Origin of the sequence: Carboxylicivirga fragile, assembly GCF_050589805.1 — a bacterium.
GTDB classification, from domain to species: Bacteria; Bacteroidota; Bacteroidia; order Bacteroidales; family Marinilabiliaceae; genus Carboxylicivirga; species Carboxylicivirga fragile.
Window position 1 is genome coordinate 1 of sequence record NZ_JBNGOY010000051.1, and the last position, 43,511, is coordinate 43,511.

Below are 43,511 nucleotides of genomic sequence, written 5' to 3' on the forward strand. Positions count from 1 at the left end.
CCGATGGTACTGCGTAGAAGTGGGAGAGTAGGTCACCGCCTTTTTTTAAGAAAAGAGCAATCACAATGTGGTTGCTCTTTTTTGCGTTTTAAAGAATTTGGTTTTCTTTCTTCATAATATTTATCTATTAAGGTTTTTTAGTTAATTTTTCAGATTACTGGCATCCGATTTGGGTATGACTGTACTTAATTATTTAACTTTATGTCTATGGGATTTTTTAAAACATTTAAAAGTGATTTACCTGCGGGTTTAGTTGTGTATTTAGTGGCGTTGCCTTTATGTTTAGGTATTGCTTTAGCTTCAGGTGCACCCTTGTTTTCTGGTATTATTACTGGAATTATTGGTGGTATCGTAGTCGGATTTTTAAGTGATTCGAAATTGAGTGTAAGTGGTCCTGCTGCTGGCTTAACTGTTATTGTGTTTGCAGCCATTGCGACCTTAGGATCGTTTGAAGCATTTTTGGTTAGTGTATTTATTTCTGGTATCATACAATTAGTATTAGGTTATGCTCGTGCCGGTATTATTGGTCACTTCTTTCCTGTAAGTGTAATAACGGGTATGTTAACGGCCATTGGCTTAAGTATTATATTAAAACAAATTCCACATGCTTTTGGAATTGACCTTAATGATATTGATACAGCATCGTTCGTTGATAAATATGGAGAAAATTCAATTACGCAATTATTCTTAATTGACGATTTTATCTTGCTCGGTGCTACTATCATAAGCGTGTTGTCAATGGGGATACTATTCCTTTGGGATACTCAATTTATAAAGAAGAACCCGGTAACGAAATTGATCCCTGGCCCCTTAGTGGTGGTTATATTAGGAATTGTATTAAATGAGTTTTTTAAAAGTAATATGTCTGCACTGGCTCTATCAAGTGCTCATTTAGTTGAATTGCCTGAGTTGAATGGTTTTGCTTCGTTTATTGGGGAGTTGCGTTTTCCTGATTTCTCCCAATTATCGAATCCTGATGTTTATGTAGTGGCCGGAACTATTGCTGTAGTGGGTAGCTTAGAGTCGTTATTAAGTCTTGATGCATCTGATAAATTAGATCCAAATAAGCGCATCTCATCTCCAAATAAAGAATTAAAGGCCCAAGGTTGGGGGAATATGTTGGCAGGATTAATTGGTGGCCTTCCTTTAACTGCTGTGATTGTTCGTAGTTCTGCAAACATTGGTGCTGGTGGTAAAGGAAAATTGTCCGCAGTATTCCATGGAGTATTGCTATTGGTGAGTGTGTTGTTTTTAGCACCATGGTTAAATTACATTCCATTAGCTGCTCTTGCTGCTGTTTTGATACATGTGGGTTTAAAGCTGAACAAAGTATCCATTTATAAAAATGCCATAAAATCTGGTGCGGATCAGTATATTCCATTTTTCTCAACCATAATTGTGATTCTATTTACCGATCTTTTAAAAGGGATTTTATTTGGTATCGTTATTGGATTTATTTTTGTACTTCGGTCTAACTTTCGTTCAGCAATTATTTTCTCAAAGGTCAAGAATAATTATATGATTCAGATTACGAACAACTTGTACTTCTTCCATAAAGCTCAGCTAAGAAGAATGCTTCAAAGAGTTCCTAAGGATAGTGACATACTAATTGATGGCACTTCGGTTAGTTTTATCGATCACGATATATTATTAACTCTTAAGGATTTTTGTGCGACTTCGGAACGGAATAACATTAATGTTACCATTAAGAGATCGGAGACAGCTGCCATTAGTCTATTTAAAACGGAAGAAGTTTAACCTTAAAACTAATTTTATGAAATCATTTGATCAAATGTTTTTAGCTAATAGAAGCTGGGCGCAAGCCAAATTACAGAATGATAAGGAATACTTTACGCGTTTGTCAAAGGGGCAGTCGCCAAAGTATTTATGGATTGGTTGTTCTGATAGCCGTGTGCCGGAAACTGAAATTACTGGCAGTGGACCTGGTGAATTATTTGTACACCGAAATATTGCCAATTTAGTACATAGCAACGATGAGAGTTTATTAAGCGTATTAAAATACGCCGTTGATTACCTGAAGGTGAAACATATTGTTGTTTGTGGTCATTGTAATTGTGGTGGAGTTAAGGCCGCTTTTGATGGCCTTGAAGATGAACATTTGGGTGAATGGATTGGTGATATTAAAAGCACTTACATGTCGAATAAAAGTGGATTGTCTGAGATAGACAGTGACATGGCTAAGATAAATCGTCTTGCTGAGATCAGTGTGGTTAAACAAGTGGATAAGCTCGCAGAATTTGATATTGTCAAGAATGCATGGAAACGTAAGCAACGTTTATTTATTCACGGGTGGATGTTTAATATATCAAGTGGGGAATTAAATACACTTAAGGAGGTTAATCCTGATGAGTTGCCAGAATTTCAATAGAAAGGAGATACTAGAACCAAAAGGTCATTAATTGTGAAGTTAATGACCTTTTATTTAACGTTTTTGTTGAAAGAAGGATTGTACTATGTTTTTACATTTATCTTCCATCACACCAGATATAATTTCAGTTTTTGGATGAAGAAGTGAAGGAGTACATCTCTTAAATCCCCTTTTTTCATCAGAAGCGCCATATACCAGTCGTTTTAATTGCGACCAGTTTAATGCACCTCCACACATAACACAGGGTTCAAGAGTAACATATAGTGAGCATTCATTGAGGTATTTGCCACCTAAATATTCTGCTGCTGCGGTAATAGCAAGCATTTCGGCATGGGCTGTTACATCATTTAAAGTTTCGGTTAAGTTATGAGTTCGTGCTATTATTTTGTTGTTACATACAACAACTGCACCTACGGGAACTTCGTTTTTGCTAAGTGCTTTTTCTGCCTCAACAAAGGCTTGTTTCATGTAGTATTCGTCTGAAAAATCTATTTTATTCATTTTTTTTGGAATCTATCTTATTACAAGTTCATTATTCTGTTTTTCTTACTATTTTCGCAAAGTTAAATTAATCATTAAAATCATTGCTATTCTTTCATTATTTAGCAAGAAGAAATTAGACTAAAATGTACAGAACACATACATGCGGTGAATTAAGAATAGAGCACTTGAATAAAGAGGTCACTTTAAGTGGCTGGGTACAAAAAGTGCGAAATCTTGGAGGAATGACATTTATCGATCTTCGTGATCGCTATGGAATAACTCAACTTGTTTTTAATGAAGAGACGCATAAGTCGCTTTGTGATCAAGCCAATGTGCTTGGGCGTGAATTTGTAATTCAGGTTAAGGGAAATGTAGCAGAGCGTAGTAATAAAAATGCGAAGATTAATACGGGTGATGTTGAGATTCTTGTGGAAGAACTGAATGTGCTTAACTCATCTGAGTTGCCGCCTTTTACCATTGAAGACGATACCGATGGTGGTGATGAGCTGCGAATGAAATATCGTTATTTAGATTTACGTCGTGCACCGGTTCGCGATAATTTGGTATTGCGCCATCAGATGGGCTTCGAAATTCGTAATTTCTTGAATAAAGAGCAGTTTATTGAGACAGAAACACCGGTTTTAATTAAATCTACTCCAGAAGGAGCACGTGATTTTATCGTTCCTTCTCGTATGAATGAAGGTCAATTTTACGCCTTACCACAATCACCACAGGTATTTAAACAGTTGTTGATGGTGGGTGGATTCGATCGTTATTTCCAAATTGTGAAATGTTTTCGCGATGAGGATTTAAGAGCCGATCGTCAGCCTGAATTTACACAGATTGACTGTGAGATGTCGTATGTTGAGCAAGAGGATATCTTAAATACCTTTGAAGGAATGACTAAGCATTTATTCAAGAAGGTGAAAGATATTGATTTAAATATTGATTTTCCACGTTTGACTTATGCTGATGCGATGAAATATTATGGTTCAGATAAGCCTGATACGCGTTTCGGAATGAAATTCGTGGATATTACAAGCGATGTTAAAGATTCAGAATTTAAGTTGTTTAATGAAGCTGAATACGTGGGTGGAATATGCGCTGATGCGTGTGCCGGGTATACGCGTAAACAATTAGATAAATTAACTGATTTTGTTAAGAAGCCGCAGATTGGTGCCGGTGGCCTTATCTATATCAAATATAATACGGATGGAACTATTAAATCTTCCATCGACAAGTTTTATAAAGCAGATGAGTTAGTAGAGCTTGGAAAGAAATTTAATGCTAAGTCTGGTGATTTAGTTTTAATTTTAGCTGGTGGTGAGGATAAAACACTTTCTGCTCTGGGAGAATTACGTTTAGAAATGGGTGAGCGCCTTGGACTACGTGATAACAACACATTTTCTCCTTTATGGGTAGTTGATTTCCCTCTATTGGAGTGGGACGAAAAATCTGAACGCTTCCATGCTATGCACCATCCGTTTACATCACCTAAAGCTGAAGATTTCCACCTATTGGAAACAAAGCCAGGTGAGGTTAGAGCTAATGCTTACGATTTGGTTATTAATGGCGTTGAAATTGGTGGTGGTTCAATTCGTATATTTAATGATGAGCTACAGCAGAGAATGTTTAAATTATTAGGATTCACTGAAGAGGAAGCTGAGAATCAGTTTGGTTTCTTAATGAATGCCTTTAAATATGGTGCGCCTCCTCATGGTGGTGTGGCTTTCGGTTTTGATCGATTAGTAGCCTTGTTTGCTGGTATTGAGTCAATCCGTGATGTAATTGCGTTTCCAAAGAATAATTCAGGTCGTGATGTGATGATCGATTCTCCTTCTCCTGTGAGTAAGGATCAATTGGAGGAACTAAAAATCAACCTGATTGAAGAGTAAACGTTCAAGTTTTAGATATAATAAAAAAGCAGGCCATAAGCCTGCTTTTTTTGTTATGTGTAGTTGATGTTTATTTTTCGTCAGATGTGTAGAAATTCTTAACCGGATTGCCATACATCTCAAGTAGTGCATTATGTAAGAAATCTCTGTCACCATCAATGCGCGATAGGTGTTCATCGAGGTATGCTAAAAAGATTGATTTATCTTCCTCCGTATATTTTTTCGTATGACGTGTATGATTCGTAAATAAATCATCTGCAATGAAATTGCCTGGAAAAAATTTATAATTATTGTGAATCTGCTGGTCAATAATTTCGGCTAAACCTTGTAATTGATCGTTTTTAGGTAAACCTTCCAGTGTGCTAAGTTCTTCCTTAATTGGAGTACCAAAAGCAAAATGAACTCTTCCTTTTCTACCTCTAATGCCCGAGCCCATGTGTTTTAAGTCATCAGCTTCGCTTTTTTTGTAATCAGGATTATCTCTCTTCATCTGAAATTCCATTGCCTTGAGATAATCACAAGGGTCATATTCATATGAAATTGAAACGGGAACAATGTTTAATTTGCCAAAGTTGCTGGCAAAGTCCTCTTTTCCACTCATGTTAATCATCTTAAGCAGACTAACCTGCGTGCGGTCGTCGCCATCTTTAGAGCGTCCTTCTCTTTGGGCAATCCAAATGCTTTGGTTGCGATCGGTAAGCGTTTGACGAATATAAGTAGATAAGCGAATTGAACTTTCCATCATTTGTCGAACTGGCAAGTTACGATTCACAATGAATGTTTTGTTTAGTTTAACCAAATCGGTTATCCAAGGGTATATTAAAAGATTGTCACCAATGGCAATTTCGGTTGTGTCAAATTTCTGCTCAACAAGTATTGTATTTAAAATGGCAGAATCTAAAACAATATCCCTGTGGTTTGAAATAAATAAATAGTGCTCATTTGGATCAAGGTTATCCAGACCTGTATGAGTAACACCTTTGGTTGTTGTTCTAAGTATTTCTTTTACGTAAGGGTAAATAACCTCCGATTGAAACTCACGAACACTCTTAATGCTTAATAGTTTTCCAACAAATTGCTCTGTTGAAAAATTGGGGTATAGAAATTTAATTAATTCGACGAAACTTGCTTCATTAGTGAGGCGTTCAAAAACTTCATGTATTTCTTCATCCTTATAAGGACGAATTGAATCAAAATTTAATTCTGTAGCCATATTACTATCCATATGTTTGATGCGAAATTACGTCAATCTATTGTGTTTACGAAATTCTACCACTAAATAGGTGAATTAATTAAGCGATTGCTGAAAATATAGTACTGCTACATTCCAAAAAATGGAAGTATTTCTTTTGGTTGGATATATTGTGGAATGTGAAATTGCTAAGTAGTTGGAAGTCAGAACTGAGGAGTTTATGGCACAGGCATTGTTTTACACAAGTCAAAATACCCAAAGCCATGATTAAAATAAAAGTTTTTAAAAATACAACGTTAGTATCCTTCGATAAGAAAGAGAACTTAGATATTCAAACATCTCAAGATCTTAAAAGTCGAGTAATGGATATATTAAAGAAGCCATTTACCAATTTGTTGGTTGATTTAGACAAGGTAGAAATGGTGGATGATGAAGGGTTAAATACCTTGATGGCAGTGCAACGTTTGTCGGAGATGAATCAAAGTCAGCTTAGCCTGTTTAACGTTAAGGAGAATGTGCTTAAATCAATGAAAAAGCATGAACTCCACAATTATTTCTTTTTCTGTGACCGTCCAAAGCCCTTTTCTAATGACCTATTGTTGGTTTAATTAGTTAAGGTTAATCAGGAAGCTTCGGCTTCCTGGTTTATAATCAAATATAAAATGTGCCAAGTAGCTTCTTATAACGATAAGAAAAACTTAGCACATTTTTATTTTTAAGAATATTTGAAACGTGATTTACTCAGCTTTTAGAGTTGCTGCGTTAGCTTCTTTAATTTTAACCGTCACATAGTCACCAACTTTGTGGTTTTTTCTTGATAATACCACCACCTTATTTTGAGAAGTACGGCCATATAGCTCTTCTTCTGATTTTTTAGATACACCTTCGATTAATACCTCAAATGTTTTACCAATATCGTTTAGGTTGTTAAGTCTAGATTGTTCTCTTTGAAAATCAACAATTTCTTGAAGGCGTCGTGATTTTACTGTTTCTGGAATGTCATCCGCTAGGTGTTCGCTAGCATAAGTGCCAGGGCGCTCTGAATACTTGAACATGAATGCTAAATCGTATTTTGCCCATTTCATGAGTTCAAGTGTTTCTTTATGATCTTCCTCTGTTTCGCTGTGAAAGCCACAGAAAACATCTGTTGAAATCCCACATTCAGGTATTATTTCTTTTATGGCTCTTATTCGATCCATATACCATTCTTTATCGTATTTTCGATTCATAAGCTTGAGAATACGACTGCTCCCTGATTGTAAGGGAAGGTGGATGCTACGACAGATATTGGGATGCTTTGCAATTACTTTTAGAGTTTCATCACACATGTCTTTGGGGTGTGAAGTTGAAAAACGGAAGCGCATTTTTGGAAAGCAACCAGCAACGTAATTCAATAAGGATGGAAAATTTAACTGATTACATGCATCGCCTTCCCAGTTATATGAATTAACATTCTGACCGAGGAGTGTTACTTCCTTAAATCCTTTGTTTTGTAAATCTTCTATTTCCTTTTTTATGCTTTCGGGTTGCCTGCTTCTTTCACGACCTCGGGTATATGGCACGATGCAATAAGAACAGAAGTTATTACAGCCTCGCATGATGGAAACAAAACCCGAAATTCTGTTTTTACTGATGCGCGATGGAATTATGTCAGAATAAGTTTCGTTGTTTGATAATTCAACATTGATGGCTTTGTCCCCATTTTCTGCCATCCCAATTAAGTTGGGCAAATCCATGTAAGCATCAGGTCCAACAACAATGTTTGCACCTTTTTCAAAAAGTTGTTCCTTTACACGTTCTGCCATGCATCCAATGATGCCAATAATTAATTTAGGATTTTTTTTACGCATGGCAGTAAATTGCTGAAGGCGACCTATAACACGCTGTTCAGCGTTTTCTCTGATCGAACAAGTGTTGATAAAAACAGCGTCAGCATCATTAATTTCGTCACATAATGAGTAACCATCCATCTCCATCACCGATGCCACAACTTCACTATCCGCCACATTCATTTGGCAACCATAGGTTTCAATAAATAATTTTTTACCTGCCACTTTGGTAATGGCTGGCTTTACATTCTTAAAATCCATACTGTTCTATCTGGGAATTAGCAATCTTATTTTTAGTGGGGCAAAGTTAATGCTTCCAAACAAATGACCAAGCTAAAAAAATGTAATAGCGTTTGTTATTAATCATTTCCATAATATGGAAACGTTTCTTTGATTATAACGTATCATACTAAAATCAACTGCATAAGCGTCAAATTTTTATTATATTTAAAGTATTAATGCAAACGCCACAACTATGAAAAGAGTTTTAATTCCAATAGATTTTTCTGAAGATTCATTGAATGCCATGAAATATGGTATTGCCATGGCCAATCATTTAAATGCTAATGTGCGTGTAATGCACGTTAAAACGGGTTTAGAGTATGCACCTGTGTTTGCCAAAAATCAATTGGAATATAAGTTGAATAAGGAGGTTGATAGTTGGATGCAGGATCTTCAAAAGACCTTTTCTGATGATTATTTTGTCCCTGGTGGTAAGTTTGATTATAAAATACGTGAAGGAAATGTGGTGAATGAGATTGCGAATCAGGCAAAGTATGACGATTCGAGTTTGATTGTTGTAGGTTCGCATGGAGAATCTGGTTTTCAGAGCCGATTTATAGGAAGTAATGCCTATCGACTTGTGGCACATTCTCCTTGTCCAATTTTAGTTGTAAACAAAGGTATGCAATGGGAGCATGGTGTTCGAAAGGTGGTTGTACCTATTGATTTTTCCAAAGCAAGTCGAAAGAAGATTCCTATTGTAACTGGGGTCTCAAAATCGTTTAATGCTAAAGTTTATTTGGTGGGTTTACGCCAATCAAAATTTAAATTTTTACTCGACAGGGTTAATTTGTTTATTCGGCAGGTAGAGAGATATATGGTTAATAATGCTGACTTGACGGTAGAAAAACACGTCTTGTTTGGTAAAAAATTAGTGCAACAAATTATTGATTATACCGAAGAGGTAAACGGCGACCTAGTTACCGTTCATGTACATCATTCGAGTAATCCATTATCGAATTTATTCCGACCTTTTGCTAATGAGTTAATAAATAATTCGAGCAAACCAGTATTGGTTATTCCTACTAAAGACTAAGTTGTCGATCGTTTTTAAGAAGTTAATTTTAGCTAATTATTTGTTACTGTCTCAAAAGTGTTTTTTCGGATGGCAGGTTTGATTATCTTTGCGCCAAATCAATAGATTGTTGATATGAAGTTTTTACTTGTTGCTGTGTTTATTCTTTTGTCAGGAAGTTGCTTTGCTCAGTCTTCGTCGAAGCGAATGGTTGAAGCTGTGCAAGAATCTGTTGAGGGAGAAGGTACGGTTACTATTCATCAGGAGGAAGGAATTAATTTTCTGTTAGATACTCAGGTGGATGTAAATAAGCGTATGGCTGGGGTTGATGGCTATCGTATTCAGCTTTATTCTGGTTCAGGTCCCAAAGGAAAACGTCAGGCAATGGAGGTGAAAGGTAAGTTGTTAGATGAGTTTCCTGATGAGGCGATCTCAACAACATACACAGCTCCTTGGTGGCGAGTACGAGTAGGCAATTATCGACATAAACATGAGGCTCTGCCTTTGTTAAATAGCTTAAAGGAATTTTTCCCAAACTGTTACGTTGTAAAAGACAGTGAGGTAAAAATGAAAAAATTTGATAGAATGTAAGAAGCCGCTTTGTCGGCTTCTTTTTTTTGTGAATTACCGGTTTGGTAATTGAAAAATTGAAATAAATTTGCGCATCATTTTTTATAGAAAATTATCATGAGTGACCAGATTAAGCATGAGTGTGGTATTGTACTAATCCGATTGTTAAAGCCATTGGAGTATTACCAGGAAAAGTATGGTACATGGATGTACGGACTTAATAAACTGTACTTGTTGATGGAGAAACAGCATAATCGTGGGCAAGATGGTGCTGGAGCTGTTAATCTTAAGATCGACCAAACGCCGGGTAAAAAGTATTTTTCAAGAAAGCGTTCGAATAAAGCTAATCCAATAAAAGACGTATTTGAACATGTTAATGCGCCTTTTATCAAGTTACAGGAAAAAAATCCTGAATTATTGCAAGATGCGGCTTATGCTAAGGAAAATCTACCTTTTGCAGGAGAGTTGTACTTAGGTCATTTGCGTTATGGAACTTTCGGTAATCACAGTATTGACTATGTGCACCCTGTGATGCGTGAAAATAACTGGCGCTCACGTAACCTAGTGATGGCTGGTAATTTTAACTTGACCAATGTTGATGAGATTTTTAATTCGCTTTTTGATTTAGGTCAACATCCAAAGGATTATACCGATACGGTAACAATTCTTGAAAATGTTGGGCACTTCTTGGATGAAGAGAATCAAATGCTTTTTAGAAAATACAAGAACGAAGGAAAAAATAATCGCGAAATTTCTGCTTGTATTGAAGAGGAATTAGATGTTCGTGAGATATTGGAGCGTTCGAGTCGTAGGTGGGATGGTGGTTACGCCATTGCAGGTATGATTGGGCACGGCGATGCATTTGTGGCACGTGATCCATGGGGAATACGTCCGGCTTGTTATTACCAGGATGATGAAATTGTGGTGGTTGCTTCAGAACGACCGGTCATTCAGACAGCTATCAATGTACGTTCTACTGAGGTAAAAGAAATTAAGCCAGGGCATGCCTTAATTATTAAGAAAAACGGAACCGTTACAGAGGAATTAGTTCGCGTTCCGCAGAAACGTACATCCTGTTCGTTTGAGCGAATTTACTTTTCGCGTGGCAGTGATAAAAAGATTTACAATGAACGTAAGGAGCTTGGGCGTTTATTGGCAAAAACACTGCTTGAGAAAGTTGATTATAACATTGAAGATACTGTCTTTTCTTATATTCCAAATACTGCTGAAACGGCTTTCTATGGAATGATGGAAGGTGTAAGAAAGGAATTGGATCAGGTTAAGAAAAAGCAGATTCTTGATAAGGGTAAGGATATCACGCCAGACGAATTAGATAAGATTTTATCTGTTGAGCCTCGCGTTGAAAAAATCGCCATTAAGGATGTTAAGATGCGTACCTTTATTGCTGATGATACCAGTCGTGATGATATGGTGGCGCATGTATATGATGTCACTTATGGTATTGTAAAAAATGGTGTTGATACTTTGGTAGTAATTGATGATTCAATTGTGCGCGGTACAACATTAAAGAAAAGCATTCTGCGCATCTTAGATCGTTTACATCCTAAAAAGGTGATAATTGTATCGTCGGCACCGCAAATTCGTTACCCTGATTGTTATGGTATCGATATGGCCAAGTTGAAAGATTTCTGTGCATTTTCGGCAACAATTGAGTTGTTAAAAAATGCAGGGCGTCAGCAAATTATTGATGATGTGTATAAGAAATGTAAGGAGCAACAGAATCTGCCTAAAGAGGAAATTGTGAATTATGTGAAAGAAATATATAAGCCTTTTACACCAGAAGAAATTTCTGCGCAAATAGCAAAAATGCTAACTCCGGAAGACATTGATGCAGAGGTGGAAATTGTATACCAAAGTATTGAAAATTTACATGAAGCTTGTCCTGAAGATAAGGGAGATTGGTACTTCACGGGTAACTACCCAACTCCAGGAGGTAATAAAGTGGTTAATACCTCTTTTATCAATTTTGTGGAAGGTAAAAGTGGTAGAGCTTATTAAGGATATTATCCTAATATTATATAAAACGAGACTTGAGAAATTAAGTCTCGTTTTTAGTTTGTAATATCCAATGCCATTTGAATATAGGCATATACATCAGAAGGGTGGTGATTCATCTTTGTGTTACTTCTTTTGTGTCCAAGTCGCACAATAATTAAGTCTTTTTCGGGAATCGAAATAATATATTGACCAAGTATGCCTCTTGCATAAGTGACATTAAGATCCTTGTGTTTTAATAACCAATACTGAAAGCCGTAATAGTCCACATTTTCCATTTGTAAGTTTACCAGATGTGAAGCTGGAGAAGTGGCATATTGGAGGTATTGTTCTGAGATGATTTGTTGCCCTCGCCAAAAGCCTTTATGATTTATTAAGGCTCCTAATAGTGCAAAGTCGCGAGCATTACTGTTAAAGCAGCAATAAGCTTTTTCATAACCATTTTTTGTATCAAGCGACCAAAGGGCAGGCTGTCTAGCTCCTAGAGGTTTCCAGAGTTTCTGAGAGGCGTAGTGGCTAAGATTTTGACCTGTTGCTTCTCTTAGTATGTGGGCTAGTATTTGTGTGTCGCCACTTTTGTATTCAAATATTTCACCGGGTATTTCAACTATTTTCAACTCATTGACCAAGTTGTCTAATCTGTCGCCATAGTAGGCTTTGGTAGTCATCGATAATGGACTTGAATAGCTCTCGTCCCATGATGAACCACTACTCATATTTAATAGATGTCGAATAGTTAGTTCCTTGCCATTGTATTTCTCTAAATGAGGCAAGAAATCACTTGCTTTTTGGTCGACAGATTGGATGTAACCATCTTCAATGGCTGCACCAATAAGCAAAGCGACAATGCTTTTTGCGGCAGAGAATGAATTGGAGTAGGAGTCTGGACCATAACCATCCCAGTATTCTTCATAAACAATACTGTCATTTTTTATTACCAAATAGGCAATTGTTTGATAGTGTTCTAGTGTGTCGCGCCATTGCTTATCGAACGAAGCTTGATTGTAGTTGTTTGCACTTGGCCAAGTAAATGTGTTGTCAGAAGTTTTTACTTCGCGATTTTCAAATATTTCATAATCTGCAATGCCAGGAAACCAATAGGTAAAGGCCATGCGCATGTGATGTGGCAACAAAAACCAAATGCCGATAAATAATACAATTATAAATGTAAATCTAAAGCGTTTTTTTGCTGCCATAACCACTGTTTTTTTATTCAGGATTCCATTCTCTAATATGTATTAAATCAGGAAAAGCCTCTGGTTTGTAAATGGATTTGTTATCAATAATTCGCATGCATTCTTGAATGCCTTCAGGGATGCTGGGGTGTGGGTAAAATATCTTTAAAACCTCTTGTAAACTATTGCCTTGATTAATTAGGTGAGCCACCGAAATAATAAATGCCGAAGCTTGTGGTCCTGCTGCACGCATGCCTAAAATACGCCTTTCATCATCGTTACTTACGAGAAGTTTGACAAAGCCATTGGTATTGCGCATAGCGATTGCTCGGTTTACAAGTTTGTTAGAGTAGTAGGCTGCTTTATAGGCAATTTTCTTTTTTTGCAATTGCTTCTCATTGGCACCAACAGCGGCCACCTCTGGTTTAAAGAACATGAGTGTCGACATGTGAGAATAATCCAGAGGATATTGTGGTACATCACCAATTTTTTCAGCGGCCATGCGCCCTTGGAATTCGGCAACACTATACAATTGAGTGTGACCTGTAACATCGCCAGCTGCATATATGTGACAATGGCCTCGGCCATCCCGCATCACACAATCATCTTGAATTGGAATGTTACCACGTTCATCAAGGTCTACGCCAATGGCCTCTAGTCCGAGCCCTTCACTATTTGGAATTCTACCAATCGCCACCAGCACAACATCTACCTCAATTACTTTACTATGTCCATCCTGATAGTCTAAAACTATTTCGAGATGGTCGGTGTGTTTGCGTATAGTGCGTAAGGTAGCCGTGTGGTGAATGAGGACACCATTTTTTTCTAAGTTTTTGGATACAAAATCGCTAACATCATCATCTTCATATGGAAGTACTTTGTGTGCTCTATCCAGTAAATGAACTTCTGTTTGTGCGAAATTAGAAAAGATAGTTGCAAATTCACAACCAATTATTCCTGATCCTATGATGAGCATTCTTTCTGGAAATTCTTTTAAATCGAGTATTCCATCTGAAGTAATAATGCGTTCGCCATCAATTTGGAGGTCGGTATATTCCCTTGGTCGCGACCCTGTGGCTATAATGAAGTTTTTCCCGTGTAGTTCTTTTGTACCTTCTATGGACCTTACTTCAACAGAGTAGGGGGTAAGAAATTTTGCCCAGCCATATTCAATACTTAGCGAACCACTTTTGCTTTTTTCGCGAGAAAAAGTTTCTATCTGGCTAAGCATTTGATACTGCTTTTCCTTGGCGGCTTGAAGAACGGTTTTTTTTACTTCGGAGAAATCAACACTTAGTGAACCGGCTCTATATCCTCTGTCGATACGTGCAGCTACTGCATAGTCTAGCGATAGTTCGTACATGGTTTTAGAGGTCAACGCGCCATTCATAACGCCTGCTCCTCCTACGTGTTTTGCTTCAATAATACATACATGTTGGCCGTAATCGAGGGCTCTTATAGCGGCAGAATAACCGGCAGGTCCGCTACCAATTACTATCAGGTCAAAAGTGTCAGTCATATGATATTAATATCTTGTACATATATAAACAAAAAGAGCTGCAATTGTTTGATTGCAGCTCTTTCTTTTTCGTGTATTTTGTTATTCGTGCGTTTCGTTGGGGTCAAATGTATCAACGTGTCTGTTTATTTTTTGACTGTATAATTCATCAATGGTCAATATTATTCCCGTTTCTTCAACGTCACCAAATCTGTCGTTAATAGCTGTGCCAAAGGTTTTCATCGATGGCGAGAGGTTCATGTATGCGTTGATAAGTGGAGGGATGTTTTCTCCAAATTCTCTAACGCGCTTAGTTAGTATTTTGTAATCTTCTTGATAGTTTTTTCCACAGAAAATCTCCTTTAAATCATCTTGTGTAAGATCGATTTCAACTGGCTTGTGGGGATATAAAAGTCTGTCAGGATCATTAAAGTACTTCTGTAGAAAGCCTAGTATTAAATCTCTGGCATGTCTGTTGAAGTGCGTATACATGGTTACTTTGCCAAAGAAGTATTTCATTTCAGGATGGCTTACAATTAGTGAGCCTAATCCATCCCAAAGGTTATCCAAGGCAAATAAACTCTTTGTTCCCGCTTTTGACGATTGATAGGTAGGCTGAACAAACGAACGTCCCAATTCAATCATATAGGGTAAATATTCTTTTAAAAATTGATCTGAGAACTGAAATAAACGCGAGGTTGCTAGCTTAACATTGCCCAACTGATCAAAGGGAATGTCGCAGCCCAATAGGTATCGGTATCCACCAAGTATTTCTTTAGCTTGAGGGTCCCAAACGATGAGCTGACGATATGGAATTTCCGCAGTATCATAATCGTCGATGTCCATTTCTTTACCAGTGCCACCACCGGCCATGCGAAATGAAATTTCTCTAAGGCGTCCAACTTCACGCATTAAAGCCGGAGCTTCGTGAGCTGTAAAGTCATATATTTTGTTGTTTCCTTTGTTCGTGTTTCTAACAAAAGTATCCTGCGACAATTCAGCTTCCAATTCTTCTCTCGGTACAGGAGGTATAATATCTTTTGCTCTCATTAACGTATTTTTGAATTTGCGTTATGTACAAATTTAATTAATTTTTTAAGCCGTAAACGTAATCTTTGATTTTTTGTGCCCATTTGTCGGCCTTAGTTCCGTTTTTTAGTTGTTCGTACGTGATGGGTTCGCCAAATGTTATTGTAATGGTCTTACCCTTCTGCTTATACATTTCGTCAACCAAGTAGAGCATTTCTATATTAACTTTTAGGCCAAGGCGTTTACGCCAGTTTGCAAGCTTGTAGAAGAAATTAGTGTTTTGTCCGGATATATGTACTGGTATTATAGTTCGCTTGTGATTAATTGTTTTGCGAATAAAATTCTTTTTCCATTCTAAATCCTCAATACCGTGTTTTTTTCTGCGAGAAACCAATCCGGCTGGGAACATTAAAACTTGCTCGTCGCTGGCATAAGCCTTGTCAATCATTTGAGCCGCTTCTTTGCTGTGCCCTCCGTGTTTATTGACAGGTAAGAAAATAGAGTGGAGGTTTTTGATGTTCATCAGTATGTCGTTAACAGGAAATTTTAAGTGTTTAAAATATTTCCCCACTGCTGACACGAATATCATGCCATCCATGCCACCAAGCGGATGGTTGGCAGCAAAAACAAAGCGCCCATCCTTTGGTATGTTTTCTTCACCTTGAATGGTATACTTAACACCAAAACCATTGACAATTCCTTCTGCATATTCAATGCCATGAAGGTGCTTGATTGTGTCCATGAAAGTATTAACCTCTTCTTGATGTGTTATTCGTTTTAGGTAACGAATTAAAAATCGAGGAATGAATTTTCTTAATCCTGGATTTTTGTCTGTAAACACCTTGTCGATGTCAATGAATTTGGGGCTTTCTGATGTACTCATGATGACGAATTCGATTATTTCGGGGTCAAGTTTAGAAAAATATTTAGACAAAACATAAATACATGAACGATTCTGAGGTCTTCAATTGTTGATATTTCTTAAAAGTTATCAACAAGGTGTAATAAAGTGGGGTAAAGTGGTTGGAGGTGGTTTGTTTTTTATCTATTTTTACAAAACAAATACAGTTTTTGTAATGGTCACATTTATAGGCGATTTTGTTTGTAAGTCCGACTCTAAAGGACGCATTGTGTTGCCTGCACTCTTCAAAAAAGCGATGAGTGCCGGGGAGCAACAGTGTTTTGTGGTGCGCAAAGATTTATTTGAAGACTGTCTTGTGATGGTGCCTTACGATGCTTGGTTGGAAGAAGTGAAGTTGTTGGAAGATAAGCTGAGTTCGTATCGTCAGAAAGATCGTCGTTTAAAAAGGGCTCTTTACAAATCTACTGCAGAAATTAATTTAGATGCCAATGGCCGTTTCTTAATTCCTAAACGTTTAATGGAAATGATAAACGTGAAAGGTGAAGTTGTGTTGTTGGGTGTGGGAAGTAATATTGAATTGTGGAGCAAGCAGCGATTCGAGGAGGAAGATATGCAAGGAGAAGAGCTAGGGTATTTGGCGGAAGATTTGCTAGGGAGTGCAATGGTTGAAGATTAGAAGGGAAACGCAAAATATTATGGAACAGGAATATCATGTGCCGGTGTTGTTGAAAGAGTCTGTTGATGGACTTGCTATAAAGCCTGATGGGATTTATGTGGATCTTACCTTTGGAGGTGGAGGTCATAGTCGTGAGATACTTAGTAGGCTTAACAAGGGTAAGTTAATTGTTTTTGATCAGGATGCAGATGCCTATAATAATCGACCAGATGATGAGCGTTTAATCTTTGTTCGTCATAATTTTCGCTACTTAACTCATTTTTTAAGGTATTTAAATATCCCAAAGGTTGATGGAATTCTAGGTGATTTAGGTGTGTCATCACATCACTTCAACGATGCTGAACGTGGCTTCTCTTTTCGTTTTGATGCCAAGTTAGATATGCGAATGAGTCAGAATCTAAAGACTACCGCAGCCGATATCGTCAATACTTATTCCGAACAAGATTTAAAAAGGTTGTTTTGGCAATACGGTGAAATAAAGAAATCCGGTAAGTTGTCAGGTGCCATAGTTGAGTATCGACAGCAAACTCCTTTTAAAACCACAACGGATCTGAAATTGATAGCCGAAAAATGCGGCCCAAAAAAAGAACAAAGTAAATTCTTAGCGCAGGTGTTTCAGGCTTTACGTATTGAGGTAAATCGGGAAATGGATGTTTTGAAATCGATGTTGATGCAATCGGGTGAGGTGATTGCTAAGGATGGTCGATTGGTGATTATATCTTACCACAGCTTAGAAGATCGTTTGGTGAAGAACTATATACGTTCGGGCGATGTAGATAAAACCAATGCTGAACAAGATTTATTCGGACATACAGACGTTCCGTTTAAGGCAGTCAATCGTAAAATTATCATTCCAAGCGATGAGGAGATAGCTGTTAATGGCCGGGCTCGAAGTGCTAAACTTAGAATTGCTGAAAGGTTATGAATTGGCGGAAAAATAAAATATCAGAATTTATTCTTTCCAAAGAGGAATTTGGTGAATTGCGAAATATCTCTTTCAGAGATATAATTAACGGACGCATTTTTACCCGATTAGTAATCACCAAGCAATTACCCTTTGTCATTTTTATCGCGTTTTTAGGTTTCCTATATATAGGTAACCATTATAAAATGGAAGAGTTAATGCGCGAAGTGGCGGTATTAAACAAAGATTTAAAGGAATTACGTTACGAAGCCATCACAACATCATCGGAATTGATGTTTATGAGTAAGCAAAGTGAGGTGTTGAAAAAGGTGAAAGCTGTTAAGTTGGATTTAGAAGAGTTAACAGAGCCACCTCGTAAATTAAAAGTAAAAAATTAGGGTGCTAATATGCAAATAAAGAAAGGCATCATATTAAGGTTTGGTTTGGTCTACGTTGTTGTAGGTGCGCTTGCTGTGTGGATTTTAGGTACGGCCTTGTATTTGCAATTGATTGAAGGTGATCGCTATGCCGAAGAAGAACAGAAGCAAAATAATAAGGATATAGTAATTGATGCAAATCGGGGTGATATACTGGCTTCGGATTTAAGAAAGTTAGCTTGTTCGGTTCCCACCTATCGTATTCATATGGACATGCGTGCCAATGGATTAACGGATGAGCGTTTTAATACAGGCATTGATAGTTTGGCGATTCAACTGTCGCGATTTTTTGGTGATCGAAGTGTTTCTTATTACAGAAATAATTTAAAGAAAGCGCGCGCAGAAGGACGAAGGTATTACATGGTGCATTCGCGAAGAATTTCTTATACCGATTTAAAAATCGTTAAGGAGTTTCCTATTTTTCGCTTAGGTGCAAACAAGGGAGGATTCATCCCCAAAAAGTATGAACGCCGTAAGTTGCCGTTTGGCGATTTGGCTTCTCGTACCATTGGTAGTTTGTATGCCGAAAAGGATTTGGGTGGTCGTTTTGGTTTGGAGATGGCTTATAATAATAGCCTGAAGGGAATAAATGGAATAAGCAACCGTACGCGTGTTGCAGGTAATTGGGTGGTTGAAGAAGAGATTGAACCAACCGATGGTCATGATATTATTACAACCATTGATATTGGTTTGCAAGATGTAGCTGAATCGGCTTTGCTTCAGCAATTAAGAAAACATAATGCCGATCATGGTTGTGCGGTTTTGATGGAGGTGTCAACGGGGGCTGTGAAGGCAATTGCTAACCTTGGTGTGACTTCGTCTGGTAGATATATCGAAGATTATAATTATGCCATTGGTGAGGCAACCGAGCCGGGTTCTACCTTTAAGTTGGCGTCGATGATAGTAGCTTTGGAGGATGATGTGGTGAAGTTGACCGATAGCATAGAAACAGGCAAGGGCTACTGTTATTTTTACGACCGAAAAATGACAGATAGTCATCATGGCGGATATGGTACTTTAACTGTTCGTGAGGCGTTTGAGAAGTCATCAAATGTGGCTATTTCAAAAATTGTTTTTAATAATTATAAGGATAATCCGCGACGTTTTGTTGATCGAATCCTATCCATGGGTCTAAAAGATCCTTTGGGAATTGAGATAAAAGGAGAAGGCACGCCATTGATAAAATATCCGGGCGAGAAAACCTGGTCGGGTACAACACTTCCTTGGATGTCGATTGGTTATGCACTTCAGCAGACGCCATTACAAATACTTGCTTTTTACAACGCTATTGCAAATAATGGCAAGATGGTGAAGCCTCGATTTGTTGATGGCATCGCTCATCATGGTGAGGTGATTCAAAGAATGAAACCTAAAGTGATTAATCCGTCCATATGTTCTTTGGAAACAATCGAAGAGGTGCATGAATTGTTGGTGGGTGTAGTTGAAAATGGAACGGGTCGAAATATTAAAAACGATCGTTATAAGATAGCCGGAAAAACAGGTACTGCTCAAATTGCACAAGGTAGCACTGGTTATGGTGCAGTGAAATCGTACCAAGCTTCATTTGTTGGGTACTTCCCGGCAGAGCGTCCCTTGTACAGTTGTATTGTAGTGGTGAATGGTCCTTCAAATAATGTGTACTACGGTAATCTTGTTGCAGGTACGGTGTTTGGGAAAATTGCAGAACGTGTTTACGCGCAGAGTTACGATAATCCTGATGTGAAAGAGAATTACGTTATTCCAGTTTCGGAGCTTCAACCTTATGCTAAGGGTGGGCCAAAGGAAGAGTTGTTGACGGTTTTTGATGAAGTGGGTATTTCGGTGAATGGTGAAGAATTGGAGTCGGAATGGATTTCAACACAAGCGCGTGAACATGATATTCAGTTGAAGAGTAAGAGTTTTCCTGATGGCTTGGTGCCTAATGTGAGAGGGCTAGGTGCAAAAGATGCGGTTAATATACTCGAAAACATGGGCTTGAAAGTTCGGATTAGTGGAGTAGGGAGGGTTAAGAGTCAGTCCATGACTGCTGGACAAGCGTTTAGAAGAGGATCAGTTATTAATTTAAAAATGGGCTAATTATCAGCTATGGTTAAATTATCAGAAATAATCAAAGGTTTGGAGGTAATCAAGCGAATCAATTCAAAAGATGTTGAGATTGACGCCTTGGTGTTTGATTCGCGTAAGGTGAGTGCTTCTTCTCTTTTTGTTGCTGTGCCTGGTACTGTGAGTGATGGGCATCAGTTTGTGCCTCAGGTTTTCGATAAGGGATGCCGTTGTGTTGTGTGTGAAGTATTGCCTGTTGATTATCCTGAAGATGCTGTTGTTTTACAGGTGAAAAACTCAGCTCAAGCTTTGGGATTAATGGCTTCAGCTTTTTATAATCACCCTTCTTCTAAATTAAAATTAGTTGGTGTTACCGGAACAAATGGTAAAACAACAACCGCAACATTATTACATTCCTTGGTGAGTGCAATGGGATATAAGGCTGGTTTGTTTTCAACAGTTTCAAATTATATTGGTCAGCAACAAATTGCTGCAACACATACCACGCCCGATGCTGTGACATTAAATAAAATGATGGCTGACATGGTGGAGGCCGGTTGCGATTATTGCTTTATGGAGGTTAGCTCACATGCTTTAGATCAAAAACGAACAGAAGGTCTGAATTTTGCAGGTGCTTTATTTACAAATATTACGCACGATCATCTTGATTATCATCTGACCTTCAAGAATTATATAAACGCTAAAAAATCCTTTTTTGACTCACTTAATAAAGAGGCCTTTGCCTTGGTTAATGCAGATGATAAAAATGGTGCTGTGATGTTGCAGAATTGTGCGGCCTCAAAAAACACCTTTTCTTTAAGAAGTGCTGGTGACTTTAAAGCACGCATTATCGAGAGTATGTTTGAAGGTATGCAGCTCGACATTGATGGTCAAGAGGTTTGGTCGCAATTTGTTGGCAACTTTAATGCGCAGAACTTATTGGCAGTATACGGAGCAGCTGTGTTACTTGGCTTTGATAAGATGGAGGTTTTGGTTGCAATAAGTAAACTTGATGCTGTTGATGGGCGTTTTGAGACCATTCGATCGAAAGATGGAAAAACGGCAATTGTGGATTATGCGCATACGCCGGATGCATTAAAAAATGTACTTGAAACCATTAATCTAATTCGTCAGAGTCAGCAGCAACTAATTACGGTAGTTGGTGCAGGTGGCGATCGCGATCCTATGAAACGTCCTGAAATGGCGAAAGAAGCGGTTGTTGCAAGTTCAAAGGTGATACTAACATCCGATAATCCGCGCAGTGAAGAGCCCGATGCTATTATTGAGCAAATGATGGACGGGGTTAGTTTTAAAGACAGAATTAAGGTCTTGTCAATTGTTAATCGCCGCGAAGCGATTCGAACAGCATGTATGGTTGCCGTGCCGGGCGATATTATTTTGATTGCTGGTAAAGGGCATGAAACCTACCAAGAAATAAAAGGTGAGCGTCATCATTTCGATGATCGTGAAATTGTGAGAGAAGTGTTTAACGCAGAATAAAATAAAAAACAATGTTATACTATTTATTTGAATATTTCGAGTCGCTAAATATGCCTGGAGCTGGTGTTTTCCAATACATCTCGTTTCGTGCTGCGATGGCTATAATTGTTGCTTTATTATTTTCTGCGATTATTGGAAAATTAGTAATTCGTTTGTTACAACGTCAGCAAATTGGTGAGGTTGTGCGCGATTTGGGGCTTGAAGGACAGTACCAGAAGAAAGGTACACCAACCATGGGAGGTGTAATAATTATCGCTTCTATTTTGGTGCCGGTGTTGTTGTTTAGTAAGCTTGATAATGTTTATATTATTCTCATGATCATTTCAACCATATGGCTAGGTGTCATTGGTTTTATCGATGATTATATAAAAGTATTTAAGAAAGATAAAGAGGGATTGGCTGGTAAATTTAAAGTTGCTGGACAGGTGGGCTTAGGTTTAATTGTTGCCATTACTTTGTTTTCGAGTGGCGATGTGGTTGTTCGTGAAAAGATACCTGGTGAAACCGTGATGGTGGAATTGGAAAGTGGCGAAACAGTTGAGCGTGTTGCAACGCGAGAGGTCAAGTCTACTATTACTAATGTACCATTTTTGAAAAATAACCGATTTGACTATTCATCGCTACTATGGTTTCTTGGAGATCAAGCATCTAAATGGGGATGGTTAATTTTTGCTGTTGCAGTTATCTTTATAATTACGGCAGTGTCAAACGGAGCGAATATTACAGATGGATTGGATGGTTTGGCGACGGGTACTTCTGCCATTATTGGCACTACCCTTGGTGTCTTCGCCTATTTATCCAGTAATATAATTTACGCCGATTATCTGAATATAATGTATATCCCGCATTCGCAGGAATTGGTTGTTTTTATTGCTGCATTTATTGGTGCAACGGTTGGTTTCTTGTGGTATAATTCTTTCCCAGCTCAGGTTTTTATGGGTGATACGGGCAGTTTAACACTTGGTGGAATCATTGCTGTGTTTGCCATTTTATTGCGCATCGAATTATTGATCCCAATACTCTGTGGCGTGTTTTTAGTTGAGAATGTATCGGTGTTGATGCAGGTGAGTTGGTTCAAATATACCAAACGAAAATATGGTGTTGGGCGACGGATTTTTAAGATGGCACCCTTACATCATCATTACCAAAAAAAGGGATATGCAGAATCTAAAATTGTTACACGATTTTGGATCATTGGTATTATGTTGGCAGTGTTAACTATTGTTACGCTTAAGGTTAGATAAGAGATTATGCAAAAGTTAGTTGTTTTAGGAGCAGGAGAGAGTGGTGTTGGTGCCGCGTTGCTGGCAAAGCAACAGGCTTGGTCTGTGTTTGTTTCCGATAAAGGTAAGATAGCTGATCGATACAAGAAGGAACTTAACGAGGCTGGCATTGAGTGGGAAGAGGGGCAGCATACTGAGGCGCGAATTCTGGCAGCTCATGAAGTGGTTAAAAGTCCAGGTATTCCTGATACAGTGCCATTGATTCGTCAGTTGCATCATCTTGGAATATCGGTTGTTTCCGAAATCGAATTTGCAGGACGTTATACTGAGGCTAAGAAGATATGTATTACTGGCAGTAACGGTAAAACCACAACCACCATGCTTATTCATTATTTGTTGGAGCAAGCCGGTGTGAAGGTGGCCATGGCAGGTAATGTTGGAACAAGCTTGGCAAGGCAAATTGCTGAAGGGCAAGAGCCAGATTGGTTTGTGATTGAGTTGAGTAGTTTCCAGTTGGATGGCATGTATAAGTTCAAGGCTGATATTGCTGTATTGCTTAATATCACACCCGATCATTTAGATCGCTATGATTATAAGATGGAAAAGTATGTGGATAGTAAATTTCGCATTCTTCAAAATCAAAGCGAAGAGGATGTGTTTATTTATTGCGAAGATGATCCTGTTATTCGAGAAGCACTGGGTGAGCGGCTCTTAAAATCTGAATTATTACCATTTTCTCAAAAAGATATACTCAAACGTGGAGCTTATTCTACCACCGATGAGATGATTATTAATTATAACGATGATTCTATGTCAATTTTTTCACAAGAACTATCCTTGCAAGGCCGTCATAATTTGTACAATTCTATGGCAGCAGGCATTGTAGCTCAGGTATTGAAAATAAAGAAGAAATTTATTCGTGAGAGCCTAACTAGCTTTAAAGGGGTAGAACATCGCCTCGAAAAAGTAGTTTCCGTTAAAGGGCTTGAGTTTATAAATGATTCGAAAGCAACCAATGTTAATTCAAGTTGGTATGCATTGGAGTGCATGGATAAAAAAGTGATTTGGATTGCTGGTGGAGTTGACAAGGGTAACGACTATTCTGAGTTGTTCCCAATGGTGGAGAAGAAAGTTAAGGCGCTCATATGTTTGGGTGTTGATAATAGTAAATTGCTTGACTCATTTGGTGGCTTAGTGCCGATTTATGAAACAGCATCGATGAAGGATGCGGTAAATAAAGCATACGAACTGGGTAAGAAGAATGAGGTGGTGTTGTTATCGCCGGCATGTGCTAGTTTCGATTTGTTCGATAGTTATGTGCAGCGTGGTGTTGAGTTTAAGAAGTGTGTTCAGGATTTATAAGAAAATTGGATGAGCGAAACGATTCGTAAATACATAAAGGGTGATCGCATTATTTGGATGGTGATTATTGCTTTGGCTGTTTTTTCTAGCTTGGTTGTGTATAGTGCCACTGGAAACTTAGCCTATAAGCATCACGATGGCAATGCTATTTATTACCTGTTTCGTCATGCCAAGTTTTTATTGGTAGGTATTGCTATTATTGTTGGTGTTCATCATTTGAACTATAAGTGGTTTGCGCGCTTTGCGGTTGTTTTCTTGTATCTGGCCATTGCTTTATTGGCCATAACTTTGCTTTCGGGTGTAAGTTTAAATCAAGCGAGTCGTTGGTTAACAGTTCCGGTTGTTGGCATATCGTTTCAGCCCTCTGAAATTGCCAAGTTGGCCCTAATGATGTACATCGCAAAAGTATTGGCGCAGTACCAAAGCAACGATCGAAATGCAGATGAGGCCTTCAAACCAATCATCATTCATGTGGGTATTGTTTGTGCACTTATTTTTAGAGAGGATTTTTCTACAGCTGGATTAATTGGAGCAACAAGTTTAATTGTCATGTTCATTGGTCGGGTTTCGTTAAAATATATATTGGGAACAGTTGGAGCTGTTGTGTTGTTTGTGGTTGTTATACTTTGGTTGTCGGAGTATGTGCCATTTTTGCATCGAGCAAGTACCTGGAAAGCACGTATTGAAAGGTTTGTTGGTTCAGATGATGGAGCCAAAGAGGTAAGTAGTGCCGATTATCAATCAGAGCGTTCTAAAATGGCAATAGCCACGGGTGGATTCATGGGGAAAGGACCAGGTAATAGTCATCAAAGGTATTTTTTGCCTCATCCCTACAGTGATTTTGTATATGCTATCATAACAGAGGAGTTTGGATTTATAGGCGCCTTTTTTGTGATGTTAGCCTATCTTATTTTGCTATTTCGATCCGGTGTAATAGTGCGGGCAAGTACACGAACATTCCCTGCTTTTTTAGTGGTTGGACTATCTACTTTACTCTGTGTGCAGGCTTTCATAAATATGGGAGTGGCAGTTGGCGTATTTCCGGTAACGGGACAACCCTTGCCCTTGGTAAGTATGGGTGGTACATCAACACTTTTTACATGCTTGGCTCTGGGAGCAATATTGAGTGTGAGCCGCAATAATATGGAAGAAAAAATGGAAGCTGAGCAAGAATCAGTGGAACAAACATCATAAAATATGAGTCAGATACGCGTGCTTATTAGTGGGGGTGGAACAGGAGGGCATATCTTTCCTGCCATATCCATTGCCAATGCTGTAAAAGAGTTGTTGCCTGATGCGCAAATATTGTTTGTTGGGGCTCAGGGCAAAATGGAAATGGAAAAGGTGCCGGCTGCAGGTTATGAGATTGTTGGTTTGCCCGTGGCTGGTTTTCATCGAAAATTAACCTTACGAAATTTATCTTTTCCATTCAAGCTCATTAAAAGCTTGATGAAAGCGCGTAAAGTGATAAAAGATTTTAAGCCGCATGTGGCGGTTGGAGTAGGCGGATATGCAAGTGGACCTGTGCTCCGTGTTGCATCAAAAGCTGGAATACCTTGTTTGCTGCAGGAGCAAAATTCTTTTCCTGGTGTGACCAATCGAATATTAGCGCGAAAAGCCGCTAAAATTTGTGTGGCTTACGATAAGATGGATCGGTTTTTTCCAAAGGATAAGATTCTTTTAACAGGAAATCCTGTAAGAGATAATCTCTTGAATAAGGTTAATCGCGAAGAAGCAGCTGAGTTCTTTGGTTTGGATGCTTCAAAAAAGTGTATCCTGGTCATTGGCGGAAGTTTAGGAGCGCGTTCTGTTAATAATGGTATTATTAATTCAATCGATGATTTGCCCGAAGATTGTCAGATGATATGGCAGGCAGGACGATTTTATATTGAAGAAATGAGAGCAAAACTACCCGAAGCTTTTAAGGAACGTGTAGTCGTAACAGATTTTATTAGTCGTATGGATTTGGCATTTGCCATGGGCGATGTGGTTATTTCACGAGCGGGAGCTAGTTCTATTTCTGAATTGGCTTTGTTGGCAATACCATCGGTGTTTGTGCCATCACCAAATGTGTCGGAAGATCATCAGACCAAAAATGCGATGGCCTTGGTTGATAAAGAAGCTGCTGTATTAGTTAAGGATGTTGATGTAAATGTGGTTGTTAAAACGGCCGTTGATTTAGTGAATGACGACTCGCTACTAAATAAATTGAGTGCCAACATTAAGTTGATGGCCAAGCCAAATGCGGCAAAAGATATTGCTGAGGAAGTTATAAAGCTAGCAAAAAGTAAGTAAGACATATGTTGCAACTGAAGGATATAAAGAGTGTATATTTCATTGGAATAGGTGGAATCGGGATGAGTGCCTTAGCACGTTTCTTTAAATATGAAGGAAAAGAGGTTGCAGGGTACGATCGTACTCAAACCGACCTTACTCATAAATTGGAGGTAGAAGGAATTTCTATTCACTACACCGATGATGTAGATTTAATATCAAGCACTTTTAAGCAGCAGTTGTCTTGTTTGGTGGTTTATACACCGGCTGTTCCCAAAGATCATACCGAATTAAATTTCTTTCGTGACAATGGATTTACTGTAAAGAAACGTGCAGAAGTACTTGGCTTGTTAACGCAGGGTATGGATGGTATTTGTGTGGCAGGTACGCATGGTAAAACAACCATTTCAAGTATGACTGCTCACTTATTGAAACAATCAAAAGTAGGATGTAATGCTTTCTTAGGGGGTATTACTAATAATTATAAAACCAATTTTTTACACGATGTAAAGTCGCCGTATGTGGTGCTTGAGGCCGATGAGTTTGATCGCTCATTTTTGCACTTGAAACCGCATTTTGCGTTGGTGTCCGCAATGGATGCTGATCATTTAGATATTTACGGTGATGCGGAGCAGGTTTATGCTGCTTTTAATGAGTTTGTTTCTCTAATTGGTGCTGGTGGTGCTTTGTTGCACAAAGTTGGCTTGCCAATTAATGAGCCGGATGAAGAGGTCGAAATCTTTACCTATTCACTCGATGAGGAGGGTGATTTTTACCCTACGAACCTTCATTTAAAAAATGGCTTGTATCAATTTGACTTACAATCGCCCTTCGGAAAAATATCAAATGTAACTCTAGGTATACCTGGTTTGGTCAATGTTGAAAATGCAGTAGGAGCAATGGGTTTGGCTTTATTATCGGGTGTTGAGGAGGATGAGATACGTGAAGCTTTACCGAAGTTTTCTGGTATTAAGCGACGTTTCGAGTATCATGTTCGTGAGGAGGGTATGGTGTACATCGATGATTACGCGCATCATCCCGAGGAGATTAATGCAACCGTTAAGTCGGTTCGTGCCATTTATCCTGAAAAAGAATTAACCGTTGTTTTTCAGCCGCATTTATTTACACGAACTCAGGATTTTGCAGAAGGTTTTGCAAAGGCATTGGATAAATGTGATCAAATATTCTTATTGGATATCTATCCGGCTCGTGAATTACCAATTGAGGGAGTTAATTCTGAAATGATACTTAAGCTTATGGAGTCGGAGAAGGTTAAGGTGGTTAAAAAAGAGGCTTTGCTTGATGAATTGTTAAAGGTGAAGCCAGAGTTGGTTTTGTCGTTGGGAGCGGGCGATATTGATAAGTTGGTGCCAAGTTTGGCAGAGGGATTAAAGGATTCCATCAGCAATTAATTAACGTTTGGCAAATTGTTAATAAATATTGCTTATAAGTTTGTTTTTAGCTTAACGGAAAAAGTTATATTTAAGCGGATAAAACTGTTTTATTAAAGAAAGTGAAGCGTTTAAAGAACATAGCAGGTATAGCCATTATCGTGATTTATTTCCCGATCATGTTTTCATTTGTTTCTATTAGTAAGGAGCAGATGGTATGTGGTGTGGTTATGTCTGAGGTGAAGGATAGCGTAGATAACCAGTTTATTACACGAGATGAGATTCGGGATATAGCGCTTGAGAAGTACCCTGGAATATTAGGCCGAAAAGTAAATGAAATTAATAGCGAAGAGGTGGAGCAGTTCTTTTTAAAGCATCCTGCTGTAGCCAATTGCGAGGTTTATTTTACTTATGGAGGTGCCATTCATGTGGATGTGACGCAACGTCAACCAATGTTAAGGGTCTTTGAAAGTAATAAATCGTACTATTTAGATAGAGATGGTGAGAAGATGCCATTATTTAAAAAGCATTCGGCACATGTATTGGTGGCTAGTGGTTATTTAAAAAAGTTAAAGAATAAAGAAGATTTAGTTTGTATTGCTAAGACCATCATGGACGATGAGTTTTGGCAGGCACAAATTGAGCAAGTATATATTTCATCCAAAGGAGAATTTATGATGGTGCCGCGTGTTGGTGATCATCTTATTGAGTTTGGTAGCATTGAACGTATGGAAGAAAAGTTTCGGAATCTGCGGGCTTTGTATAAAAATGGGTGGGAATCCCGTGAGTGGAATTTGTATAAAAGAGTCAATCTAAAATATAAAGGGCAAGTCGTTTGCACAAAAGCATAGTTGTTATGAATCAGGATCCAAATCTTATAGCCGCTATCGACATTGGTACAACTAAAATTGTTGCCATTGTTGGTCGTAAAACTGAAGAAGGTAAACTCCAGCTCATGGGCATGGAGCAGGTACCATCTATTGGTGTTAAAAGAGGTGTTGTTTTAAATATTGACGAGACAGTTTCGTCAATCAAACAAGCCGTATCGAAAATTGAACAGAAATTAAACATTACCTTATCCGAGGTGTATGTTGGTATTGCTGGGCAGCACATCAAGAGTTTGCGTAATAGAGGATATCGATTTATTGAAACAGGTTTGGAAATTACTCAATCAGATGTTGATCATTTGTTTGATGATAATTACAAGATTCCGGTTGAAGCAGGTGAAAAAATCATGCATGTCATCCCACAAGATTACATTGTGGATAATGAGATGGGTGTGAAAAATCCGGTGGGTATGTCGGGGCGTCGTTTGGAGGGTAACTTCCACATCGTACTCGGACGTATAGCTTCGGTTAAAAATATTGAGAAATGCATAAGGCGTGTGGCATTACAACTTAACGACTTGATTCTTGAGCCGCTTGCATCTTCGAAAAGTGTTTTAACTGAGGAAGAAAAAGAAGCTGGTGTTGTTTTGGTTGACATAGGTGGTGGAACGACTGATGTAGCTGTTTTTTACGACGGTATCATACACCACACGGCAGTCATTCCATTTGGTGGAAACGTGGTTACATCGGATATTAAGGAAGGTTGTCAGGTATTGTATAAGCAAGCTGAATCATTGAAAGTGCAATTTGGATCTGCAATGAGTGATATGGCGCGTGAAGACATGGTAGTGACAATTCCTGGAATGGCTGGGTGGGAACCTAAAGAAATATCGTTCAAAAGTCTGGCCTATATCATTCAGGCTCGAATGGAAGAAATTATTGACTATGTAACTTTTCAGATTGAAAGTTCGGGCTGCTACGATAAGGTTGGTGCAGGTATTGTGCTTACTGGTGGGGGAGCCTTACTTAAGAATTTACCAGAGTTGATTAAATATCGCACAGGATTAGATGTGCGCATGGGATTACCCGATCGCTTCTTAGTTGGCGATGTTCCAGAAATGGCGCACATGCCAATGTATTCAACAAGTATTGGTTTGGTGATAAGTGCCATGGAGCGTCCTAAACGAAAAATTATTGAGCCTGAATTGTTTGGTGAAGTAGAGCCGAAAAAACAAGAAGTAGATCAACGTTCTTCGTATCGTAAAGAAAGGCAGAAGAAGGAAAAGGCCAACTATAAAACTGGTAACTTATTCAGTGGCATCAAAAATGGTTTGGTGAATATCTTCGATGAGAAAGATGTTGAAATGTAATTTGATTTAAAAGGACGGATATGAGCGAAGATTTAATGAATTTTGAGATGCCATTAAATAATTCTTCAATCATTAAGGTGATTGGAGTCGGTGGTGGAGGTAGTAATGCCGTCAATTACATGTATAATCTTGGGATTAAGGATGTGAGTTTCGTGGTATGTAATACCGATGCTCAAGCTTTGGAAAGTAGTCCTGTCCCTACCAAAATACAATTAGGAGAATCATTAACCGAAGGGCGCGGAGCCGGCAATAAACCGGATAAAGGACGCGAGTCGGCCATTGAAAACCTTGAGGATGTTGTGAATGCCATTGGTGCAGATACCAAGATGGTGTTTGTAACTGCTGGTATGGGTGGCGGTACCGGAACAGGTGCAGCCCCTATTATCGCTCAAAAAGCGAAGGAGCTTGGTATACTAACCGTTGGTATTGTAACCATTCCGTTTCGTTTTGAAGGTAAGCTCCGAGTGAATCAAGCCTTGGATGGTATTGCCGAAATGGAGAAGCATGTTGATTCTCTACTTATCATCAATAATGAGCGCTTGCGAGAGATGTTTGGCGATTTGAAATTATCCAACGCTTTCTCTAAAGCAGATGATGTGTTAGCAACTGCGGCCAAAGGTATTGCTGAAATTATAACTGTACATGGATACATTAACGTGGATTTCGCTGATGTTGAAACGGTAATGAAAGACAGTGGTGTTGCCATCATGGGATCGGCTTATGCCGAAGGAGAGAAACGTGCCATTGATGCTATTCAGGCTTCGTTAGAATCTCCGTTGCTGAATAATAACGATATACAAGGTGCTCGAAACATATTGCTTAACATCACATCGGGTAGCGAAGAGGTTACCATGGATGAGGTGGGAGAGATAACTGATTATGTGCAGACCGTTGTGGGTGATAGTGCTTCTATTATTTGGGGTACAGGTAATGATGAAACACTTGAATCACAGGTGTGTGTTACCATTATAGCTACTGGTTTTGTGTCGGGGCAGCTTATTCAGCATCAAGAAAAGAAGAAAGAACAAGATTTAACACGATTTACTCTTGATGAGAATGGGGAGATTGTGGAACAAAGCGATGATGCACCTGAGGCTAGCTTAGAGGATACTATTGACGATGAGGGTGGACGAGTTATAGATTTTGAGTTGATTGAACTTGAGAAGCAAAAACGCATTGATAAATTCTATAAACCAATTGTGCCAAATACGTCTAAGCCCGAGGTAGAGCATTTTCAGCTTGGTGAGGATGATGGTACTGGTGTTTTGAGTGATTCATTAACAAGTAAACAGCCAGTTTATACTCAGCTTTCGCAGGAAGAGATGGAAGATGAGCGAATGATTGAGCAAATGGAAAAGGTGCCTGCTTATAAGCGCAAACAAATGCAGCTTGAAAATAATAAACAGCAGCAAAGTGCACCCAAGCAACAGCCTATTAGCCGTTTCTCATTGTCCGACGATTCGAAGAATGGGCCTAAAATAAGTAGAGATAATCCATATCTGCATGATAATGTAGATTAATTAGATATGATATGAGCTTAGAATTAACAATCAATAACGATATTAAGGAAGCAATGAAAGCGAAGGATAAAATTCGTTTGGAAGCATTGCGAGGAATTAAAAAAGAAATACTTGAGGCTAAATCAGCTAAAGGTGCTGCAAGTGAGATAAGCGACACGGATGTTGTGAAGATTATTCAGAAAATGGTGAAGCAGCGTAAGGATGCCGCCGCTTTATTTAGTGGACAAGATCGTGCTGATTTGGCGGATAAAGAGTTGGAAGAAATTAAAGCCATTGAAGGTTATTTGCCTGCACAGATGAGTAGAGAAGAGTTGGTTGGTGCTGTGAAAGTGATAATCGAAAAAGTAGGTGCCACATCGATGAAGGAGATGGGTAAAGTGATGGGTATGGCATCCAAAGAGTTGGCTGGTAAAGCTGATGGTAAGGATATTTCGGTAGTTGTGAAAGAGTTATTAGGCTAGAAATAGATTAGATATAATTTAAAACCCGATTGCTTTTGGTGATCGGGTTTTTTGTTTTTGGTAAATTATTAAGAATTATATCCAGCGCTTGTCTAAGGGTTGCCGAGAAGAGGTAAGTAATGAAGTACAATGTGTATGATGAAAAGTTATAGAATTAATTAGATCTCGGCTATGCTCGATCACCAGGTTTGGTCATCGAGAATACCTTGAGCTTGTCAAAGGGTTGTCGAGATGCAACATCTAATCACTTAGCGAGCTTTTCTCAATTGTCGTTTTATGTGAAATTTAACTTTTTCGTTAAGGTAACTCTGCCAGCTTTGTTTCAGTTCCGAACATTGAGTACGCATGCAATTGTTAAAATGACTGATGCCATTCGATTTTCGAAGCCCTTCTACTAAATGTTTGGTTATGCTTCTGTCTTCAATCTCCTGCGAAAAATCCATCATTGTATTATAGAGCTCACGCGAATTCATGCTCTTAATGTTCAGATAGCTATCTGGTTCCATTTCTACATCTTCCATAGCTTGGTTCACACTGTCGTTAAAATCGGCAAAGTCATCAAACTCAGGTGCAGAAACAATTTTCCCTGTTTTTTTGTGTACATAAACAACGTTACCTATGTCGAGTAGGCGAGCAATTTCTTGTATGGAGGAAGCAGAAGTTGTAATCATAATTTAAACATTAAGTTTATACGCTAGCATGATTTGCGAATTCTACCGCTTTTAAAAATAGATATTTTTTTTGAATCCCAATAGATTTACTGGCATGATAAATATTAGTGTCATAATAGATGGCCCTACTCTTGAGTGAAAAGTCCCTGCTCGGGAGTGTCTGGTACGCACTCGCGAACCAAAAGTACCTACTCTTGAATCAAAAGTACGCACTCTTTAGTTATAAGTACCCGCTCGGAAGTCTTTGGTACCTACTTTTATGTCGTTATCTCCCACTCTCGAGTCGTTATCCCTCAGTTGTAAGGGGTCAGTACCTGCTTTTATTATAAAAGTACCCTGCTGCCGAGCGTTTCGAATCGCGTGGTATATTAATAGAAAGAATGTAAAGAATTGAAAAAGTTTTGACCAGTGTAACAATCATGCGTCAGATTCGCGGGGAAGCTTAGGGAGCGGTTCTTTATGGGCGTAATGCAAAAGAGAACCGTTCCTTAGAATAGATGGTCTTGCTACGCCCAATATCAGCTATTCTCTCCGAAGGAAAATAATTGGCGTAAATTCGTGTAATTCGCGGACAGCATTTAATAGTGCTTAAATTAATTGTGTAAAGTTGGTGTATCACTATCATTTCTATACTTCAGCTACTTTTAATTGAGTTGATTGCTGTAAATTGTTACTGTTGTTGGCGCCTGGAAGTGATATGTATACGCTCGTGTGTTTATTTTTTTCGCTCTCCACCCAGATGTTTCCTTTGTGTCTTTCAACAAACTCTTTGCAAAGAATGAGCCCCAAACCACTGCCACTTGGTGAATTTTCTGAGTTTATAAAATAGGTTTCCTTTTGAGTAAATAAGTCTTCAGTTTCTTTCGCGGTCATTCCATCTCCATTGTCCTTAATGCAAATGATTACATTGTCCTTACGTTTCTCAACCGTTATTTCAATAGATGAGTTGGCTGGAGAATGTTTTAATGCATTAGAGACTAGATTTCGAACAATGGTTCGAAGCATGTTTATATCGGCGTTAATAATTATCGAATCATCAATGTTGAATAAGAACTCGACTTGATGTGTATTAATTGAATTGTCTAAAACTTTTACGGTTGAAAGTATGAGAGGTTTTAGTGGTGTGACTACTGGTTCATAATTAATCTGACCTCGTTGCGAATTAGCCCAGCATAATAAATTCTCGAGTAAATGATAGGTGCCTGCAGATGATTTGCGAGCAGCAATTAAAAGGTTTTTAATGTCGTTGGTATCATAATCAGGCAACTCCATGTATAATTCAATCAACTCCTTCAAGCCACCAACTGGCCCCCGTAAATCATGCCCTATAATGGAAAGTAAACGGTCTTTAGATTGGTTCGATTGTTCTAACTGAGTGTTGATGTTTGTTATCTCACGTTGCTTTAGCTTTAGGTCATCGTCAGATCTTTTGAGCTTTATCCATTGGCGATTCATGATCGACCCAATTATGATCAGAATCAAGGTCATGCTTCCAATGAAAAGAATAATCATCTGCATGGTCTTCAACTCTGCTTTTTGTGCTATCTCTTTTTGTTTTAATTCTGCTATTTCCTTCTTTTGTTTCAGTAGATTATTGTCATGCTCCAATTGAAGTAATTTATCTGAAAAAGAAGTATTGAGGAAAGAATCTTTAACATGCGTATAATGCCGAAAGTAAGAAAGTGCATCTTGTTTGTTTCCCACTATTATGCTGTGTTCTGTTCGATTATAATAATATTGGGCTAAAAATTCACCTGATGGTTTTACCTTTTTCAAGAGGCTATCTATTCGAGAGCTGATGCGGTCAGCATCTTTTAAATTCTCTTTTTTTAGGCTTATTCGATATAGGTTTTGAAGCGTATTTAAAATGCCAATTGTGTCTTTTTTTGCTTCTTTTAATCGAAGCGATTTGTTTAAATAGTTGTTAGCTTTATTGTATTCCTTTTGCTTTAGGTAAATAACGCCTAGATTATTGTATAGCATATGGTGCCTATGCGTATTGTTGCTCTCATTAATACTCTCTTCGACTATTTTGTAATAATGAAGTGCCTTTTCTGGTTGTGATGAATCATTATAATAATTGGCTACATTTAAATAGGTCATCTCTTTTGTGTTGATGCCGCACTGATCAAGTTTCTCTAGTGCCAGCGTATAGTATTTAAATGCAAGTCCTTCATTATCGTTTCGAGAAAAATAATTTGCCAAGCGATTATAGCTATTTACTTCCCATTGGGCATTCTTTAGTAAGGAATAATAATGGGCAGCATTGGTAAACGCTGTGTGTAAGGTTTCTGTTTGAAACCGTTTAGTTGCTCTTGCACCAATAACATAATTAGTTTCCGCGAGGCCGGCATAGCAATCGTTCTTAGTAAAAATGGTTAAGGCATGGTTTAAAAGAGAATCCGTCCCTTGATATTCTAAATCATATATAATGGATTTACAGTACTGAATAATATAAACCGCTTTTATTAATTGACTGTTTGGTTTGTTTTGTTCTAATAATAGTTTGTATCGGTCAGTATTCGTTTTTTCTGCTGGTAATTGAGCTACCTTGTCTTTTGCGATTTCTTTATGAGTATAGAAGACGTGTGATAATGAGTCTTGTTTGTTTACTTGTGGAACAGAAAGGCAAGCAATAATAGTAATGTGTAGAAAGGCTAAAAGGAGGAGCAGAGGTTTTATCATACCAGTTTACTTTGGTATAAAAATAACTAATATTTTTTAGCATCAAAATGAGTATTCTCGCTACATGTCTATTTTGATTTAAACCAATTTCTTGTCTGATTGTATTGGTGCCATGGTTTTGTCAAGCCAAATAGTTATTATTTCCTAAGGAAAACAATTGGTGTTGATTCGTGCAATTCGTGGGCAAAAAGAAAGTTATGAAAGCCCCTCGCAGTATTCTGCTCTGTGGTTTAAAGAAAAGTTAGAAAGAGATTTACTTCAGGCCAGAGGCCATGTTGGTAGCAACGTAGCGAGATGCTACGCCGAACAGGGGCCATGTTGGTAGATGCTATGCTAAACTGCTGGATATATGCTCTACGAGCAACCTTTATGAATTATAACATTGCTACAATTTCTCATGCTCTACGAGCAAAATAAAAGATTTACGAACTTGGGCATTGTACCGCATAGCTGGCGGAAGCTTAGGGAACGGTTCTTTATGGGCATCTTGCAAAAGAGAACCGTTCCTTAGAATAGATGGTTTTGCTGCGCCAAGTAGCTAATAATTATTTCCTAAGGAAAACAATTGCTGTAAATTCGTGCAATTCGTGGGCACAATAAAGTAATGGAACGACCTCGTAGTATTCAGCCCTGTGGTTTAATGAAAAGTTAGAAAGAGATTACTTCAGGCCAGAGGCCATGATGGTAAAGACGTAGCGAGACGCTACGCCGAACAGGGAGCGGTTCTTTATGGGCGTCTTGAGAAAGAGAACCGTTCCTTAGAATAAATGGTTTAGCTACGCCAAATGGCTAGTAATTCTTTCCTAAGGAAAACAATTGGTGTAAATTCGTGTAATTCGTGGGCAAAATTAAAGTTATTATTCCACCCTGTGGTTTAATGAAAAGTTAGGAAGGGATTTACTTTAGACCAGAGGCCATGTTTGTAGCAACGTAGCGAGACGCTACGCCGAACAGGGTTTTAATTCGTGCAATTCGCGGATAAAAATAAAGTTATGAAAGCGCCTCGCTTTGTTCAGTAGCTACAATGGCAGAATGTGATATGGCTTTACTATTAGGCAAAGTAAAACAAACCTTGGTACCCTTGTCTTTTTCCGATTCTACCCAAATACGACCATCGTGACGTTCAACGAACTCCTTACACAAGATTAACCCTAAACCACTGCCTTTTGCATTTGGACCCGATTCAATAAAGTAGGTTTCTTTCTTCTCAAAGAGTTGCTGGGTTTCGTCGGCGCTCATGCCGTAACCTTTATCGCTAATGCAAATGAGCGTTTCTTTTGAGTTCAGATTCGCCGAAATGATTATGCTACTTTCAGGTGGTGAATATTTAACGGCATTGGATACTAGGTTACGAATGATGGTGCGCAACATATTGATGTCCGAATCAACTACTATTTGTGGATCAATCTGGTATTCGAAGGCAATTTTGCGAGTGTTGATGGAACTATCGAGTATACCAACTGTTTGTTTTACTAATGGTAACAAAGGTGTGGCAACCGGATTGTAATCAATTTCGCCGCGTTGCGAATTGGCCCAGCTCAATAGGTTTTCGAGTAAATGGTAGGTGCTGGTTGACGACTCACGGGCAGCTTTTAGTAGGTTCTCTATGTCGTTGGGCTCATAGTTGGGCAAATCCATGTATAGCTCAATCAACTCTTTTAATCCACCAACAGGGCCACGCAGGTCGTGCCCAATTACCGATAGTAATTTATCCTTACTTAGGTTCGATAATTTAAGTGCCTCGTTTATATCTGATATCTCCTTCTTTTGAAGATGTAGGTGTTTCTCCGATTTTTTGAGGCGGTAGCGTTGACGATTTATAAAGTAACCAAGTACGAGAAGTATTAATAAAGTGCTAGCTATGGATATTATGGCTAGTAGCTGGTTGTGTAGTTTTGCTTCTTTTAATTCATCTTCTTTTTGCAATAAGCTTATTTCTTTATCTCGTTCCTGTATTTCAAAACTTTTTTCCATCTCAATTAGCTTGTCGGAGAAGGCTAGATTAGAGAGGGAGTCTTTTAATTCAATATATTCCTTAAGGTAGAATTGGGATTTTTTCGGCTGTTTTATTAAGCTAAAATAAAAAACGGAATTGTAATAAAAATCTAATATGTCAATACTTTTAAGAGTTGAGTCCTTCAACATAGAGGAAAGGATTTTAAAATATTGATTAGCTTCATTTGTTTCATTTTTTATCGAAGAAATCTTGTATAGATTTAAATAGCAAGTTTCCAGATTGTTGTATTTGTGTTTCGTTTTTAGTTCAACGGATTTTATTAAATACTTTTTTGCTTTCTCTAGATTATCTTCTTTTAAATACAGTACCCCTAAATTATTATATACCATACTTAGAATACGATAATCGTTGTTAGAAGTAGCAAGTAATTCAAGTTTGTAATAGTTTTCTATTGCCTCTTTTGATTTTCCATTTTTTATGTAATGATTGCCTAAATGCAGTAGTACCGTTTTTTGAATGTGTAAATTAGAAGTATGGTATAGCCATTCGTTTATTTCATTAAAATATATATTTGCATATTCATTATTTTCTCGTTTAGAAAAATGAGAAGCTAACTCTAAATTTGCTAGTATAATTTTATTGACCTCTCCAAGGGTTTTGTAAATAAGAATAGATTGCTTAATGTTAGTAACTTGAAGTGTTGTGTTTTTAAGTTTGCTATAAACTTTTCCTATGTAAAAATATGAATCGGCCTCGCCAATAGAACAATCAATGCTCTTGTTTAATTTAAGAGCTAACTTCAAGGTGTCTAGTGAATTCGAATATTTTTTGATTTTATAGAGGTGTTTACCCAGCTCTATAAGGAAAACACATTTACTAATTGAATCAGATGAGTTTCTCACACCAGACCTAAGTAGTATCGGAATACTATCTTTATTAACTTCTTTAAGATGTGATTGAGTGTGGTGTTTAGCTGTTTTAAATATCGCATTCTTTTTGGAGCTAGTAGGAGCAGCCAGATGTTTTTTTTCTACAGCGTCGATATTATTAATTAAGAAAAAAAGAAAAGCCCATAAGTATAATAATGAGCCCTTCAATTTCATTGCTTTTATATTTTTATTATACTTCAATTTCATTGTAATCTAATGATGTTCCTTCATCACCTTCATCACCTTCAGCCGATGTTCTTGCCATTGGTTGAGCCTCAAGTGATGCAGATACAACTTTCACATTCACGCCTCTTTCCAACAAACCAACATCCTCACGCTCAATGGTAAAGTCTTCGCCAAAATAATCAAATTTATTGGAAGTGCCGGTGTAGTTAATGCGTAATTGGCGGTAAAGCACATTGTCTGCAATTTTACCTTCTCCGCTAGTTGTTATTTTACTGTCTTCCGGCAAGTAAGTCACGGTTCTAATAATAAATTTTTCGATACGTCCATCAGAACCTTTTACAGTTTCTAAATTAACGTAGGGTACAAATTTTCTCATATTGCTAATAAGATTATAGTTGTTATTGGAGACTAAGATATAAAAAAAAGACATTCTCTTTACGTGATTTGAATTTTTTGGAACAATGTTCGGTAATAATCGTTAGTATTTGCGCGTATCTTATAATTCAAGCACTTGTTTATTGCTTGTTTATTAAAAATGCAATTCCTTTACACGAGCTAATAAAAGCAGCTTAATTATATATACAGTTTATGGAGCTAAATAATGTCTTATTTGCGTTTGGATTAACACTATTTGCTGGTTTAAGTACGGGTATTGGAAGTGCCATGGCATTTTTCGCGAAACGAACCAATACAAAATTTTTGGCCATTTCCTTGGGTTTCTCTGCCGGGGTAATGATCTACGTGTCGTTTGTTGAAATATTAGTGAAGGCACGCGAAAGTTTGGTGGAAGGTTATGGTGAGCTTGCTGGAAATTGGTATACGGTTATTGCTTTTTTTGGCGGCGTATTGTTCATTGCCCTTATCGATAAGTTTATTCCATCGGCCGAAAACCCCCACGAATTGCATTCGGTTGAGGAGATGGGAAGTAAACCACAAGGGAAGGATAAGAAACTGATGCGCATGGGTATGTTTACCGCCCTGGCCATTGGCATCCATAATTTCCCGGAAGGTTTAGCCACTTTTACTGCCGCCATTAACGAACCTAACCTAGGGATTGCCATCGCTGTCGCCATCGCTATTCATAATATTCCGGAAGGTATAGCTGTTTCGGTACCAATTTATTACGCCACAGGCAGCCGTAGAAAAGCATTCCGCTTAAGTTTTTTATCGGGATTATCCGAACCCATCGGGGCACTTATTGGTTATCTTATCTTAATGCCATTTATGACACCCATGACCTTTGGGATAATTTTCGCGGGTGTGGCCGGTATTATGGTGTTTATTAGTTTAGATGAACTGTTACCATCGGCCCGTGAATACGGTGAGCATCATCTTTCAGTTTATGGCTTATTTGCCGGCATGGCCGTAATGGCCATCAGTTTATTATTGTTTTTGTAAAGTATAAAAAATAGAATGAAGAAATTACTAGGCCTACTATTAATGGCCCTAATTGGAGTTGGAACGACCTTAGCTCAAAAAACAGATGCCAACATTTTTGGTGATGTTAAAGCTGAAGATGAACACTTGCCCTTTGTAAGTGTGTATTTGAAAGATACCCAATATGGAACAATGACTGATTTATCGGGTCACTACATGTTAACAAATTTACCTATCGGGAAGCATGTATTAGTAGCGAGTTTAATGGGTTATAAACCCGTTGAGAAGGAAGTGACCATTGTTGAAGGTAAATCTTTGGAGATTAACTTTGTATTGCAAGAAAAGGTGATGTCTCTGGATGATATTGTTGTTACCGGAACTAAAACCTTTAAGCGAAAGACAGAATCTGCTGTTGTGGTGAATGTGTTAGAAGGGAAGAAGCTAGAAATGCTTCAGGCTGGTACTTTATCGGAGGGGCTAGCTTTTCAACCGGGCTTACGTATGGAAACAGATTGTCAAACGTGTAACTATACCCAATTGCGTATGAATGGTTTGGGTGGAGGCTACTCGCAGATATTAATTAACAGTCGCCCGGTATTTAGTCCGCTGACTGGTTTATATGGTTTGGAGCAAATTCCAACCAACATGATTGAACGCATAGAAGTTGTGCGTGGGGGAGGTTCTGCACTTTATGGAGCAGGTGCCATAGGTGGAACGGTTAATGTGATCACCAAAGTGCCTGATGCCAGTTCTTTCTCGGCTTCAACAACGCAGTCGGTAATTAATGGACAAGCTAGCGACCGACAACTGTATGCCAATGCGGGCGTATTGAGCGATCGACGTAATGCAGGATTAACTCTATTTGCCTCACACCGTAATCGCGAATCCTACGATCATAACGATGATGGTTTTAGTGAATTGCCTGTTCTCAAAAACAATTCATTTGGTTTTACATCCTTTTTATTGCCGGCACCCAATCACAAGATTGAGTTGAGCTTGTCAAGTATGCACGAGTATCGCCGTGGTGGTGATCGCGAAGATCTACCCGCTTATTTGGCGGAGCAAACTGAAGAACGCACGCATAATGTATTAATGGGTGGTTTGGATTATAGCTTCAATTTTAACGATAACCAATCTTCTTTTGCGGCTTTCCTGGCAGGACAGAAAACAGACCGTGATCACTACACGGGTATTAAACCTGATAAAGAAACGAAGGAAGAAGATTATTGGAAACATATTGAACTTCCGCCTTATGGTATAACGGATAACCAGACATACATGGGAGGTGTACAGATGAACCACCTCTTACCGGATTTTACATCGGGCAAGAATAATTTGACTTTTGGCGCTGAGTATAATTACGACATGGTGAAGGATGAAATTAAGGCATACGGAGAAAATGGAGGTATTAATCAGACCACACGTAATTTTGGAGCCTATTTTCAGAGTGATTGGGAATTAACCAAGAAGTTTAATCTATTAACAGGTATTAGGGCTGATAAGCATAACATGGTAGATAAAGTAATCTGGAGCCCACGTATATCTGCTTTGTACAAACATAATGGAATGCAATTGCGTGGATCTTGGTCAACTGGTTTTCGTCCACCGCAGGCTTTTGATTCTGATTTACATATGGCTTTTGCTGCAGGTGAAGTACAGCGCATTCAATTAGCACCTGATTTGCACGAAGAGAAATCACAAAGTTTAAGTGCTTCTGTCAACTACGATAAGCCAACCGAATCTTACATTTGGGGTGTTACGCTCGAAGGATTCTATACGCGTTTATACGATGCCTTTGTTTTGGAAGAGTTAGAAGATAAAGATGAGAATGATAATACCATATTAGAGAAACGTAATGGTGGTAATTCAACAGTGCAGGGAGTAACTTTTGAATTACGTGGTAATTATAATCGTCTTTGGCAATTAGAAACTGGTATTACGGTTCAATCGAGCAAATACGACGAAGTGGTCGAATGGTCAGCAGGGACAGAAGGTAGCAAACGCTATTTGCGTTCGCCAGATTCTTATGGATATTACACATTAACATACAGCCCAGCATGGGGAATCAAAGCAGCACTATCCGGTGTTTATACTGGTCCTATGCTGGTGCCCTATTATAATGGCCCTGAATTGCGAACATCCAAATCATTTCTCGAAAACAATATTAAACTAACATATGCCCTTGACTGGCGAAAAGTTGGTGTCGGCGTTGAATTTTTTGGCGGTGTTCAGAATATATTTAACGAATATCAAGATGATTTTGATACAGGCAAAGATCGAGATAGTAACTATGTTTATGGACCATCTCGTCCGCGTACAGTTTATTTAGGGCTGAAGTTAATGAGTTTATAATTCTGATTTGAAAATATTTCAATTTGAAGATGAGTCGATTTGGAAATGCGTTGCAATGAGCTTGTCGACTTGTGGTGAGTATATCGAACCGTTGTGATGACAGGTTATAAGCTGTAAAAGTGTGTCTCGCGGTGAGCTTGTCGAACCGTTGATTTAGAAATTGAGTCAATTATTCATTGTGATGAATTATTATAAAGATTATTAAGGATGCTAAAGAAAGAACGCTACGAGAAGGTAATTGAATATTTTCAGAAGAATATGCCAGTGGCTGAAACCGAGCTGCATTACTCGAATCCCTATCAATTGTTAGTTGCGGTTATCCTATCAGCTCAATGCACCGATAAGCGTGTGAATCAATTAACACCTGCTATATTCGAACGTTATCCACAGCCTCACGATTTAGCTGATTCCACACCCGAAGAGGTGTTTGAATACATTCGTTCATGCAGTTATCCTAACAATAAAAGCAAACATCTGGTTGGTATGGCAAAAATGCTGGTCAATGATTTTAATAATGTTGTACCAGACGATATAAAAGAATTACAAAAAATGCCTGGTGTGGGTCGTAAAACAGCCAATGTTATTGCATCTGTTGTGTACGAAAAACCTGCCATGGCTGTTGATACGCATGTGTTTCGATTAGCAGCACGCATTGGTTTAAGTACTAATTCAAAAACGCCTCTGGAAACAGAAAAGCAATTGGTTAAATATTTCCCGGAAGAATTATTGGCTGTTGCGCACCATTGGTTGATTCTGCATGGTAGATATGTATGCCTTGCTCGTAAACCAAAGTGTGCAAAATGCGGATTAAAAGAGTGTTGCAAATATTACGAAAAAGAAGTGCTCAATGCTTAATTGTATTTCAGTTGCTGGTTTTAATCTATAAGTAATATGCAACTTATAGTTTCGGCTTGATGTTTAACAATTATTAACGGCGATAGTTTGTAGTTGTTTCAATATAATTAGCACCTTTGCAGAAGGGATTTTCATAAAAATTGGATTTAGTTAGCTGATTTAAGGTAAGGGCAGATTTTTTAATCTGTCCTTCTTTTTTTTATCCCTAGTGGTTAACGAAAACTTTAACAACTATTAACTTTACTTTAATTTTGTTAACTATAATTTTAATGATAT

Annotated in this window: 35 protein-coding genes; 24 read left to right on the forward strand and 11 right to left on the reverse strand. The window is 38.2% G+C overall.

Features of this window, described 5'->3' with window-relative positions:
* Positions 1-207: 207 nt before the first annotated feature.
* Positions 208-1,758, forward strand: a complete 1,551-nt coding sequence (locus ACRD7B_RS18650; protein WP_430826148.1) for a SulP family inorganic anion transporter — start codon at positions 208-210, stop codon at positions 1,756-1,758.
* A gap of 16 nt (positions 1,759-1,774) precedes the next feature.
* Positions 1,775-2,389: a carbonic anhydrase gene (locus ACRD7B_RS18655; RefSeq protein ID WP_430826149.1), complete on the forward strand. Its 615-nt coding sequence runs from the start codon at positions 1,775-1,777 to the stop codon at positions 2,387-2,389.
* 54 nt (positions 2,390-2,443) lie between these two features.
* On the opposite strand, the gene ACRD7B_RS18660 is transcribed toward ACRD7B_RS18655, so the two are convergent.
* On the reverse strand, positions 2,444-2,890 hold the full coding sequence (locus ACRD7B_RS18660) for a nucleoside deaminase (RefSeq protein ID WP_430826150.1): 447 nt from the start codon (positions 2,888-2,890) through the stop codon (positions 2,444-2,446).
* A gap of 125 nt (positions 2,891-3,015) precedes the next feature.
* Here ACRD7B_RS18660 and aspS point away from each other — a divergent pair, with 125 nt between their 5' ends.
* Positions 3,016-4,767 (forward strand): aspartate--tRNA ligase, encoded by a 1,752-nt coding sequence (gene aspS, locus ACRD7B_RS18665; RefSeq protein ID WP_430826151.1) that lies wholly within the window; start codon positions 3,016-3,018, stop codon positions 4,765-4,767.
* 70 nt (positions 4,768-4,837) lie between these two features.
* On the opposite strand, the gene ACRD7B_RS18670 is transcribed toward aspS, so the two are convergent.
* Entirely contained in the window at positions 4,838-5,980 is a 1,143-nt protein-coding gene (locus ACRD7B_RS18670; protein WP_430826152.1) for a 1-acyl-sn-glycerol-3-phosphate acyltransferase, read from the reverse strand.
* 242 nt (positions 5,981-6,222) lie between these two features.
* Here ACRD7B_RS18670 and ACRD7B_RS18675 point away from each other — a divergent pair, with 242 nt between their 5' ends.
* Complete coding sequence (locus tag ACRD7B_RS18675; RefSeq protein WP_430826153.1) at positions 6,223-6,567, forward strand: STAS domain-containing protein; 345 nt, start codon at positions 6,223-6,225, stop codon at positions 6,565-6,567.
* A gap of 129 nt (positions 6,568-6,696) precedes the next feature.
* Here the strand turns inward: ACRD7B_RS18675 and miaB are convergent, their stop codons facing one another.
* Positions 6,697-8,049: a tRNA (N6-isopentenyl adenosine(37)-C2)-methylthiotransferase MiaB gene (miaB, locus tag ACRD7B_RS18680; RefSeq protein ID WP_430826154.1), complete on the reverse strand. Its 1,353-nt coding sequence runs from the start codon at positions 8,047-8,049 to the stop codon at positions 6,697-6,699.
* Between the two features lie 214 nt (positions 8,050-8,263).
* Between miaB and ACRD7B_RS18685 the strand changes: the two genes are divergently transcribed.
* The 3 genes from ACRD7B_RS18685 to ACRD7B_RS18695 all read left to right on the forward strand — a co-directional run bounded on the left by ACRD7B_RS18685 (position 8,264) and on the right by ACRD7B_RS18695 (position 11,674).
* Complete coding sequence (locus tag ACRD7B_RS18685; protein WP_430826155.1) at positions 8,264-9,106, forward strand: universal stress protein; 843 nt, start codon at positions 8,264-8,266, stop codon at positions 9,104-9,106.
* A gap of 114 nt (positions 9,107-9,220) precedes the next feature.
* Entirely contained in the window at positions 9,221-9,676 is a 456-nt protein-coding gene (locus tag ACRD7B_RS18690) for an SPOR domain-containing protein (protein ID WP_430826156.1), read from the forward strand.
* Between the two features lie 96 nt (positions 9,677-9,772).
* Positions 9,773-11,674 carry an amidophosphoribosyltransferase gene (locus ACRD7B_RS18695; RefSeq protein WP_430826157.1) on the forward strand — a complete coding sequence of 634 codons (1,902 nt, stop codon included), beginning with the start codon at positions 9,773-9,775 and terminating at the stop codon, positions 11,672-11,674.
* A 53-nt stretch (positions 11,675-11,727) separates the two neighbouring features.
* Here the strand turns inward: ACRD7B_RS18695 and ACRD7B_RS18700 are convergent, their stop codons facing one another.
* The 4 genes from ACRD7B_RS18700 to glsA form a co-directional block, all read right to left on the reverse strand.
* Positions 11,728-12,867, reverse strand: a complete 1,140-nt coding sequence (locus tag ACRD7B_RS18700) for a serine hydrolase domain-containing protein (RefSeq protein ID WP_430826158.1) — start codon at positions 12,865-12,867, stop codon at positions 11,728-11,730.
* Between the two features lie 13 nt (positions 12,868-12,880).
* Positions 12,881-14,365 (reverse strand): dihydrolipoyl dehydrogenase family protein, encoded by a 1,485-nt coding sequence (locus ACRD7B_RS18705; protein WP_430826159.1) that lies wholly within the window; start codon positions 14,363-14,365, stop codon positions 12,881-12,883.
* Positions 14,366-14,446: 81 nt separating this feature from the next.
* The gene (glsB, locus tag ACRD7B_RS18710) at positions 14,447-15,394 is read right to left on the reverse strand and encodes a glycine N(alpha)-acyltransferase GlsB (protein WP_430826160.1); all 948 of its coding nucleotides are present in this window, start codon (positions 15,392-15,394) and stop codon (positions 14,447-14,449) included.
* Between the two features lie 37 nt (positions 15,395-15,431).
* Positions 15,432-16,256, reverse strand: a complete 825-nt coding sequence (glsA, locus tag ACRD7B_RS18715; RefSeq protein ID WP_430826161.1) for a lyso-glycine lipid O-acyltransferase GlsA — start codon at positions 16,254-16,256, stop codon at positions 15,432-15,434.
* Between the two features lie 88 nt (positions 16,257-16,344).
* Between glsA and ACRD7B_RS18720 the strand changes: the two genes are divergently transcribed.
* The 14 genes from ACRD7B_RS18720 (at position 16,345) to ACRD7B_RS18785 (ending at position 32,223) form a co-directional block, all read left to right on the forward strand.
* The gene (locus tag ACRD7B_RS18720) at positions 16,345-16,911 is read left to right on the forward strand and encodes a division/cell wall cluster transcriptional repressor MraZ (protein ID WP_430826162.1); all 567 of its coding nucleotides are present in this window, start codon (positions 16,345-16,347) and stop codon (positions 16,909-16,911) included.
* Between the two features lie 19 nt (positions 16,912-16,930).
* On the forward strand, positions 16,931-17,836 hold the full coding sequence (gene rsmH / locus ACRD7B_RS18725; protein WP_430826163.1) for a 16S rRNA (cytosine(1402)-N(4))-methyltransferase RsmH: 906 nt from the start codon (positions 16,931-16,933) through the stop codon (positions 17,834-17,836).
* Positions 17,833-18,213, forward strand: a complete 381-nt coding sequence (locus ACRD7B_RS18730; protein WP_430826164.1) for an FtsL-like putative cell division protein — start codon at positions 17,833-17,835, stop codon at positions 18,211-18,213. The genes rsmH and ACRD7B_RS18730 overlap by 4 nt, the downstream gene beginning before the upstream one ends.
* A gap of 9 nt (positions 18,214-18,222) precedes the next feature.
* The gene (locus ACRD7B_RS18735; RefSeq protein WP_430826165.1) at positions 18,223-20,328 is read left to right on the forward strand and encodes a penicillin-binding protein; all 2,106 of its coding nucleotides are present in this window, start codon (positions 18,223-18,225) and stop codon (positions 20,326-20,328) included.
* Positions 20,329-20,337: 9 nt separating this feature from the next.
* Complete coding sequence (locus ACRD7B_RS18740) at positions 20,338-21,795, forward strand: UDP-N-acetylmuramoyl-L-alanyl-D-glutamate--2,6-diaminopimelate ligase (RefSeq protein ID WP_430826166.1); 1,458 nt, start codon at positions 20,338-20,340, stop codon at positions 21,793-21,795.
* Between the two features lie 11 nt (positions 21,796-21,806).
* On the forward strand, positions 21,807-23,039 hold the full coding sequence (gene mraY / locus ACRD7B_RS18745) for a phospho-N-acetylmuramoyl-pentapeptide-transferase (RefSeq protein WP_430826167.1): 1,233 nt from the start codon (positions 21,807-21,809) through the stop codon (positions 23,037-23,039).
* A 6-nt stretch (positions 23,040-23,045) separates the two neighbouring features.
* The gene (gene murD / locus ACRD7B_RS18750) at positions 23,046-24,380 is read left to right on the forward strand and encodes a UDP-N-acetylmuramoyl-L-alanine--D-glutamate ligase (RefSeq protein ID WP_430826168.1); all 1,335 of its coding nucleotides are present in this window, start codon (positions 23,046-23,048) and stop codon (positions 24,378-24,380) included.
* A 9-nt stretch (positions 24,381-24,389) separates the two neighbouring features.
* On the forward strand, positions 24,390-25,574 hold the full coding sequence (locus ACRD7B_RS18755; protein ID WP_430826169.1) for an FtsW/RodA/SpoVE family cell cycle protein: 1,185 nt from the start codon (positions 24,390-24,392) through the stop codon (positions 25,572-25,574).
* Positions 25,575-25,577: 3 nt separating this feature from the next.
* Positions 25,578-26,675, forward strand: a complete 1,098-nt coding sequence (gene murG / locus ACRD7B_RS18760; protein WP_430826170.1) for an undecaprenyldiphospho-muramoylpentapeptide beta-N-acetylglucosaminyltransferase — start codon at positions 25,578-25,580, stop codon at positions 26,673-26,675.
* Between the two features lie 5 nt (positions 26,676-26,680).
* Positions 26,681-28,066 carry a UDP-N-acetylmuramate--L-alanine ligase gene (murC, locus tag ACRD7B_RS18765; protein WP_430826171.1) on the forward strand — a complete coding sequence of 462 codons (1,386 nt, stop codon included), beginning with the start codon at positions 26,681-26,683 and terminating at the stop codon, positions 28,064-28,066.
* A 101-nt stretch (positions 28,067-28,167) separates the two neighbouring features.
* Entirely contained in the window at positions 28,168-28,896 is a 729-nt protein-coding gene (locus tag ACRD7B_RS18770; RefSeq protein ID WP_430826172.1) for a cell division protein FtsQ/DivIB, read from the forward strand.
* Positions 28,897-28,901: 5 nt separating this feature from the next.
* Positions 28,902-30,242 (forward strand): cell division protein FtsA, encoded by a 1,341-nt coding sequence (gene ftsA / locus ACRD7B_RS18775; RefSeq protein ID WP_430826173.1) that lies wholly within the window; start codon positions 28,902-28,904, stop codon positions 30,240-30,242.
* A 20-nt stretch (positions 30,243-30,262) separates the two neighbouring features.
* Positions 30,263-31,762: a cell division protein FtsZ gene (ftsZ, locus tag ACRD7B_RS18780; protein WP_430826174.1), complete on the forward strand. Its 1,500-nt coding sequence runs from the start codon at positions 30,263-30,265 to the stop codon at positions 31,760-31,762.
* Positions 31,763-31,773: 11 nt separating this feature from the next.
* Positions 31,774-32,223 (forward strand): GatB/YqeY domain-containing protein, encoded by a 450-nt coding sequence (locus ACRD7B_RS18785; RefSeq protein ID WP_430826175.1) that lies wholly within the window; start codon positions 31,774-31,776, stop codon positions 32,221-32,223.
* A 248-nt stretch (positions 32,224-32,471) separates the two neighbouring features.
* Here the strand turns inward: ACRD7B_RS18785 and ACRD7B_RS18790 are convergent, their stop codons facing one another.
* From ACRD7B_RS18790 to ACRD7B_RS18805, 4 genes are all read right to left on the reverse strand, one after another.
* On the reverse strand, positions 32,472-32,894 hold the full coding sequence (locus ACRD7B_RS18790; RefSeq protein ID WP_430826176.1) for a UPF0158 family protein: 423 nt from the start codon (positions 32,892-32,894) through the stop codon (positions 32,472-32,474).
* A 627-nt stretch (positions 32,895-33,521) separates the two neighbouring features.
* Positions 33,522-35,579: an ATP-binding protein gene (locus ACRD7B_RS18795; protein WP_430826177.1), complete on the reverse strand. Its 2,058-nt coding sequence runs from the start codon at positions 35,577-35,579 to the stop codon at positions 33,522-33,524.
* A 990-nt stretch (positions 35,580-36,569) separates the two neighbouring features.
* Complete coding sequence (locus ACRD7B_RS18800) at positions 36,570-38,639, reverse strand: tetratricopeptide repeat-containing sensor histidine kinase (RefSeq protein ID WP_430826178.1); 2,070 nt, start codon at positions 38,637-38,639, stop codon at positions 36,570-36,572.
* Between the two features lie 16 nt (positions 38,640-38,655).
* A complete protein-coding gene (locus ACRD7B_RS18805; protein ID WP_430826179.1) occupies positions 38,656-39,027 on the reverse strand; it encodes a hypothetical protein in 372 nt (123 codons plus the stop codon).
* Between the two features lie 212 nt (positions 39,028-39,239).
* On the opposite strand from ACRD7B_RS18805, the gene zupT reads away from it, so the two are divergent.
* The 3 genes from zupT to nth all read left to right on the forward strand — a co-directional run bounded on the left by zupT (position 39,240) and on the right by nth (position 43,235).
* Entirely contained in the window at positions 39,240-40,049 is an 810-nt protein-coding gene (gene zupT, locus ACRD7B_RS18810) for a zinc transporter ZupT (protein WP_430826180.1), read from the forward strand.
* Between the two features lie 15 nt (positions 40,050-40,064).
* Positions 40,065-42,380 (forward strand): TonB-dependent receptor, encoded by a 2,316-nt coding sequence (locus tag ACRD7B_RS18815; RefSeq protein WP_430826181.1) that lies wholly within the window; start codon positions 40,065-40,067, stop codon positions 42,378-42,380.
* 207 nt (positions 42,381-42,587) lie between these two features.
* On the forward strand, positions 42,588-43,235 hold the full coding sequence (gene nth / locus ACRD7B_RS18820; RefSeq protein WP_430826182.1) for an endonuclease III: 648 nt from the start codon (positions 42,588-42,590) through the stop codon (positions 43,233-43,235).
* The last annotated feature ends 276 nt before the right edge of the window (positions 43,236-43,511 follow it).

Excerpts from the sequence above, each read along its gene's own strand:
- ACRD7B_RS18650 (WP_430826148.1), top strand. The coding sequence starts at position 208 with ATGGGATTTTTTAAAACATTTAAAAGTGATTTACCTGCGGGTTTAGTT.
- ACRD7B_RS18655 (WP_430826149.1), top strand. The coding sequence starts at position 1,775 with ATGAAATCATTTGATCAAATGTTTTTAGCTAATAGAAGCTGGGCGCAA.
- ACRD7B_RS18660 (WP_430826150.1), bottom strand. The coding sequence starts at position 2,890 with ATGAATAAAATAGATTTTTCAGACGAATACTACATGAAACAAGCCTTT.
- aspS (WP_430826151.1), top strand. The coding sequence starts at position 3,016 with ATGTACAGAACACATACATGCGGTGAATTAAGAATAGAGCACTTGAAT.
- ACRD7B_RS18670 (WP_430826152.1), bottom strand. The coding sequence starts at position 5,980 with ATGGCTACAGAATTAAATTTTGATTCAATTCGTCCTTATAAGGATGAA.
- ACRD7B_RS18675 (WP_430826153.1), top strand. The coding sequence starts at position 6,223 with ATGATTAAAATAAAAGTTTTTAAAAATACAACGTTAGTATCCTTCGAT.
- miaB (WP_430826154.1), bottom strand. The coding sequence starts at position 8,049 with ATGGATTTTAAGAATGTAAAGCCAGCCATTACCAAAGTGGCAGGTAAA.
- ACRD7B_RS18685 (WP_430826155.1), top strand. The coding sequence starts at position 8,264 with ATGAAAAGAGTTTTAATTCCAATAGATTTTTCTGAAGATTCATTGAAT.
- ACRD7B_RS18690 (WP_430826156.1), top strand. The coding sequence starts at position 9,221 with ATGAAGTTTTTACTTGTTGCTGTGTTTATTCTTTTGTCAGGAAGTTGC.
- ACRD7B_RS18695 (WP_430826157.1), top strand. The coding sequence starts at position 9,773 with ATGAGTGACCAGATTAAGCATGAGTGTGGTATTGTACTAATCCGATTG.
- ACRD7B_RS18700 (WP_430826158.1), bottom strand. The coding sequence starts at position 12,867 with ATGGCAGCAAAAAAACGCTTTAGATTTACATTTATAATTGTATTATTT.
- ACRD7B_RS18705 (WP_430826159.1), bottom strand. The coding sequence starts at position 14,365 with ATGACTGACACTTTTGACCTGATAGTAATTGGTAGCGGACCTGCCGGT.
- glsB (WP_430826160.1), bottom strand. The coding sequence starts at position 15,394 with ATGAGAGCAAAAGATATTATACCTCCTGTACCGAGAGAAGAATTGGAA.
- glsA (WP_430826161.1), bottom strand. The coding sequence starts at position 16,256 with ATGAGTACATCAGAAAGCCCCAAATTCATTGACATCGACAAGGTGTTT.
- rsmH (WP_430826163.1), top strand. The coding sequence starts at position 16,931 with ATGGAACAGGAATATCATGTGCCGGTGTTGTTGAAAGAGTCTGTTGAT.
- ACRD7B_RS18730 (WP_430826164.1), top strand. The coding sequence starts at position 17,833 with ATGAATTGGCGGAAAAATAAAATATCAGAATTTATTCTTTCCAAAGAG.
- ACRD7B_RS18735 (WP_430826165.1), top strand. The coding sequence starts at position 18,223 with ATGCAAATAAAGAAAGGCATCATATTAAGGTTTGGTTTGGTCTACGTT.
- ACRD7B_RS18740 (WP_430826166.1), top strand. The coding sequence starts at position 20,338 with ATGGTTAAATTATCAGAAATAATCAAAGGTTTGGAGGTAATCAAGCGA.
- mraY (WP_430826167.1), top strand. The coding sequence starts at position 21,807 with ATGTTATACTATTTATTTGAATATTTCGAGTCGCTAAATATGCCTGGA.
- murD (WP_430826168.1), top strand. The coding sequence starts at position 23,046 with ATGCAAAAGTTAGTTGTTTTAGGAGCAGGAGAGAGTGGTGTTGGTGCC.
- ACRD7B_RS18755 (WP_430826169.1), top strand. The coding sequence starts at position 24,390 with ATGAGCGAAACGATTCGTAAATACATAAAGGGTGATCGCATTATTTGG.
- murG (WP_430826170.1), top strand. The coding sequence starts at position 25,578 with ATGAGTCAGATACGCGTGCTTATTAGTGGGGGTGGAACAGGAGGGCAT.
- murC (WP_430826171.1), top strand. The coding sequence starts at position 26,681 with ATGTTGCAACTGAAGGATATAAAGAGTGTATATTTCATTGGAATAGGT.
- ftsA (WP_430826173.1), top strand. The coding sequence starts at position 28,902 with ATGAATCAGGATCCAAATCTTATAGCCGCTATCGACATTGGTACAACT.
- ftsZ (WP_430826174.1), top strand. The coding sequence starts at position 30,263 with ATGAGCGAAGATTTAATGAATTTTGAGATGCCATTAAATAATTCTTCA.
- ACRD7B_RS18785 (WP_430826175.1), top strand. The coding sequence starts at position 31,774 with ATGAGCTTAGAATTAACAATCAATAACGATATTAAGGAAGCAATGAAA.
- ACRD7B_RS18790 (WP_430826176.1), bottom strand. The coding sequence starts at position 32,894 with ATGATTACAACTTCTGCTTCCTCCATACAAGAAATTGCTCGCCTACTC.
- ACRD7B_RS18795 (WP_430826177.1), bottom strand. The coding sequence starts at position 35,579 with ATGATAAAACCTCTGCTCCTCCTTTTAGCCTTTCTACACATTACTATT.
- ACRD7B_RS18800 (WP_430826178.1), bottom strand. The coding sequence starts at position 38,639 with ATGAAATTGAAGGGCTCATTATTATACTTATGGGCTTTTCTTTTTTTC.
- ACRD7B_RS18805 (WP_430826179.1), bottom strand. The coding sequence starts at position 39,027 with ATGAGAAAATTTGTACCCTACGTTAATTTAGAAACTGTAAAAGGTTCT.
- zupT (WP_430826180.1), top strand. The coding sequence starts at position 39,240 with ATGGAGCTAAATAATGTCTTATTTGCGTTTGGATTAACACTATTTGCT.
- ACRD7B_RS18815 (WP_430826181.1), top strand. The coding sequence starts at position 40,065 with ATGAAGAAATTACTAGGCCTACTATTAATGGCCCTAATTGGAGTTGGA.
- nth (WP_430826182.1), top strand. The coding sequence starts at position 42,588 with ATGCTAAAGAAAGAACGCTACGAGAAGGTAATTGAATATTTTCAGAAG.